Source organism: Marinobacter oulmenensis, from assembly GCF_014201735.1.
GTDB lineage: Bacteria > Pseudomonadota > Gammaproteobacteria > Pseudomonadales > Oleiphilaceae > Marinobacter > Marinobacter oulmenensis.
The window spans coordinates 226900-283593 of record NZ_JACHFE010000006.1 but is presented as its reverse complement, the minus strand read 5'-3'; the positions used below and the strand labels follow the sequence as shown (position 1 = coordinate 283593).

Here is a 56694-nt window from a genome sequence, read left to right as displayed (position 1 = left end):
GGCCTGCCGCCCCTGGGCTGCATAGTAGGTACGGGCCAGATTGACGAATTTGGTAGCCACCCGGATGCGACCGGCAGGCAGCGTCTCATCCTTCTTGCCGGCCGTCATCAGGCGGCACCGGGAAATGTTCAGATCCAGCGGCTCGTAAAGTCCCTCACCACCGTGCTCCATCAGCACGTCCTTGCCTGTCACGCCAAGATCCGCACCACCGTACTGGACATAGGTCGGAACGTCCGTGGCACGGATGACCAGAACCCTGACGTTGGGATCCGTGGTCGGGAACACCAGCTTGCGGGACTTTTTCACATCGTCCACCAGCTCGATACCGGCTTCCGCCAGCAGCGGCAGGGTTTCCTCTAGGATTCGTCCCTTCGACAAGGCAATGGTGATGAAATCTGTCATGGGTCTTTCCGGGTTCCCGTTGGTCGGTTTAGGCAGGCAGGCGACGGATGCTCGCGCCCAGCAGCTGCAATTTTTCTTCAATACATTCGTAGCCACGGTCGATGTGGTAAATGCGGTCGACGACCGTGTCGCCCTCACCCACCAGACCGGCAATCACCAGGCTGGCCGAAGCCCGAAGGTCGGTGGCCATTACCGGCGCTCCGGTCAGATGGTCCACCCCTTTGATGATGGCGGCATTGCCTTCCAGGGTGATGTCAGCCCCCATGCGGATCAGTTCCTGCAGGTGCATGAAGCGGTTCTCGAAAACCGTCTCGACAATGGTACCGGTGCCTTCGGCCACGGTATTCATCGCGGCAAACTGCGCCTGCATGTCTGTCGGGAAAGCCGGATACGGTGCGGTGCGCAGGCTGACCGCTTTCGGACGGTTGCCTTTCATGTCCAGCTCGATCCAGTCCGGGCCGGTGGTAATGTGCGCACCGGCCTCTTCGAGCTTGAGCAGGACCGCTTCGAGGATATCCTCGCGGGTATCCTTGAGCTTCACGCGCCCGCCGGTTGCGGCAGCAGCGACCAGATAGGTACCGGTTTCGATGCGATCCGGCAGTACGTCGTAGTGACAGCCGTGCAGGCGCTCCACACCATTGATCTCGATGGTCGCGGTGCCATGACCCTTGATATCGGCGCCCATGGCAATCAGGCACTCCGCCAGGTCCACCACTTCCGGTTCGCGGGCAGCGTTTTCCAGGATGGTTTTACCGTCGGCCAGTGCCGCCGCCATCAACAGGTTCTCGGTGCCGGTCACAGTCACGGTATCGAGGAAAATATGCGCGCCCTTCAGGCGGCCGTTCGTCCGCGCCTTGATGTAACCGTTTTCCACCGCGATCTCGGCACCCATCTGCTCGAGGCCGTGGATGTGCAGGTTCACCGGGCGGCTGCCGATAGCGCAACCGCCCGGCAATGACACTTCTGCCTGGCCGAAATGGGCCACCAGCGGACCCAACACCAGAATGGAGGCCCGCATGGTTTTGACCAGCTCGTAAGGTGCATGGAACTGTTTGATGGTATTGGCGTGAACTTCCACGCACATTTTCTCGTCGACCATCAGTTCCACGCCCATGCGACCGAGCAGCTCGATCATGGTGGTGATGTCGTTCAGGTGTGGCAGGTTGCCGATGGTAACCGGCTCATCCGCCAGCAGTGTCGCTGCCAGGATGGGGAGCGCAGCGTTCTTGGCACCCGAAATACGAATCTCACCGTCCAGGGGCTTGCGGCCCCCGATCTGAAGTTTATCCACAGTAGCTATCCTGTTCTGTTCAGGCCTTGGCCTGCCGCTCGGCCCACTCGGTCGGGGTGAAAGCCTTCGGGTGAAGCGCGTGAATGGTGCCGTCCATGACATGCTGGAACAGCACCTTGTTGATCATCTGTTGCCGTTTAATGGTGGACAAACCTTCGAATACCTCACCTACGGCAACAACCATGTAGTGGTTACCGTCGACCTGCACCTCCACCTCACAATCGGGCAGGGCTTCTTTGACCAGTTCGGTGACCTGGGCGGCGTCCATAGGGAATCCTCAATTCTGTTGAAATCAGGAGCGGAATTGTAACCAATTCGCGAGGCAGGGTCAGCTTTGAGAAGCAAATCCGGGAATCTGTTCACCCAGCAGCGGGCCATTGAGATTACTCAGGGCCGCCAGAGAGAGGAGTCTGTCGCTGAAGCCCTGGAAAACGAGGGAAGTTTGATGCTGGTGGGCGCAGCGCTGCCAGCACAAAAGCATGGACAGCACCACACTATGGGCACTGTCCAGGCCGGAGAGGTCCACCGTCAGCGGACCGCCGGCTTTGGCAATCAGGACTTCGCCCTGTTCGCGCAGAGTGACGACATTGCCCGCATCCACATGACCACGCACCGCCAGGGTCTGGCCGTTGAGGTCAACGGTCGGTGCCGGCCGGGTCGTCATGAGCGATCCATTTCCTGATCAAGGTTCAGGGATTCCACAGCACTGCCCCAGCCCTCAATGACGGCCTGGATCTGGCCCCGGTTCTGTTCCATTTCCTGGGCAAACCGGTCCCGGAAAGCCAGACCGATGTTGACGCCCTCCACGATGATGTTCTCCATCATCCAGCGCCCGTCCGAATCCCGATACATGGAATAGGTAACCGGATACCGGTTGCCGGACGCCGTGATCAACAACATCTGAACAGACGCCCGGCTGTCATTATCAGCCAGTATCGTGGCGTCCTGCACCGTCATTTCAAAATCATCGGCGTCCACCAGGGCCTGGGCATAGGTATCAAACAGGCTACGCTTGAACCGCTCAACGAAGTCATCCCGCTGCTCCGGGGTGGTCTGGCGGGCATAACGCCCCATCACTCGCGCGGCAATGCGGCGAAAATCGACAAAGTCCGTCAGGGTCTCGTCCATAACGCGGTAGAAAGCCTCGGGGTCCCGCTCATAGAGGCCCTTTTCCTCGTTGAGTTTTTGCACCAGCTTCTGAGTGTTGTCATCAACATAGGCCTGCAAATCCTCTTCCGGACCCGCCCATACCTGGGTGGCCACCAGAGTCAGCATGGCAAACATCAACAGGACACGTTGTTTCAAAGCGGGCATTACACTCTCCTGCAAAATGGGTTATGGCTCTAGAGGCCGGATGCGAAATTGCTGATCAGTCGCTCAAGGTTCATGGCTGACTGGGTCGAATAGAAGGTATCCCCGTCCTTCAGGGAGTCCATATCTCCGCCGACCGACACATCAATATACTGATCCCCCAGCAATCCGGATGTCCGTATAACTGCTGCGCTATCTGCGGGAATATTGTTGATATCGGCGTCGATGGACATGACCACCCGGGCCTGGAAGGTATCCGTGTCGAGGCTGATAGATTCAACGGTGCCAATGGTCACCCCGGCCATGGAAACCCGGCCTCGTGGAGAAAGCCCGCCGGTATCGTTGAATTTGGCGTAGAGCGTATAGCTGGCGCTGTCTGGCTTTGGCGACAGGCCGCTAACCTGCAACGCCAGGAACAGCAACGCGGCCAGGCCGGCAATCATAAATAGCCCGACAATGATTTCCATGGTTCTGTTGGCCATGATCTGTCTCCAGCCTCCTTCAGAAATTACCAAACATGACGGCAGTCAGCACAAAATCCAGCCCCAGCACCGCCAGTGACGAATAGACAACGGTTTTGGTGGTGGCGGAACTGATACCCGCGGACGTTGGCACACAGTCATAGCCCTGGTACACCGCAATCCAGCTACAGACAAAACCGAACACCACACTCTTGATTACTCCGTTGATCACATCATCCACGAAATCCACGGAGGACTGCATATTGCCCCAGAAAGCTCCATCAAAGACGCCCAGCCACTCGACGCCAACCAGCATGCCGCCCCAGATCCCCACCACGGAGAAAATCACCGCCAATATCGGCATAGCGATAAAGCCAGCCCACAGCCTGGGTGCAATCACCCGGCGCAGGGGGTCCACACCCATCATTTCCATGCTCGACAGCTGCTCCGTGGTTTTCATCAGGCCAATCTCGGCGGTCAGAGCCGACCCTGCCCTGCCCGCAAACAGCAGCGCCGTCACCACAGGGCCGAGTTCACGCACCAGGGTCAGCGCAATCATCTGTCCGATCGCGGCTTCGGAGCCGAAATCGCTGAGGATGGTATACCCCTGAAGCCCCAGCACCATGCCGATGAACAGCCCGGAAACCACAACAATGGCCAGCGACAGCACACCAACCGAATAGATTTGCCGGGCCAGCAGAGGCAACCCGGTCAGCGGTTTGGGAACGCCAATCAGCGTACCCGCCAGGAAACGGCCGGATCGCCCCAAAGACGCAATCGCTGATAACCCAAACCGCCCCAAGGCGGCAAGACGATCTGTCATACCAAACCTCCTGCCAGCCCAAAGTCACTGCCGGCATCCCCGGCGGGATAATGAAAAGGCACCGGCCCGTCCGGTTTGCCGTTGAGAAACTGCTGGACGCGTTCGGAGGGATGGGACTGCAATTCATCCGGCGTGCCCTGGCCAATCACCTTGCCATCGGCAATGATGCAGGCGTAATGACAGATACTGAGGGATTCCGGCACGTCATGGGACACCAGAACGCTGGTCAATCCCATGGAGCTGTTCAGATCCCGGATGAGCTTGACCAGCACACCCATGGCGATGGGATCCTGCCCGGCGAAGGGCTCGTCGTACATGATCAGTTCCGGGTCCAGGGCAATACTGCGTGCCAGTGCCACCCGCCGGGTCATCCCGCCAGAGAGTTCCGCGGGCATCAGATCACGCGCGCCCCGCAGACCCACGGCTTCCAGCTTCATCAGCACGACATCCCGGATCATGTCCTCGGGCAGACTGGTATGCACCCGCAGCGGGAAGGCCACGTTCTCAAACACACTCAGGTCAGTAAACAGAGCACCACTCTGGAACAGCATGCCCATGCGCTCGCGCAAGTGGTAAAGATCCCGCCGCTTCAGCGCCGGGACATTCTGCCCGGCCACAACCACCCGCCCGGAATCGGGCCGGAGCTGGCCGCCAATCAGGCGCAGAAGCGTCGTCTTACCCGTGCCACTAGGCCCCATGATCGCGGTGATGCGCCCCTTGGGGATATCGAGGCTGACACCGTCAAAAATGCGCCGGCCGGCACGAGAAAACACCACGTCTTTCAGCGTAATAAATGCAGACGAGTCCATAATCCTTCCTTCCCGGCGAGGCGCCTACATTAAGACAAGCGCTCAACAAGCTCAATTCAAACCTTGTAAAATCTGACCACTGGGGCCATGACAAACCGGGGGAGCCGCACAAGCCATAAATGATATACTCGGCTCATCGTTCCGCCGCCCCGCCGGGGTGGTTCAACACAGGCAATCGGACAGTCGACACAGATGACAGATTCCAAAGCTTCAGACGAGAAGAACTACCGCCACTCCGCCCTGCAGGCCATTCGCATCGAAAGGCAGGCGATTGAAGCCCTGGAAGGCCGGATCAACGAGGACTTCACCACCGCTTGCGACGTCATTATGGCCTGTAAGGGGCGCGTCGTGGTGACCGGCATGGGCAAATCCGGCCACATCGGCAACAAGATTGCCGCCACCCTGGCCAGCACCGGCACACCGTCTTTCTTTGTGCATCCGGGAGAAGCCAGCCACGGCGACCTTGGCATGATCACTCCCCAGGACGTGGTGATCGCCATATCCAACAGCGGTAATACCGCCGAAGTGGTTACCATCCTGCCCCTGATCAAACGCATGGGTGCCCCGCTGATCAGCATGACCGGCAACCGGGATTCCTCCCTGGCCCGTGAAGCCGTGGCCAATCTCGATGTCGGCGTGGATATCGAAGCCTGCCCGCTGGGGCTTGCACCAACATCAAGCACCACGGCCACCCTGGTGATGGGCGACGCTCTGGCGGTAGCCCTGCTTGAAGCCCGCGGCTTCAGCACCGAGGACTTCGCTTTCTCCCACCCGGGCGGCAGCCTTGGCCGGCGTCTGTTGCTCAAGGTCTCCGACATCATGCACACCGGTGACCGCATCCCAAGCGTACCGGACGACGTCACCCTCAGTGCCGCGCTGCTGGAAATCAGCCGTAAAGGCCTTGGCATGACCACAGTTCTGGACGCGAAGGGCGAACTGACCGGGATTTTCACCGATGGCGACCTGCGCCGCTCCCTGGATCGTTCTGTCGACGTCCACAATACCCCTATCAGCGACGTAATGACCCGCAACGGCAAGACCATCCGGGCCGATCACCTGGCCGCTGAAGCCCTCCAGATCATGGAAGAGCTCAAGATCAACGCCCTGCCGGTAACCGATGACAAGGGCCAACTGGTCGGCGCCATCAACATGCACGATCTGCTTCGGGCCGGAGTCATCTGATGAGCCGCCTTACACCTCCTCTCGCCCGGGATTGGAACGAGTCCCTGAAAGACAAAGCCTCGGCCATCCGCCTGATCGCCCTGGATGTCGACGGCATCATGAGTGACGGTCGCCTGTATTTCAGCGCCAGCGGCGACGAGCTCAAAACGTTCAATATCCTGGACGGCCTCGGGCTGAAGCAACTGATGAACGCCGGCATCACAGTCGCCGTCATCACCGGCCGGCGTTCGCCACTGACTGAAAAGCGCATGAACGACCTGGGCATCCCGCACCTGATGCAGGGCCGGGAGGACAAGCGGGAAGCGCTGCTGGAACTGACCGGCACCATGGACCTGACGCCGGCACAGATCGCTTATATGGGCGATGATCTGCCCGATCTGCCCGCCATCCGTTTTGCCGGTCTTGGCATCACCGTGCCCAACGGCTACTGGCTGGTGCGGCAACACGCGGATTACTGCACCCATAGCCGGGGCGGCGAAGGCGCTGTCCGGGAAGCCTGTGACCTGATCCTCTGGGCCCAGGACCAACTGGAGAATACTCTGGGCCGCTATCTGGACGAGCCTTCATGATTCGCTACCTGGTTTCTTTTGGCACCGGCACCGGCATTCTGCGTACCCTGGCCCTGGCAGCGACCATCGGCGCCACCGTGTTCCTGCTCTGGCAGAGCGATGAGCCGGAACGCCCGAGGGCGGGTGCCGAACAGTTGCGAGGGCCATCAGAACCGGACAGCTTTGTGGTCGGCGGCCGCTACCGGTCCTGGAACGACCAGGGTAACCTGGAAATCCGGCTGACCAGCCCCCGTATCGAACAGTTCGAGGCTACCAGCCTGGCCACTCTGGAAACGCCATGGGCCCAGGTCTACAACGCCAGCGACGCCGAACCATGGATAATCAGCGCCGATACAGGTAGCCTTCAGCAGGCAGAGGGGATACTCGACCTGAAGGGCGACGTCGAGGTCGAGCGCAGCGCCAATGGCGGTACGACCACGCTGAACACCCAGGCCCTGACCCTCGACAACAATACGGATACCGTCTTTACCGACCAGCCGGTGACCATCACCGAACCCTTCGGGGTTACCCGGGCCGTCGGCATGAAAGGCTGGATTGATCAACGCATACTGGAACTTAACTCGCGTGTGGAAGGGCAATATGAAACCAGCAGGTAGGCACCCGTTTATCTGGTCGGCAATGCTGGCCACCCTGATTGCAGCCGGCCCGACTGCCGCCTTTGACCTGGATTCCGACACCCCGATCAAGGTCACCGCGGATTCCGCCCGACTGGATGACAATGAAGGCACTGCGGTTTATACCGGCGCCGTGGAACTGACCCAGGGGGAGACCCGACTCGAGGCCGAGCGCGTTGTCCTGCACCGGTCAACAGAGGGCGTCAGCCGCATTGAGGCCGAGGGCACACCCGCTCATTATTTCCAACCTGCCCGCGCCGGAGAGGAAGCCACGGATGCCTGGGCATTGGACATCACCTGGTCAGCGGACGACAACCTGGTCATCCTCGAGCAACAGGCGGTAATTGAACAGGGCAGCAACGAGTTCCGGGGCGAAACCATCCACTATGACACCGTGCAGCGGGTCGTCACGGCCGAGGGCGCCGGCGCCGAAACCGGCGGCTCCGGCCGCGTCGAGATGGTCATCCAACCGCGCAATTCCGGGCAATCTGACAGCGAAAAAGGTTCCGATGGCAGTTCTCAGGGCCAGTAACCTGGCAAAAAGCTACAAACAGAAGAAGGTGGTCATCGACGTTTCCCTGGAAATACGCTCCGGGGAAATCGTCGGGCTGCTTGGCCCCAATGGCGCCGGCAAAACCACCTGTTTCTACATGATCGTCGGCCTGGTGCCTGCTGACCGGGGGCGGATATCCATCGACAACCGGGATATCACGCCACTGCCGATGCACGGCCGCGCCCGTCGGGGCATCGGCTATCTGCCCCAGGAGGCGTCGGTATTCCGAAAGCTGACCGTTCGGGACAACATCATGGCGATCCTGGAAACCCGTAAAGAGCTCAGGCGCTCGGACCGTGAGCGGCGACTGGAGGAACTCCTGGAGGAGTTTCACATCACCCACATCCGCGACAGCGTGGGTATGGCCCTGTCCGGCGGCGAACGCCGGCGTGTGGAGATCGCCCGGGCTCTGGCCATCGAGCCGGCCTTCATCCTGCTGGATGAACCCTTTGCAGGCGTGGACCCCATTTCCGTGAGCGACATCAAACACATCATTCGGCACTTGCGGGACAAAGGCATCGGCGTGCTGATTACCGACCATAACGTCCGGGAAACACTGGACATCTGCGACACAGCCTATATCGTGTCGGACGGTCATATCATCGCCTCCGGTAACGCCGAGGCGATCCTGGCAAACCAGCAGGTCAAAGAGGTCTATCTTGGTGACGAATTCCGACTGTAAGCAGGCCAGCGCCGACAGCCCCAACCGCAAGGTTGATTGTCTTGATGACCTGCAGCAAGTAAACTCGGCAAAAAATTTGCTTACACTGTAAGCCCGCAGGCAGAGTTTCGATTGGCATGCCAATGATTTACGGATTCAACCCATGGTTATGAAAGCCTCACTTCAGCTCAAGCTGGGCCAGAGCCTGACCATGACTCCCCAGTTGCAGCAGGCGATCCGGCTGCTGCAACTCTCCACCCTTGATCTCCAGCAGGAAATCCAGCAGGCGCTGGAATCCAACCCCATGCTGGAAAACGCCGAGGATGATGACCAGGCAGACACGGCTTCCGAGTCCGAACGGAACGACACCGACACGGACACGTCCGTTAGCGACAGCAGTTCTGACTGGGACGAAGCGGACAGCAGCCAGGACTGGTCGACCGAAAACGACGCCCCGGACAACATCCCCGATGATCTCCCGGTGGATACCGCCTGGGATGACATCTACCAGTCCGCGCCGGCGCCAGTCACCCGGGGTGGCGACGAAGAGAACGAAACCGATTTCGAAACCCGAAACTCGGCCACCGAAACCCTCCAGGATCACCTGGAATGGCAGCTCAACCTGACGCCCCTGAGTGACCGGGACCAGGCCATCGCGCATTCCCTGATGGACGCGGTCGATGACCGGGGCTACCTGACCTCTACCCTTGAAGAGATACATGCCGGACTGGCCGAGGATAACGACGAGGACCCGCTGGAACTCGACGAGGTGGAGGCAGTTCTTCATCGCCTCCAGCACTTTGACCCCCCTGGCGTTTTCGCCCGGGATCTGCAGGAATGCCTGCTGATCCAGCTCAACCAGTTGCCCCAGGACACCCCGTGGCTACGCCAGGCACGGCTGGTCGTAACCCAGTTCCTGCATCTGTTAGGCAATCGTGACTACGCCCAGTTGTTGCGGCGAAGCCGGCTGAAGGAAGACCAACTCCGGGAAGTGCTGGCCCTGATTACCAGCCTGAACCCGCGCCCCGGCGATGTCATGGACCGGGCCGAACCGGATTATGTGATTCCCGACGTTATCGTACGCAAGCATCAGGGCCGCTGGCGTGTGGAGCTGAACCCGGAGATTGCCCCCCGCATCCGGGTCAATGCCAGTTATGCCTCCCTGATCCGCCGTGCCGACAGCAGCGCCGACAACACCTACCTGCGCGATCAGTTGCAGGAGGCCAAGTGGTTCATCAAGAGCCTGCAGAGCCGGAATGAAACCCTGTTGAAAGTCGCCACCCGCATTGTCGAGCACCAGCAGGAATTCCTGGAATACGGCGACGAGAAAATGAAACCCCTGATTCTCTCGGATATTGCCCAGGCCGTGGAAATGCACGAGTCCACCATTTCCCGGGTCACTACCCAGAAATACATGCACACGCCGCGGGGCATTTTCGAGCTGAAATACTTCTTTTCCAGCCATGTCAGCACTGCGGAAGGGGGCGAGTGTTCCTCCACCGCCATCAGGGCCATGATCAAGAAACTGATCGCCGAGGAAACCCCCAAAAAACCATTGAGCGACAGCAAAATTGCGACCATGCTAGGAGAACAGGGAATCAATGTGGCGCGACGCACCGTGGCCAAATACCGGGAGGCCATGCACATTCCTCCCTCCAACGAACGCAAACGACTGGTTTAAACTTTCACTGGCACCAGAGAAGGCCGGTTTGACGACAACAGGAGAAGCCTATGCAACTTAATATTTCAGGCCATCACGTAGAGCTGACGCCCGCTCTGAAAGACTACGTTAACAGCAAGTTTGAAAAGCTGGAGCGTCACTTCGACCACATCAGCAACTGCCAGGTAACCCTGGAGGTTGAGAAGGTTCGCCAGAAGGCGGAAGCCACCATGCACGTGATCGGCGGTGAGATTCACGCAGAGGCTCAGAACGAGGATATGTACGCGGCGATTGACGCCCTGGTCGACAAGCTTGACCGTCAGATCCTCAAGCACAAGGAAAAGAATGTAGACCGGATGCACGGTAACGGCGCACGCTAGAACCCGCGCCAGTTTACCGGCTGTATCAACCAATCGTGCTGCGGCGGGAATCACCGGCCGCAGCCTTTTTTTTACGGAAGTGCAGTCGATCCATGAGCGACCCATCACTGACCATCGATAACATTCTGGCCCCGGAGCTGACCCTTTGCCGGGTTCCGGCGTCCAGCAAGAAGCGTGTCCTGGAATTCATTGCCGAGCGGATTCACCATCAGGATGAAACCCTCAACGATACCGACATCTTCACCAATCTCGTCTCCCGGGAACGCCTGGGGAGCACCGGTATCGGACAGGGTATTGCCATCCCCCACTGCCGCCTGGAAGGGCTCGACCGGGTGATTGGCGTGCTGATGACACTGGATGAACCTGTGGACTTTGATGCCATCGACAACCAGCCGGTGGACCTGGTGTTCGCCCTGGTGGTGCCCAAAGAGGCGACCAGCGAACATCTGGAACTGCTGAGCCAGCTTGCCGAGAAGTTCAATGACAGCGGCTTCTGTGAGCAACTGCGCCAGTGTACGGATGCAGAATCGCTCCACCGGAGTATGATGTCCGCCAGCCAGTAACGGATGAATTTACCGGAAGACCGAAGGAGCTCCCCATGAAGCTGATCATCGTCAGTGGTCGATCAGGCTCGGGCAAAAGTACGGCCCTGCACGTGCTTGAAGATCTGGGCTTCTACTGTGTCGACAACCTGCCGATTGGCCTGCTCATCCCCCTCACCCGGGAAGCCGCGCCACAGGAAGCACCTGGCCGGCTCAAGCGCATGGCGGTCAGTATTGATGCGCGAAATCTGTCCGACGAACTGGCCAACTTCGAGACCATCTACCGCCAGCTCGAAGACAGCGGCATCGCCATGGACATCATCTTCCTGGATGCCGACGAATCCTCGCTGCTGCAGCGCTTCCACGCCACCCGGCGCAAGCACCCGCTGAGTGACGACCAGACCTCCCTGCGCGAGGCCATCACCAGCGAGAAAACACTGCTTGAGCCCCTGTCCAGGCTGGCCGATCTTTACATCAACACCACCGGTCTTTCGATGTATGAGCTCAGGGACATGGTCAAACAACGGGTGGCCGGCCGGCGCGACCAGGAACTCGCCCTGTTGTTCCAGTCGTTCGGCTACAAGCACGGCGTGCCGGTAGACTCGGACTACGTCTTCGATGTCCGCTGCCTGCCCAATCCCTACTGGGATCACAGCCTGCGTCGCTACATCGGTACCGATCAGCCGGTTATCGAGTTTCTGGAGAGGGAGCCGCTGACCGGACAGATGGTGCAGGACCTTACCGGTTTTCTGGACACCTGGCTGCCGGCCTTTGCCCATACGAATCGCAGCTATCTAACCATTTCCATTGGCTGTACCGGCGGACAGCATCGCTCGGTCTACGTCTGCGAGCAGTTGGGGCGCCACTTCGGACAGCAGTACAGCAATGTGCAGGTGCGCCACACGGAGCTTCCCCATTTGCGTAGCCGAGGGGAAATCTGAAAAGCCTATGCTGTGTCGCCCCATTACCATTATCAACAAACTGGGTCTGCATGCCCGCGCAACGGCCAAGCTGGTGGCCACCGCGTCGGATTTTGACAGCACGGTACGAATCCGGGGCAACGGACGGGAAGTGGACGCCAAGAACATCATGCAGGTGATGATGCTGGCCGCAAGTCAGGGCACGGATGTGGAACTGGTCGCCGATGGCCCGGATGAGTATGAAGCCATCGAAGCGCTGGCAGCCCTGATCAATGATTATTTCGGAGAAGGCGAGTAATACCGGCAAACTCGGCATTCACCTACAATCCCCCCTCACCTGCCCTTGCTAACTCCGCTATAATACGGAAGTTTTCTGATCGCAGGTGGTTTAATGACTGATATTCTGGAAAAAGGCCAGGCGCGCCAGCGGCTACGCTCACTGAGCGAGGCCCTGGACAGTGGTGCCCTCAAACAGGTGGCACGCATTCTCAATGGCGGCCTCAGTCCCAGCGATATCGCGCACCTGTTGGAATCCTCCCCGCCCCGCCAGCGTGCTCTGCTTTGGAACCTTGTTGAGAAAGACCTGGAAGGCGAAGTTCTCCAGTACCTCAGCGACGATATCCGGAGCTACTTCCTCAGCCAGCTCAATGCCCAGGAACTGGCCAACATCATCGAGGATTTCGAGTCGGACGACCTGGCCGACCTGTTGCAGCAACTGCCGGATACGGTCATCCAGGAAGTCCTGGATACCATGGACGATCAGGACCGTCAGCGTGTCGAAGCCGTGCTGTCCTATCCCGAGGACACCGCCGGCGGCCTGATGAACACGGACAGCATCACCGTGCGTCCGGACCTCAGTATTGACGTGGTTCTGCGCTACCTGCGCCGCCACCGCAGCCTGCCTCCCATGACCGACAGCCTGATTGTGGTCAGCCGGCGGGATGAATTCATCGGTGTGTTGCCAATCACCCGCATCCTGGTCTCCAATCCGGCAGCCACCGTCCGGGAAGTGATGGACACCGACATCGAACCGGTGCCGGTCAGCCTGCCCGATACCAAAGTCGCCACCCTGTTCGAGCGCTATGACCTGATTTCCGCGCCGGTGGTTGACGAGAGCAACAAACTGCTTGGGCGGATCACCATCGATGACGTGGTCGATGTAATCCGGGAGGATGCCGATCACTCATTGATGAGCATGGCCGGTCTGGACGAGGACGAAGACACCTTTGCCCCCGTTATCCGCACCACCCGTCGCCGGGCAGTCTGGCTGGGCATCAATCTGATCACCGCGTTGACGGCGTCCGCTGTAATCGGCCTGTTCGAGGAAACCATTGCCAAGGTGGTAGCCCTGGCCGTCCTGATGCCCATTGTCGCCAGCATGGGCGGCATCGCCGGCAGCCAGACCCTGACCCTGGTTATCCGGGGTATGGCCGTGGGTCAGATCAGTGGCGCCAACGTGCGCTGGCTGCTGAACCGGGAGTTTCTGTCAGGCATACTCAACGGCCTGCTATGGGCGCTGGTGGTGGCCACCGCCGCGGTATTGTGGTTCCAGGACCTGCTGATTGGCGCCATCATTGCGGCGGCCCTGGTGATCAACCTGGTAGCGGCCGCACTGGTAGGCACCGTACTGCCCCTGTTTCTGAAGTCCCGAAACATTGACCCTGCCCTGGCGGGCAGTGTCATCCTCACCACCGTCACTGACGTGGTGGGCTTTATGTCTTTCCTGGGGCTGGCCACCCTCTTCTACGCATGACAACAACCGGATACCCATGAGCGACCAAGACCACGACGACAACATTTACGAAGGCCCCAGCAAATCCCAGGTCAAGCGGGAGATGCATGCCCTGCAGGATCTGGGCAAACGCATGCTGGATCTCGGCGACGAGCAACTCGACGCCCTGCCCATCAGTGATACCCTGCGGGCGGCCATTGTCGAGTCCCGTCGCATTCGCAAGCACGAGGCACGGCGCCGGCACCTGCATTACGTTGGCAAGATCCTGCGCAGTGAGGATGACCCCGAGGCCATTGAGCGCGGTCTGAGCGCGTTTGTTGCCGGCAGCGAGGAACACACCCGCCGACACCATCTGGCCGAACGCTGGCGCGACCGGATGATTGCCGATGGCGACCGTGTGGTGGGAGAGTTTATCGAGTATTGCCCACAGGCGGACATCCAGCACCTTCGCAACCTGGTGCGCAATGCCCGCAAAGAGGCGGAAAAGCAGAAAAACACCGGCCAGGCGAAAAAACTGTTCCGCGCCCTGCGGGAATGGATTGATGAGGCGGAGCAATAGGGCTCCGAGGAAGGTGGGCGGGCAGACCTGACTAAGCCTTCTACAAACGCCGGTGCTGCCACACCGGCATCCGGGTCCTCACCTGTTCCAGTCGGTGCGGGTCCAGGTCACTGACGACCACGCCGGGGCCTTCCTCCAGTTCGCCAGTCACCTTGCCCCAGGGATCACAGATCAGGCTGTGGCCATAGGTGCGACGACGTTCGCTGTTATGGCCGCCCTGGCCGGGTGCCACCATCCAGACCTGATTTTCAATCGCCCGGGCACGGATCAGCGGATGCCAGTGGGCATCGCCGGTCTGCCAGGTAAAGGCACTGGGCAGGCAGATCCACTCTGCACCTTTCTCCCGCAGGGCCCGGAAAAGCTCGGGGAAACGCAGGTCGTAACAGATGGCCAGGCCCAGTACCCCGGCTGGCGTCTGCACGGTAACCACCTGATCACCAGGCTCAAAGGTATCCGATTCCCGATACTGGCCATGGGCGTCTTCCACCTGGGCATCGAACAGATGAATCTTGTCGTAGCGGGCAACTTCCTCACCCTGGTCATCGTAGACAACGCAGGCAGCCCGGACCCGGTCCGGAATCTCCTGCCCGTCGGGGGTTGTCGCCAGGGGCATGGAGCCGCCGACAATCCACAGGCCCAGCTCTTTCGCCTGTTTTGACAGAAACCGCCGGATTACCGATTCACCCCCGGACTCCTGACGCCCCCACTCGCGCATCTGGGAGGTCGACAGGACGGCGAAGTTCTCCGGCAACACAGCCACTCTGGCCCCCTGGTCCGCTGCCTGCCGCAACAGCCGTTCGGCACTCGCCAGATTGGTGGTGATATCGCGGGTACTGACCATCTGGATGGCGGCTACTTTGGTCATCGTGTGGCTTCCTCTTCAGTCGGTGTCAAATACGCCACGGAGATCCACCTCCGGATCGTTCCAGCTTCCAGTGACACTATAAGTCGCGCTGGTCAGCTTGCTCAACGGGTCACCGAGAATTTTGTCCAGTACGAACAAAGCTCCGCCGATCGGTGCGCCGGCTCCCATCAGCAGTGCCGCGAGCGGCAGGTTCTGGGTAACCGGCAACACCACCACCAGCCGCATATCCAGGCTCTCGTCCGCCATATTGGTGGCGCCACTGAGCTTGAAAGCACCAGACGGACCCACTAACTGAAGTTCCGGATCCATGGTCACCAGACCGTCAACGAGCTTCATCTTGCCGGAGATGGCATCGAACGCCACACCCGCCTCGTAGAGGTCCGAGAAATCCAGCTTCAGCCGCCGCCAGAGGGTGTCGGTATTAAGCAGGTTAAACACGCGGAACAGCTGGGCAGACCCGCTCTCCTCCAGAATCACACCATCATCGAGGCGGCCACGGATCTCGCCACTGAGCCGGGCGGGATCAATCCGGTCCGGGCTGCCCGGCCATTCCAGATCCAGCGCCACCTCGGTTTTTTCGTTCTCCAGGGGAATGGGAGTGCCCGTCAGCGCTTGCAGGTCACGAAGCGCTCCGCCGGAGAGTTCGCCCTGGAAGCGGGACGTTTCCCTGCCACTGAGCAGACTCCAGGTCAGATTGCCCTTCAGCCGGAGTTCACCAAGGTGACCATCAATCGACTGGACTTCAATCCGCTCGTCCTGGGGCCGGAGCAGAAACCGCCAACTGCCGGCGGACTGCTCTCCCAGCCAGAGCTGGTTGAGCGTGACATCCACACCCGGCCACGCCGCCAGATCCAGTTCGCGGAGTGTTGCCGCCGTGTCTTCACCGGCCTCAGTCATGGCCGGAGTGGTTTCGGTTATCCCGGTCTCACCGCTTTTTCCGGGCAATCGAAGGGTTTTAAGGTCCACCTTAATGGCACTCCCATCCTTCGGGTAAACCACTTGTCCGAGCGCTACTTCGGAGTCTGTACTCAGCAACCACCGGTCGCCGAGATCGCTGCCGGATACCTGAACACCAGACAACTTCTGATCCCCGAGGTTGAGCTGATCAAACTGCAGGTCAAAACCATCAGCCCGCCAGTTCAGCCGGAAATCCATCCGATCCTGCCAGAGTGTCGCAACATCCACGCCCTCTGACACAAACGGGTTCACCTCCACCGTCAGGTCCGTTGCCTCGGAGGCAGACTTGCCCAGCGGCGCCGGCCAGCCCACGGTTAAACCGGTCAGATCCGAACTCAGGGTAATCTCTGAGGCACCCTCCGAGTCCACCAGCAAGCCAGCGGTGTAATCGAGGGTTCCTGACATCCCCAGGCTCTGATTTTCCGCCAGACCGGCTTCGGTAAGAACGTCAGGCAGGGTCAACCGGCCGGTTTGTCGAATGGCCACGGCATCGTCACGGTCGCTGCGGGTAAAATCGAGAGCCACTGGTGCGCCCATGAAGCGGGCGGTTACCGGTCCGCCGGAGAAGCCCTTGCGGGTGTGGTAGGTCAAATCCGCCTCAATCTCCTGCCAGGACAGTCCGGTCTGCGGCAAACGGAAGCCGGCCCCGGAAGTCCTCACCATCGCCTGGACCGTTGGTTCCGCGTCGGCTACCAAAGGCAGATCAATATCCAGGTCCACGCCAAACTGGCCATTGTACTGCGCCTGGCGCGCGCCCTCGCCAGCCCATTGCCCCAGCGGGGTATTCGCCAGCCACCAACTGACACGCTCCCCCGACACCTTTGGCGCAGTTTCTATCAGCAGGCGAGCGGGATCGTCACCACCCGCTTGCAAGCGGACTTTCGTTCCCGAGATGTCCAGCCCACCAGTCTCACCTTCGTTTAAATTGATCCAGGCATCACCACCCTGGACCCGCACCCGGCCGGCAGCACCCTGCACTAGCGGCCAGGACGGGTCATAGCGCACCTGGCCGTCTTCAAACTCATACCACATGGAAGCGACAAAGCCTCCCCGTGGGGCTCCCCGATCAATTCGGCCGTGGCCATAGAACCTGCCATCGCTGATTCTGCCCTCCTCGACCGCAGTGGTGAGCCACTGATAGAGCTCCTCGTTCACCACATCGACCGGGACAAACCCGGCGAGCATGGAAGCATCGCCGTTCTGAATCGCCACACGCAGCCCGAGGTTATCCTCGCCCTGTTTATCAAGCCGCAACTCAAAGCCGCCACTGACCCGGGTATCATCACCGTAGGTCGCTTCCAGATTATCCGCGCCGACCCGCGTAATCGGCCCATCCATCTGCCAGGAAACCCGCCCCTGCAGACGGGTAAAATCCCAGGCTCCGGCAAACAGCTGAGGAAAACCTACAGTGGCTGGCTTGCCGGTATCCAGGTCCACATAGCCCCCGGTGGCGTCCACCTGCAACTGGCCATACACGTCACTGGCCTCCGGTGTGCCACGCCATCCCTGTACACCGGCTTCCCGCAGCCTGGCCGTCAGCTCGAACTGTTCCGCCTGTTCCGGGATCACCAGTTTGAATTCGTCGAGATAACCGGAGGGCTGGTAGTGTTCCAGAGCACTGCCTGCCTGCTCCGGCAACAGCGCCAAGGCCTGCACCAGACCCCGGATGGGCGATAATGGCAGGGCATTGGCGCGGATCACCGCCTGACCATCACTGCCCTGGCGCAGACTCAGGTTGAAGGCCGGCACCGTCTCTTCCTGCCAGCGCCAGCTCAGGTCCTGGAAAATCAGGGCCTCACCGGGCAACCAGCCAAACCGGGCCTGAATGTCCTCAAGCGGTGCCAGGGAGTCGCTGCCAACCCCCAGTTGCAGATACGGCGTGGAGACTGTGCCCTGGACCCGGCGGATCTCGCCATTTGCCAGTGTGACCCAGGCCTCGCCGCCCAGGTCAAACCCCTCTGCCCGCAGGTCCCGCCAACTCAGATCATCCAGCAGGCCGTCAAACAGTCGCCCGGAGTCGACGTCCAGATACAGTTGACCCGTAAAATCCCCCCGGAAAAAGTGCTGGCCAACCAGGGAGAAGCTGGCCAGTTGAGTGGCGGTCCCCGCCTGCATCGCACGCCCGGACGCCTGAAACAGGCCCCGGCGATAACTCAGATCCAATTGCGGAATATAAAGGTCACGCAGGTTGTCACGGTTGCGGCCGACGGCCAGGCTGACCCGCGTTATCCGGGCTTCCGGCTCAGATAGCCAGCGCCCGGCCAGTTCAACCCATTCCTGCCATTCGTCAGCCCGGGTTTCCGGCATCGGTACCAGTTCGGCCATGGCTTCAGGCAAAGGGGAGTTTTCAGGCCTGACCAGTGTCAGCTGCAACCCGTCTGCTTCGATGTCCTTGAAAACAATGCGCTGCCGGGCCAGTGAGGACCAGAAATCGAGCTCAACTATCAGGTGTTCCAGGTCGGCAATGGTTTCACCATTCTCGGCATTGGTGACCACCAGGCCGGTAGCGATGACGGAGGGATCCAGCCAGTTCCAGCGGGAGGACAGACGATCAATGGAAATATCCAGACGGCTGCGGGCAGACAGTTCCTGTTCCAGCTCATCGGTAAAGCTGTCGAGATTGGCGGTCAGTTGTCGACCGATGCCGGCATACATGGCCAGCAGCACCAGAATAGTCAGCGCCGTCCACCAGACCAGGCTCGCCAGCCTGGAGGCAATGCGCGCTACCGGCCCGCTTACGGCCGGATCTGGCGTCGGGTGGTCGTAATCCTGGTTCGACATGGTAACAGACCGCTCTCCCTGGGGCCTCTGGATCAGTAGCTCAGATATTAGCCAGACGGGACACTAGAGCAGTACCACATCGTACTGTTCCTGGCTGTAAAAGGGCTCAACCTGAAAGCGAATGGTTTTGCTGATGAAGGTTTCCAGGTCCGCCACATTGTCTGATTCCTCATCCAACAGGCGGTCCACCACTTTCTGGGAGGCCATGACCAGGTAGCTTTCAGCTTCGTAAACCCGGTTCACCCGCATGATCTCGCGGAAAATCTCATAACAGACCGTCTCTGCAGTTTTCAGGAAGCCCCGACCATCGCACACAGGGCAGGATTCACACAGCACCTGACCCAGACTCTCAGTGGTACGCTTGCGGGTCATTTCCACCAGACCGAGCTCCGAGACACCGGTGATCTTGGTTTTGGCATGGTCCCGTTCGAGCATCTTCTCGAGCATGCGATGGACCTGACGCTGATGCTCGGTATCCTCCATGTCGATGAAGTCGATGATGATAATGCCGCCGAGGTTACGCAGCCGGAGCTGCCGGCTGATGGCCCGGGCAGCTTCCAGGTTGGTCTTGAAGATGGTCTCTTCCAGATTCCGGTGGCCGACAAACGCGCCGGTATTGATATCAATGGTGGTCATCGCCTCGGTCTGGTCGATAATCACATAGCCACCGGACTTGAGCTGCACTTTCCGGCTCAGGGCCTTCTGGATCTCGTCCTCGACAGAATAGAGGTCGAAGATCGGGCGCTCACCGGGATAGTATTCCACCTTGTCGGAGAATTCGGTGACGAACTCGTCAACAAACTCCATCACCCGCTGATGGCTTTCGCGGCTATCAATCCGGACTTTTTCGGTCTGCGGACGGATCAGATCCCGGATGGTGCGGATAAACAGAGGCAGATCCTGATAGACCGCACAGGGCGCCTTGACCCGGGTGATACGCTCATTGATCGACTGGCTGACCCGGTGCAGGTACACCATGTCGGCCACCATCTCCTCGGTCGAGGCGCCTTCAGCCGCAGTGCGGATGATAAAACCGCCGTCGATGTCCTCCTTCTCGACCGCTGCCTGCTCGATGAGTGCCTTCAGGCGGCTACGCTCGGTATCGTCCTCGATGCGTTGGGAAATACCAATGTGACTGACACCGGGCATGAACACCAGATAGCGGGACGGAATGGAAAGCTGGGTGGTCAGGCGCGCGCCCTTGGTACCGATGGGGTCCTTGGTCACCTGAACCACCAGGGACTGACCTTCCCGTAACAGTGTCCGGATATCCGGCACCGTTTTGGGCACGTCGGAGGCTTCGTCAGGGCCTGTCTGGCTACAGACCACATCCGACGCGTGGATGAACGCGGCCCGCTCCAGCCCAATATCCACAAAGGCGGCTTCCATCCCCGGTAACACCCGAACCACCTTACCCTTGTAGATGTTGCCGACAATGCCCTTGCGGCTGGTACGTTCGATGTACGCTTCCTGGAGCATGCCGTTTTCCACCAGGGCAACCCGGGTCTCGACGGGCGTCACGTTGATCAGGATTTCTTCACTCATGTTCCGTTCTCCTTACTGCCACCTGGCCAGCCCTGCCAGACCGGATACCCTGCCTGCGCCAGCAAGTCGGCGGTTTCCTGCAAAGGCAGGCCGACGACGGCGCTGTAACTGCCCTTCAGTTCACTGACAAAGATACCACCACGGCCCTGGATACCGTAGCTGCCGGCCTTGTCAGCGGGCTCCCCGGTGGCGACATAGGCGGCAATTTCGTCGTCGGACAGGTCACGGAAGGTCACATCGGTGACTGAAACCACCGTGTCGCAGAACTCGCCCCGGGCCAGCGCCACGGCGGTCATCACCTGGTGGGTAACGCCAGAAAGGCTATTGAGCGTTTCCCGGGCCTGCTGATCTGATTCCGGCTTGCCCAGAATGAGCCCATCAAGCACCACCGAGGTGTCAGAGCCCAATACCAGATCCTCCGGATGTTGTCCTGCCACTGCCAGGGCCTTCTCCCGGGCCATGCGTTCGACATAGGCCAGGGCCGATTCAGCCGCAGCTGGCGTTTCATCGATGTTCGCCGGCTGCACCCGAAAACTCAGGCCAATCTGCGTCAGCAGCTCGGCGCGGCGAGGTGAGGCCGAAGCCAGAATCAGAGCCGTCATGCACACTACCCGAGTTTGTGATTGATACGGTCAAGAATGCTGGACACCAGCGGCCAGAGGATGGCAGACGTCAGGGCCGGCCAGAGGTAGCTGAACCCCGGATTGTCGGCCCCCAGAAACTGTTTGATAAAATGCACCAGCATCTGGCTGACCCCCAGCAGCAGGAACACCACCAGACACTGCTGCGGCAATGGATACATGCGCAGGCGCTGGTGAATGGTCAACACCAGAAAGGCGACCATGGCCATAGCCATGGCGTTGACGCCGAGGGGGGTTGCTTCCAGCACGTCCAGCAACAGTCCCAGACACCAGGCCATCAGCACGCCAAACTGCGCCGGCGCCCGGAAGGTCCAGTAGAATACCACCAGCCCCAGCCATTCCGGGCGGAACTCAAACCAGCCGGCGGGGAAAAGGGAGATACTCAGTACCAGGGACAGGACCACCGATACCAGGAAAACGGGATAGCTTATAACCGACAGCATCAGTTCACCTCCCCGGTTGCCGGACTATCGATGGCGTCGGGTACCGACTCCTCCTGGCGCTGGAAAACCACCAGCACCAGCCGGCTCTGGCTCAACCGGGCTTCCGGCGAGGCCTTGATACTGACGAAGGGCTCACCGGCTTCCTTGGTGATGCTGCTGACTTCCGCCACCGGGTATCCGCGCGGGAAGCGGCCGCCCAGCCCGGAACTGACCAGCATATCGCCTTCGCGGATATCGGCTGTGTCGGGCACGTGAACAAGGTCCAGTTCATTGCTCTGGCCAGTCCCCAGAAGCACCGCCCGCAGACCATTTCGCACGACCTCCACCGGAACCGCGTGGCTGCTGTCAGAAACCAGGAGAACGCGGGAAGTAAACTGGCTAGTCTGGATCACCTGCCCCATCAGTCCCTCCGCATCAAGAATGGCCTGGCCCACGGTGACCCCGTCGCTTTCGCCCTTGTTAATGATGATCTCATGGGAAAAGGGGTCCGGAGAGACACCCACCACCTCGCTGACCACCACACGGTCATCCAGAGTTTCCGATGAATTCAGCAGGTGTCGGAGTTCATTGTTCTCGGCCGCCAGAGCGGCATATTTGAGCGCCCGGCGCTCGAGAATCAACAGACGGGTTTTCAGTTCCTCGTTTTCCTCCTCCAGATCACCACGGGTGACAAACAGGCCGGAGAACCAGTCACTGAAACGATAGGGGGCATTGCCCAGCCAGTGCACCGGCGCCAGCCCTGTGGAAATGGCACTGCGCATCGGAGACAGCCGGTCAAAATGGGCATCGGCAGCGATCAACGCTGCCGATACGAGGATAACCAGAAAGAGCCTGAGGCCGGGCACCGGCCCCTGGACAAAGATGGTTTTAATGGCGAAGCCCTCCCACGGGATCAACCCTCCTGGGAGAACATCCCAATGCCGCCGCGATCCATGACTTCAAGTGCCTTGCCGCCGCCACGGGCCACGCAGGTCAGCGGATCTTCGGCAATGATCACCGGCAGGCCGGTCTCCTCGCTGAGCAACTGATCCAGGCCCCGCAGCAGCGCGCCGCCACCGGTCAGGACAATACCGCGCTCGGCGATATCCGAGGCCAGCTCGGGCGGGGACTGTTCAAGCGCACTTTTGACCGTCTGAACGATCTGCGCCAGGGATTCCTGCAGGGCGTCCAGAATCTCTTCACTGTTCAGCGTAAACGCACGAGGCACGCCCTCTGCCAGATTGCGTCCGCGGACATCGATTTCCCGGACTTCCAGCCCCTCATAGGCACAACCGATCTCGTGCTTGATGCGCTCGGCGGTGGAATCGCCGATCAGGCTGCCGTAATTGCGACGCACATAGGTCACGATGGCTTCGTCAAACTTGTCACCACCGACCCGGACGGATTCGGCATAGACAATGCCGTTCAGGGAGATGATGGCGATTTCCGTGGTACCGCCACCAATGTCCACAATCATGGAGCCACTGGCTTCTTCCACCGGCAGGCCGGCGCCAATGGCGGCGGCCATGGGCTCTTCCATCAGGAACACTTCCCGGGCGCCGGCGCCCAGAGCGGATTCACGAATGGCCTTGCGCTCCACCTGGGTGGATTTACTGGGCACACACACCAGAACCCGCGGGCTCGGGGTAATGAAGCTGTTTTCATGCACCTTGTGAATGAAGTGCTGCAGCATTTTCTCGGTGACGACAAAGTCGGCGATAACGCCATCTTTCATCGGACGGATGGCGGTGATATTGCCCGGCGTACGACCCAGCATACGCTTGGCTTCGGAGCCGACGGCGGCGACCATTTTCTGGGAATTATTGGTGCGGATCGCGACAACTGACGGCTCGTTCAGGACGGTTCCGCGCTCACGCACGTAAATAAGGGTGTTGGCGGTGCCCAGATCGATGGACAGGTCGCTGGAGAAGATGCCTCGGAGTCTTTTGATTAACATTCGTGTTGTTTCAACCTGAGAGTTGCGGTTGCAGAAAAGAATGCGGCAACTTTAGCAGTGAGGGCATGTGCAGGCAAGGCGCCATCCGGGCTACAGGCATTGCCATGATGATATTTTGCGGCAGGTTTTGCTGCGGCCCGGGGAACCATCGGGACAGGGATTCTGATACCATAGCAGGCCGGTTTTAAAAGGGGCATGACAGGCGGTTTCCCCAAGCATCTCCCATTAAATTGTTTTCACACATTTGGAGGCAACGTGAGCATTTCCCGCGAGGACATCGAGAAGGTTGCCGTGCTCGCCCGCATAAAAGTGGACGACGAGCAGGTTTCGGCACTGGAGAAAGATCTGGGCAATATTCTGGACCTGGTGGACCAGTTGGGCGCGGCAGACACCGATTCGGTTGCACCCATGGCACACCCGCTGGACGCCGTTCAACGACTGCGTGCCGACGAGGTGACGGAAACCGACCAGCGTGCCGGATTCCAGGCCATCGCCCCGGCCACGGAGAAAGGCCTGTACCTGGTTCCGAAAGTGATTGAGTGATCAGCCATCAGAGACTTCAGGATTCATGATGCATAACAAGTCCGTAGCAGAGCTTTCCCGGGAACTGGAAAGCGGCAAGATTTCAAGCGTGGAACTGACCCAGCAGTTCCTGGACCGTCTGAAGCAGGAAGACGGCAAGTACAACAGCTTTATTACCGTATGCGAGGACCAGGCCCTGGCCGACGCCAAAGCAGCCGATGACATGCGTGCGGCTGGCCGGGCAACGCCCTGGACCGGTGTGCCCTTCGCCCACAAGGACATTTTCTGCACCAATGGCACCCGCACCACCTGCGGCTCGAAAATGCTCGAAAACTTCGTGCCGCCCTACGACGCCACGGTCGCGGAAAAGTTCAAGGCCGCCGGCGCAGTGTGCCTGGGCAAAACCAATATGGACGAGTTCGCCATGGGCTCCTCCAATGAATCCAGCCACTTCGGCGCGGTCACCAACCCATGGGGCCTGAGCTCCGGGCAGAAACGGGTACCCGGCGGGTCATCCGGTGGTTCGGCGGCGGCCGTGGCTGCTCGCCTGGTACCGGCCGCCACTGGCACTGACACCGGCGGCTCCATCCGTCAGCCAGCTGCCCTCTGTGGTATCAGCGGGCTCAAGCCAACCTATGGCCGGGTGTCCCGGTACGGCATGATCGCCTTTGCCTCCTCCCTCGACCAGGGTGGCACCATGGCCCGGACAGCCGAAGACAACGCGCTGATGCTGAATGTCATGGCCGGCTTTGACCCACGGGACTCCACCTCCATTGACCGGGAAGTGCCGGACTACACCGCCACTCTGGACCAATCCCTTAAAGGCATGAAGATTGGCCTGCCCCGCGAGTATTTCAGCGACCAGTTGTCGCCGGCCATGGCCGAGCAGGTCCGCAATGCCATCAGCGAGTATGAAAAGCAGGGCGCCATTGTTCAGGAAGTTTCCCTGCCCAACGCCAAGCTGGCGATTGCTGCCTACTACGTAATCGCACCGGCGGAGGCATCCGCCAACCTGTCCCGCTTTGACGGTGTGCGCTACGGCTACCGCTGCGAAGACCCGAAAGACCTGATGGACATGTATACCCGCACCCGGGCTGAAGGTTTTGGCAACGAGGTCAAGCGCCGGATTCTGGTAGGGACCTACGCCCTGTCCCACGGGTATTACGATGCCTATTACCTGCAGGCCCAGAAGGTCCGCCGACTGATCCAGCAGGATTTCATCAATGCCTTCAAGGACGTTGACGTACTGATGAGCCCGGTAACACCGTCCCCGGCTTTCGCCCAGGGCGAGAAGACCACCGACCCGGTGGCCATGTACCTGGAGGATGTGTTCACCATCGCCATCAACCTGGCGGGACTGCCGGCCATGTCGGTTCCGGCCGGTTTTGTCGACGGACTGCCGGTGGGCCTGCAGATTATCGGAGACCATTTCTCCGAAGCCCGCCTGCTGAACGCCGCCCATCAGTTCCAGCAGGCTACCGACTGGCACCTGCGAGAGCCGAAATAAGCCCGACAGAGGAGACGAACACATGCAGTGGGATATCGTGATCGGGCTGGAAATTCACGTTCAGCTCGCCACCCGGACCAAGATTTTCTCAGGCTCCAGCACCGCCTACGGTGCCGAACCCAACACCCAGGCCAACGCCGTGGACCTGGCCATGCCCGGCACCCTGCCCGTGCCAAACGAGAACGCCTTCCGTTATGCGGTGATGTTCGGCCTGGCCACCAATGCGGAGATTGGCCGGCGCTCCATGTTCGAGCGTAAAAACTATTTCTATCCGGACCTGCCCAAGGGCTATCAGACCACCCAACTCGCCCAGCCTATTGTCGGCCCGGGCCATATGGACATTGATCTGCCAAGCGGTGACACCAAGCGGGTACGTATTCACCATGCCCACCTGGAGGAGGACGCCGGCAAGTCCCTGCACGAGGACTTTCACGGCATGTCCGGCATCGACCTGAACCGGGCCGGCACGCCGCTGATCGAGGTGGTCACCGAGCCAGACATGAACAGCGCCGAGGAAGCGGTCGCTTTTGCCAAAAAGCTGCACAGTCTGGTGACCTCGCTGGGTATTTGTGACGGCGATATGTCCCAGGGCTCGATGCGCTTTGACGTCAACATTTCGCTCAAGCCGAAAGGATCTGACGAGCTGGGCACACGTACGGAAACCAAGAACCTGAACTCGTTCCGGTTCATGGAGCAGGCCATCCATCACGAGGTTGAGCGCCAGCTCGACATTCTTGAGGACGGCGGCCGCATCGTGCAGGAGACCCGTCTCTATAATGGCGACCGTGATGAATCCCGGTCCATGCGCACCAAGGAAGAGGCCAACGACTACCGCTACTTCCCCTGCCCGGATCTGCTGCCGGTGGAGATCGACGATTCCTTCATTGAGGAAGCCCGCAATAGTCTGCCGGAACTGCCGGATGAACGGAAGGCGCGCTTGATGGAAGAGTACGACCTGAATTCAGCGGATGCCTCTACAATCTCCTCTGACTCAAACATGGCCAATTTCTTTGAAGAAGCATCACGGAGGTGCGGTGAGCCAAAGCTCGTAGCAAATTGGCTTAACGGAGAAATCGCAAGTCGAATGAACCAAGAGAATATAAGAAACATTGCGCTTGCGTTTATTGGCCCCGACGTAATTGCCAGCCTAATTACTCGAATAAAAGACTCCACAATCTCGTCAGCCGGCGCCAAGAAGGTATTTGATGCCCTCTGGACCGGTGAAAACGACAGTGTCGATGCCATCATTGAGGACAAGGGCCTGAAGCAGGTGTCTGACACCGGCGCCCTGGAAACCATGGTGGATGAGGTGCTGGCGAGCATGCCCGAGCAGGTGGAGCAGTATCAGAACGAGGACAACCCCAAGAAGCGCAAGAAGATGCTTGGCGGCTTCATGGGCCCGCTGATGAAAGCCTCCAAAGGCCAGGGCAACCCCAAGCTGTTCAACGAGATTCTTGTTCGCAAGCTTGGTGAGTGACGCCAAAGAATGAGCAGGACTTTCCGCCGGGCCTTAGCCTGCTGTTTTTCGGGCAGGGCCTTGGCGGGAAGCGCCTCACAAAAAACGCTCCTTCGGCACATCCCTGTGACGCTTGAGCTCCGCCATCCATGGCTCCGCACATTTTTATGAGGCGCTTCCCGCCAAACCCCGCATGATCCGGGTTACCGCTACGAAAACCCCACCCAAGCAACCTAGGAACTGAGGCGCCGAAACAGACGCTCAAACTGCCCGATGTTCTGCTGAATATAATCGATAAACGCCTGCATGGCCGGCGTGGGCTGCCGCGCCTGGGGATAGACCACACACCAGCTACGCCGCAGCGGAAACCCCGGCACATCAACCACCTGAAGGTTCCCGAGCGCCAGCTCCGACAACACTCCCAGACGCGGCACCACGGCCACACCCAACCCCGCCAGCACGGCGTGCTTGACGGCATCGTTGGAGCCAAACTCGATGTCCGGCTCCATTTTCAGCCGGTGCTCCTGGCAGAAGACTTCCAGCGCCAGACGGCTGCCGGACCCCGGCTCCCGCGTCAGTAGCTGACTGCGCAAAAACGTTTCCGGGCTGACCCGGCCCTGATCCAGCAACGGGTGCCCCCGGGGCGCCACCGGAACCAGTTCGTTGTCCAGAAACGGCAAGGACGCCAGCGGCCGGTCGGTGGGTACCATGCCCATGATCACCAGCCCGGCCTGGTTGTCGTTCAGGCTCTCCAGTGCCGTGGCGCGGTTCACCACGGAGACCGATACGCTGACCTGGGGATTGAGCTGAAGAAAGGAGCGCAGCAGATAGGGCACCACATACTGGGCGGTGCTGACCGCCACCAGTTTGAGCTCGCCGGCGACACGCCCTTCCAGGGCCGCCAGCCGGTTCTGCACGCGCTCCAGCTCCCCGAAAACGGCCGCCACACAGGTTGCCATTTCCTCCCCCGCTGCCGTGCAGTACAGCTTTCGCCCCACGTATTCAAACAGCCGGGATCCCAGCGCCTGCTCCAGGTGACGGATCTGGCTGCTCACCGCCGGCTGGGTCAGCCCCAGCAGGTCGCCGGCCCGGCTGTAGCTTTCCAGCTCATGGACGGCACGGAACACCTGAAGTTGGCGAAAAGTCAGGCGGTTGGCAAGTTGCTGGATACTGTTTGGCATCAGGCAATCTCTCGGCTCAGCTAACCATAAGGTATTACTTATATATACCACAAATAATATCAATTTTCCCTTTTAGGCCCACCCCGATAGCCTGAATAGACCTTTTCAAAGGACGCAAAACGGGGAATCTCCCATGCTCAAAAAAATCCTGATCGCCAACCGGGGCGAGATTGCAGTCCGGATCATTCGGGCCTGTGCAGAAATGGGCGTCCGGTCCGTAGCTATCTACACCGAACCGGATCGCTACGGCCTCCACGTCAAGCGGGCCGACGAAGCCTACTCCCTCGGGGACGATCCCATTGCCGGCTATCTGGACCCGGCCCGGATCGTCAACCTGGCCCTGGAAACCGGTTGCGATGCCATTCACCCGGGCTACGGCTTCCTCTCAGAGAACGCCGAATTTGCCCGTCTCTGCGAACAGCAGGGCGTTACCTTTATTGGCCCGGCTTCCGGCGTCATTCACAAGATGGGCGACAAGACGCAGGCCCGTAGCAGCATGCGTGCCGCCGGGGTCCCGGTCACACCGGGCTCTGACGGCAACCTGGAAAACCTGGATGAAGCCCTGAAGCTGGCCAATGACATTGGCTACCCGGTCATGGTCAAAGCCACCTCCGGCGGTGGCGGCAGGGGCATCCGCCGATGCGACACGCCCGAAGAGCTCAAGACTCACTACCCACGGGTGATTTCGGAGGCGACCAAGGCCTTCGGCTCCGCCGAGGTCTTCATGGAGAAGTGCATCGTCAATCCCCGCCATATCGAAGTGCAGATTCTGGCGGACAGCCAGGGCGAGGCCGTGCACCTGTTCGAACGGGACTGCTCGATTCAGCGCCGTAACCAGAAACTGATCGAAATTGCCCCCAGCCCCCAGTTGACCCCGGAGCAGCGCCAGTACATCGGCGGCCTGGCGGTCAAGGCTGCCAAGGCCGTGGGCTATGAGAACGCCGGCACGGTCGAGTTCCTGCTGACCGGCAACGAAGTCTACTTCATGGAGATGAACACCCGGGTTCAGGTGGAGCACACCATTACCGAAGCCATTACCGGCGTCGATATCGTTCGTGAGCAGATCCGCATCGCCTCCGGCCTGCCCCTGACCTATCGTCAGGAAGACATCCAGTACCGGGGCTACGCCCTTCAGTTCCGGATCAATGCCGAGGACCCGAAAAACGACTTCCTGCCCAGCTTTGGCCGGATCACTCACTACTACGCCCCCGGAGGCCCCGGCGTGCGCGTGGACACGGCCATCTATACCGGCTATGAAATCCCGCCCTACTACGACTCCATGTGCCTGAAGCTGGTGGTCTGGGCGCTCACCTGGGACGAGGTGATCGACCGGGGCAAGCGGGCCCTGGACGACATGCGCCTGCACGGCATCAAGACCACGGCCAACTACTACCAGCAGATTCTGGACCACCCGGACTTCCGTAAGGGCCTGTTTGATACGAGCTTTGTACCGGCGCATCCGGAGTTGCTGAACTATTCCACCAAACGTCACCCAAGCGAAATCGCCCTGGCGATCGCGGCCACCATTGCTGCCCACGCCGGCTGGTAATCTTCGGGAGGAACCAACATGAGTCATGCCAAGAAAATTGAAGTTACCGATGTCATCCTGCGGGATGCCCACCAGTCGCTGATCGCCACCCGCATGCGCACCGAGGACATGCTGCCGATCTGCGAGAAACTCGACCGGGTCGGCTACTGGTCCCTGGAGGTCTGGGGCGGCGCAACCTTTGATGCCTGCGTGCGCTTCCTCAAGGAAGACCCGTGGGAACGCCTGCGCCAACTGCGCGCCGCCCTGCCCAACACCCGTCTGCAGATGCTGCTGCGTGGCCAGAACCTGCTCGGCTACCGCCATTACGCCGACGACGTGGTGGAAGCCTTTGTTCACAAGGCGGCGGAAAACGGCATTGATGTGTTCCGGGTATTCGATGCCCTGAACGATCTGCGCAACATCGAAACGGCGATGAAGGCGGTGAAGGCCGCCGGCAAGCATGCCCAGGGCACCATCTGTTACACCACCAGCCCGGTGCACACGCCGGAGCTGTTCGTGAAACAGGCAAAAGACATCCAGGCCATGGGCGCCGATTCCATTGCCATCAAGGATATGGCCGGCCTGTTGACACCCTATGCCACCGAAGAACTGGTACGGGCCATCAAGAGCGAAGTGGATCTGCCGCTGGTGATTCACAGCCACTCCACCTCCGGACTGGCGCCCATGTGTCAGTTGAAAGCGATTGAAGCCGGTGCCGACCGGATCGACACCGCCATTTCCTCGTTTGCCCAGGGCACCAGCCATCCGGCCACCGAGTCCCAGGTGGCGGCGCTGAAGGAGACGGACTACGACACCGGGCTGGACCTGGAACTGCTCTCGGAGATTGCCGACTACTTCCGCGAGGTACGCAAGAAGTACCACCAGTTCGAAAGCGAATTCACCAAGGAAGACGTCAGCGTTCAGATCAACCAGGTTCCGGGGGGCATGATGTCCAACCTGGCCAACCAGCTCAAAGAACAGAATGCCCTGGAGAAAATCCGGGACGTGTTCAGTGAAATCCCGAAAGTTCGGGAGGACCTGGGATTCCCACCGCTGGTGACGCCGACCTCCCAGATTGTGGGCACCCAGGCGGTCTACAACGTTCTCTCCGGGCAACGCTACAAGACCATCACCAACGAAGTGAAACGCTACCTGCAGGGTGGCTATGGCCAGCCCCCGGCGGCCGTCAACAACGACCTTCAGAAAAAGGCGATCGGTAACGAATCGGTCAATGAAGGTCGCCCTGCCGACCTGCTGAGTGCCGAGCTTGGCAAGCTCAGGGAAGACATTGGTCGTCTGGCCACCAGTGAGGAAGATGTGCTTACCTACGCCATGTTTCCAGACCTGGGGCGGGAATTCCTGCAGCAGCGCAACGACGGCACACTGCAGCCGGAGGAACTGCTGCCACCGGAAGCCAAGGGCCAGGATCAGATCGCCGCTTCTGTGGCCACCGAGTTCAAGATTGATGTGCACGGTGAAACCTATGAGGTCGCCGTGACCGGTGTGGGTGCTTCGGGACCCGGCAAGCGCAAGCTGTACATGTCGCTGGACGGCATGCCCGAGGAAGTGGTGTTTGAATCGCTCAATGAGTACGTGGCGGAGGGCGGCAGTGGCCGCAAGCAGGCGACCGAGCCCGGCCATGTGACAACCGCCATGCCCGGTAACATTGTCGATATCCTGGTGAACGAGGGTGACTCAGTGAAAGCCGGCCAGGCCGTGCTGATCACCGAGGCCATGAAAATGGAAACCGAGGTTCACAGCAACATCGACGGTACCGTGCAGGCTATCTACGTGAACAAGGGCGATCGAGTGACGCCCGGAGAAGTGCTCATCGATATCAGCTGAGGCACATGAGGACGCTTATGGACCATATCATTCGTGGTGTACTGGATTTTCGAAAGAACGTTTACCCTGAGCACAAAGACCTGTTTGGCGAACTGGCCACCGGCCAGAACCCGGATGTGCTGTTCTTCACCTGCTCGGATTCACGAATCGACCCGAACATGATGACAGGCACCCACCCGGGTGACCTGTTCATCTGCCGGAATGCCGGCAACATCATACCTCCGCACAGCAATGAAACCGGGGGCATGACCGCCTCCATCGAGTTTGCGGTGGCGGTACTGAATGTCCGGCACATTATCGTCTGCGGGCATACCGACTGCGGCGCGATAAAAGGCGCCCTGGATGTTCAGGGGCTGAAAGGGCTACCCCACGTGCAGGAATGGCTGGGCCATTGCCGGTCGGCCATCGAGATCGTCCGGGAACGCCACGGCATCGCGAGCGATCAGCCGCTGGATGCCCAGTTCCTGAACGAAGCCATTGAGGAGAACGTGCTGCAGCAGGTCCAGCACCTGCGCACTCACCCTACGGTGGCGGCCAAACTGGCGAACGGCAAGATCCAGATTCACGGCTGGATCTACGACATCAAGTCCGGAAACATCCGCTGCTGCGGCCAGGACAGCTACGAGTTCCAGAACTTCAACGAGTTCTACTCAGACATCATCCAGAAGCTGGAAGAGGCCTGACCTCCACTCGGGGGATCAGGCCAGGACGCCCCAGAGATCGTGCTCGTCGGCGTGTTCGACAACGGCTTGTACGATCTCACCGGGCGCCAGGCCGGTCTCGCCATCGAGGTAGACCATGCCATCGATACCAGGGGCATCGGCTGTCGAGCGGCCGACCGCCTTCTGAACTGAAACTTTTCACTCATTAACCACCGCCCCACCACAGGCTGTGAGACTGGATTCCGGCTCAGCCTGCCCCCAATCACGTTGGCCATCACCGCACCCCGAGCAAAGGCCACAACAAAGTGACGCTGCTCAAATACGATTCACAAATCTGACAAATTTCAGGTACCAGACTTGCTGTTCACTTTTTGGGCACCTAGAATCCCTATGAAATGTCGGGCCTTATTACGGAAATGACTATGGGGAAGGTATCCTCCTTTAAAGAAACCGGACTGGCCAGAAGAGTCAGAGTCAGGACACCGACCGTTCGGCCAAACCTGCGCAACCAGCAACGGGTGGATGTCACCATCGACGTAACCGTTGAGTGCGACGATGGCGGTTGCATGAACTGCCGCGCCTCCAATCTGTCCCGGGCTGGTCTTATGCTCTCATGCGATCAGCAGACGGTACGCCAGCTGATCCCGAACATGCTGCCACCGGCCCCGGGAAACTGGATCGAAGTAAAAACCCGTTTCCCGGTTCCGGTTCTGCCAGCGCAGCCGGCCACGGTTTTCGCGGAAGGCAACATCGTCCACCTGCGCCGAATCTCCAGGGACGAATTCCAGGTTGGTATCCAGTTCAGCGAATTCGAAGGCAACGGTTTCGACTACGTGGACAAATACGTGGCTCGACTACTGGCCGAGCAGAAGGTTCTGGAAGAACAGACACCGGAATGACAGGGATTGTCATTCACTCCCCACGGACTTACCCGCCATATTTCTAGAACGAAAAGTTCTCTTTTTCCTCATTTTTATACCTCTCTTACACTGATATAGTAAGCCATCCATTGATCAAGCCGCACCCTGCGAAAACGGATGACCATGACCACTTACAACCTCACCCATCTCAAGCAGCTGGAAGCCGAGAGCATCCACATCATCCGGGAAGTCGCCGCCGAATTTGATAACCCGGTCATGCTCTACTCCATCGGCAAAGATTCCGCCGTGATGCTGCACCTGGCGCTCAAGGCGTTCTATCCGGGCAAGCCGCCGTTCCCGCTGATGCACGTGGACACCACCTGGAAGTTCCGTGACATGATCGAATTCCGGGATAAACAGGTCAGCCGGTATGGCCTGGACCTGATCGTGCATACCAACCAGGAAGGCGTGAAACAGGGCGTGGGCCCGTTCACCCATGGCAGCGCCAAGCACACCGACATCATGAAAACACAGGCCCTGAAACAGGCCCTGGACAAGTACAAGTTCGATGCCGCCTTTGGCGGCGCGCGCCGGGACGAGGAAAAATCCCGCGCCAAGGAGCGGGTCTACTCTTTCCGCGATGAGCACCATCGCTGGGACCCGAAAAACCAGCGCCCGGAGCTGTGGAATATCTACAACGGCAAGATCAACAAGGGCGAGAGTATTCGCGTATTTCCCCTGTCCAACTGGACCGAGCTGGATATCTGGCAGTACATCTACCTGGAAAACATCGACATCGTTCCGCTGTACTTCGCCGAGAAACGCCCGGTAGTAGAGCGCGACGGCACCCTGATCATGGTCGATGACGACCGCATGCCGCTGAAGGAAGGTGAAGAGCCGATGATGAAATCGGTCCGCTTCCGCACCCTCGGCTGCTATCCGCTGACCGGCGCCATCGAATCCGAGGCCGCCACCCTGCCGGATATCATCCAGGAAATGCTGCTGGCAAAAAGCTCCGAGCGCCAGGGTCGGGTCATTGACCACGACTCGGCGGGCTCCATGGAACAGAAAAAGCGGGAAGGGTACTTCTGAGATGTCACACCAGTCCGACCTGATTGCCGAAGATATTCAGGCCTACCTGAAACAGCACGAAAACAAGGAACTGCTGCGGCTGCTGACCTGCGGCAGCGTGGATGATGGCAAGAGCACCCTGATCGGGCGCTTGCTGCATGACACCAAGATGATCTATGAAGATCATATGGCCAGCCTGAAAACCGACAGCGCCAAGATGGGCACCACCGGCGAAAAGCTGGACTTGGCCCTGCTAGTGGACGGCCTGCAGGCCGAGCGGGAACAGGGCATCACCATCGATGTCGCCTATCGCTACTTCTCCACTGACAAGCGCAAATTCATCATCGCCGACACCCCGGGCCACGAGCAGTACACCCGCAACATGGCCACCGGCGCCTCCACGGCACAACTGGCGATCCTGATGATCGACGCCCGCCACGGCGTACTGACCCAGACCCGCCGGCATTCCTACATTGCCTCGCTGCTGGGCATTCGCCACATCGTGGTGGCTGTGAACAAGATGGACCTGGTGGATTTCAGCGAAGAGCGCTTTAACGAAATCAAGGACGACTATCTGGCGTTCGCCGCCCGCCTGGGCCTGAAAGACATCCGGTTTGTACCGATTTCCGCACTGGAAGGCGACAACGTGGTCAGCCACAGCGACAACACGCCCTGGTTTACCGGCCAGCCGCTGATGGAAATTCTGGAAACCGTGGAAGTCTCCCGGGACAAGAACCTGGAACACTTCCGCTTTCCGGTGCAGTACGTCAACCGTCCGAACCTCGACTTCCGCGGCTTCTGCGGCACCATTGCCTCCGGCCTGATCCGCCCGGGTGAGGAAGTCATGGCCCTGCCCTCCCGCCGTACCAGCAAGGTCAAAGACATCGTGACCTTCGATGGCAAGATGGAAGAAGCCTTCATTGACCAGGCGATTACCCTGACCCTGGAAGATGAAATCGACATCAGCAGGGGCGACATGCTGGTGAAGGTGGCGGATGAGCCGGAAGTGGCCAACCGTTTCAACGCCAACATTGTCTGGATGATTGATGATCCCCTGGAAACCGGCCGGCTGTATGACATCAAGCTCGGACCAACGTTCACCTCCGGGACCGTCAAGAAGATCCATTACCAGACCGACGTCAACACCCTGGAGCAGAGCGCCGACCCGGAGCAGCTCCAACTGAACGAAATCGGCCTGTGTGAGCTCACGCTCAACCAGCCCATCGCGTTCGATGCCTACCAGCGCAACCCGGTAACGGGCAGCTTTATCATCATTGACCGGCTGACCAACATCACCATTGGTGCCGGCATGATCGAAGGGCTGGCCGATGGTACCGAGTCACTGGACCCGGTGACCGTCGAAGAGCGCGCTCGCCGCCTGGCCCAGAAACCGGCCATCATTGCCTGCAACGGCAAACAGGCGCCGGCCCTGGCTGTGGCGCTTGAGCGCGCCCTGTTCGACCAGGGCAAGACGGCCGTGGTGGTGTCTGAAGCCAACACGGGCGTTGCCGATGAACGGCGCAGCGTGGCCCAGTTGCTGACGGCCCATGGCCTGATCGCCATTGCCGAGAACCTCGGTTCGGATGTGGCCAACGCGACACTGACAGCCGACACCGAGCAGGACATTCCTGCGGCTGTGTCCGGTCTGGTTCAGGAGCTGGTTCGCGGTAAGCGGATCTGATTTTCGGTATTCCTGAGATTTGAGATCCCTACCTCGGTGGTTGGCGCCGGGGTGGGGGTATGTTTTTCTTTGGAAAAATAACTCGCTTCGCTCAGACATCTTTTTCCGGCAGAAAAACATACCCCCACCCCATCGCCGGCAGACTTTTGTACCAAGACCTCCCTTCATAACGAATAGCTCTCAAACAATGAGTACGGCGGATACCCCACGGCCTTCCCCAAAAATAGAAAACCACCCATGAATCCCACCCCAATTCATGGCAGAATCTCTCCCGCCTGAATCCCCCGACAAAGCCAACAGGAGCCGAACTCGATGGCCATCAAACACCTGCGCACCGCTTTCGCCAGCCAGTACCAACCGGGCCAGCCCGCGCGCCTTGTTGCCGGCGAAGCCCTGCAGGAACCCGGTGGCGACTACGAGGGCCTGCACAAGCAGATGAAGCGCCTGTTCAACAGCAAGCCGGGCAAGAAATACGGCCGCTTCTCCGAGGACCTGGGCGAGTGCCCGTTCAGCGCCTGGCTGAAGGACTACCTGGAAGACAAGCAAAGCTTCAGCGCCCTCACCGACCGACTGTTCGGCCAGTGGCAGGAACTGCTTAACGGTTGTCAGGAAGAATTCGACGGCCACCTCATGCTCGTACATGAATCCCTAGCCGACTCCGAAGTGGCCTACCTGCTGATCCTGGAAACCGACAGCGCCATGCGCTTTGATGGCAGCGAAAGGCTGGATGCCACCGACATCATCAGCCTGTCCCGCCTGAACCTGGCCGTGCGCATCGAACTGGATGACTGGCTGGGCGAGAACGGCAGCGACAACTACCTGACCCTGGTACACGGGCGTGGTACCGGCGAGCCCGGCGATCTGTTTATCCGCCTGAGCGGCTTCACCAACAATGTGGACGTGGAAAAGGAAACCCTGACATTTCTGGACGCGGTGGAAGCCTTCGCCAAGAATTCCGAGCCCGAGAAAGCCGGCGAAGTCCGCAACCGGGCCTACGAATTCTGCAAGGACCAGCACGCTATGGGCGAGCCGGTAGAGATTGAAGCCCTGTCCGGCTACCTGGACGAAAACCAGCCCGAACGTTTCAAGGAATTCGCCAGCCAGAATGCGGAACTGCCGGAAAGCGGCGTACTGCATCCGGACCACCGCAAGGTCAAAAAACTGGTGCGCATCGCCGGTTCCGGCGGTGGCATGAGCGTGTCCTTCTCCTCTGACCTCGTGAACCAGGCGGTTTACTACGACCGGGACAAAGACGCCCTGACCATCACCCGCCTGCCCAAGGCTCTGCGAGAGCAGTTGCAGCGTTATCTGGAAGCCCGGGAGGAATAACCGGGGCTGCTTATTCCTCAGCGAGGTTTTCCGGCTGCTGATCCCACCGTGGCCGATTCGCCCGCTGCTTGCGGACCTCCTGCATCCAACCGACGCCGTCGATCAGGTCTCCGGTTTCCGGATCAATCGGCGGGTACGGCAGGTTCCGGTCGTCGCAGTAGCGCTTCACCGTAGGTTGGCACCAGCAGAACAGCAGGCGCTGGTATTCCTCATCCGGCAGTCGCTGATGCTCAAACAGTCCGGCCAGTTTCCGTTGGCGCTGGGCCTCGGAAAGAATGATGGAACAGGCCGATGACACGTTCAGGGACTCCACCATCCCCATCATCGGAATCACGATGTGCTCGTCCGCCTGCTCCGCCGTCACCGGATTCACGCCATCCACTTCGTTACCCATGATGATCGTGCAGGGCACGGTGTAATCCACATCGCGGAAATCCACCGCCCGGTCTGATAACTGGGCCGCATACAGCTTGTGCCCCTGGGCTTTGAGTTCGCTAACGGCACTGTCCATCGTGGGATGGGTATGGGTGGTCACCCAGTTGTAGCTGCCGCCAGCCGTTTTCCGGAACGCCCGAAACCCGTCCCTGGGCCAGACCACATGCATATTCGCCACGCCGAAGGCATCGCAGGAACGGATGATCGCCGACAGATTGCGGGGCTTGTGCACCTGATCGGTCAGAACCCGCAGATCAGGCTGGCGGGTGTCGAGGGTTTGTTTGATTCGGGCTAAGCGTTCGGGGGTCATGGCTTGTTTCGTTTTCTTTTTGGTTCGTCGGTCAGTCATGGCTGACGTCAAGCTTGGGGGCAGGCGCCGGGATGGGTGATGCTTTTTCTTCCGGAAAAAACAACTCGCTTCGCTCAGACAATTTTTCCTGCAGAAAAAGCACCGCCCACCCAACGCCGATCATCCAAAACTTTTGATCCGGCCACTCAATAGCGAGATCAAAGAGCTTTGGGGGTGACTTTCCAAAAATCTGCGGAGCCAGGGATGGCGGAGCCGAAGCGTCACACGGACGTGCCGCAAGGAGCGTTTTTTGGAAAGTCACCCCCAAAGGTCTTCAGGCACCAAAGACAGAGGGCCCAAAATGATAGCATACCCCCAGATATGGAATACCGAGACAACGGTGGTTGAAGTTTAGGCACCCCGTTATAATACGCAGTCCATTTTTTCCCGCGCCCTACATCACCCCGGCGCCCATAAACCGAATCACGTGAGAACCATGGCCAAGAAGCTGTACATCAAGACCCACGGCTGCCAGATGAACGAGTACGATTCCGCGCGCATGGCGGACCTGCTCAAAACCGGCGAAACCGTTGAAATGACCGACTCACCGGACGACGCCGACATCCTGCTGCTGAACACCTGTTCCATCCGGGAAAAAGCGCAGGAAAAAGTGTTCCACCAGCTCGGCCGCTGGAAGGGTCTGAAGAGCAAGAAGCCGGACCTCATCATCGGTGTGGGTGGCTGTGTGGCGTCTCAGGAAGGCCAGGCCATTATCGACCGGGCCCCTTACGTGGATATGGTTTTCGGCCCGCAGACCCTGCACCGCCTGCCGGACATGATCAGTGAGATCAAAACGAAGGGTAACGGGGTTGGCGTGGTGGATGTCAGCTTCCCGGAGATTGAGAAGTTCGACAACCTGCCGGAGCCGGGCGCCGATGGCCCGTCTGCGTTCGTGTCCATCATGGAAGGCTGCAGTAAGTACTGCACCTTCTGCGTGGTGCCCTACACCCGTGGCGAAGAAGTCAGCCGGCCGGTGGACGACGTGATTGCCGAAGTGGCCCACCTGGCCAACCAGGGGGTACGTGAAATCAACCTGCTGGGTCAGAACGTCAACGCCTACCAGGGCGAAACCCACGACGGCGACACCATGGATCTGGCGGAACTGATCGAAATGATCGCCACCATCGATGGCATCGACCGCATCCGCTACACCACCTCCCACCCGGTGGAATTCAGCGATGCCCTGATCGACGTCTACGAACGCGTACCGGAGCTGGTCAGTCATCTGCACCTGCCGGTACAAAGCGGCTCAGATCGCGTTCTGGCGGCCATGAAGCGCGGCCACACGGCGTTGGAGTACAAATCGAAGTTACGTCGTTTGCGCAAGATTCGCCCGGACATCAGCTTTTCCTCGGATTTCATCATCGGCTTCCCGGGTGAAACGGAGAAGGATTTCGAGGACACCATGAAGCTGATCAACGACATTGGCTTCGACATGTCCTTCAGCTTTGTCTACAGCGCCCGGCCCGGTACACCGGCCTCGGATCTTCCGGACGACACCCCGATAGAGGTGAAGAAGCAGCGCCTGAGCATTCTGCAGGAGCGGCTGAACCAGAACGTCATGGACATCAGCCGCAAGATGGTGGGCTCTACCCAGCGCATTCTGGTAACCGGCCTGTCCAAGAAGGATCCGGGCGAGTATGCGGGGCGCACGGAGAACAACCGCATCGTGAACTTCCGCCACGAAAACCCGGAGGTGGTCGGGCACTTTATTGATGTGGAGATTGTGGAGGCTTACCCGAACTCCTTGCGGGGTGTGCCGATTAATTCGGAACTCTTTTAACGTTTCTGCAAACCAAAAATTTCGACCCATGTGATTATGATTGGATGCCAGGAGATATGCTGCACAACGTCCTGATAGCCACATAATAGATGCCGGGGACCATGGGAGCTCGAAGCACGATCAGGTTGAGCTTCCCAAAAACGCTCCTTCGGCACGTCCATGTGACGCTTGGGCTCCGCCATCCATGGCTCCGCACATTTTTGGAAGCTCAACCTGACCGCACTTCACTTAACGCCAAACGGGCCTATTAAAAACAACGACGGCCTGACATGGCTTGTTTTTCAGTAATAGGGCCTGCAAATAAACAGAAAGGCGATGCGTGGTACCGCTTCCACAGAGTATTGAGGGCCATGGACGGCCCGAAATAAGCCCACATGGATGTGCTCGTAGCGTCTCTGTGGAAGCGGTACCACGCATCAGCCATACTCCAATTCAGAAATGCCTGTTCCTGACAGAGGCCAGCACCCAGTCAGCGAAAAGCGATCAAACCGGAGAAACCTTGAACACACACGATTCCAGACAATTTGACCTGCACCCGGTAGACCAGCGCCGCCTGGCTACCCTGTGCGGACAGTTTGACGAGCACCTCAAGATGATCGAGAAACGCCTTGAGGTGAAAATTGGCCGTCGCGGGCACCACTTCCGGGTAGAGGGAGGCACCGAAAATGTCGCGGCGGCCGTGGAAGTCATCCGGCACATGTACCGGGAAACCGAAGCCACCGACGACATTCCGCCGGACACCGTCCACCTGTACATCCGGGAGACCGGCCTGGAACGGCTACCGGAAGATGTCCCCTACGACGAAGGTCAGGTCACGGTTATCAAAACGCCGAAAATGACCGCCAAGCCTCGTGGGCGTAATCAGCAGAAGTATGTGCACAACATCCGCACCCACGACCTGAACTTCGGCATTGGCCCGGCCGGTACCGGTAAAACCTGGCTGGCAGTCGCCTGTGCCGTGGAGGCACTGAAAGACGAACAGGTAAAACGCATCCTGCTGGTTCGCCCGGCGGTGGAAGCCGGCGAGAAGCTGGGTTTTCTGCCCGGGGACCTGGCCCAGAAGGTCGACCCGTACCTGCGTCCACTGTACGACGCCCTTTATGAAATGCTCGGCTTTGATCAGGTTACCCGATTGATCGAGAAAAGCGTGATCGAGATTGCCCCGCTGGCGTTCATGCGCGGGCGCACGCTGAACAACTCGTTCATCATCCTCGACGAGAGCCAGAACACCACCCGCGAACAGATGAAGATGTTCCTGACGCGGATCGGCTTCGGCTCTACCGCCGTGATCACCGGTGACACCACCCAGGTGGACCTGCCCCGAGGCCAGAATTCGGGCCTGATCCATGCGGCTCACGTACTGAGCAAGGTTTCCGGTATCGGCTTCACGCGTTTCGAAGCCCAGGATGTGGTTCGCCATCCCCTGGTCCAGCGCATTGTCGAAGCCTATGATTCCTTTGACGACGCGAGCGCAACCGGCCAATGACAGAGCTGACCGTAGATCTCCAGGATGCCTTCGAAGGGCCCGGCACCCCCACCGAAATCCAGATTCAATCCTGGGCCGGGGCAGCCTGGCTGGGCGATCACGATTCGGAAGTGACAGTTCGGATCGTGGATTCGGACGAGAGCCGTGAACTCAATCACCAGTACCGGGGCAAGGACAAACCCACCAATGTGTTGTCCTTTCCATTTGAGGCGCCAGAAGGTATAACGGTTGCATTGGCCGGAGATCTCGTGATTTGCGCTCCGGTTGTTGAGCAGGAAGCCCGCGATCAGCACAAGGATCCGGAAGCCCACTGGGCGCATATGGTGGTGCACGGCATGTTGCACCTTCAGGGCTATGATCATATCGAAGACAAAGACGCCGAGGTCATGGAAGCCCTCGAAATCCGGCTGCTTGCTCAGCTTGGCTTTGATAACCCTTACGAAGCAGAGGAAACGGAACCAGACTCATGAGCGACGACCAGTCGAGTCGCGGCCAGGGCGGCAAGTCCTGGCTGGAGCGCATATCACAGGCCTTCTCCAGCGGGCCGGAATCCGTAGAGGATGTGCTGGAAATCCTACGGGACGCCGAGTCCCAAAACATCATTGATGTCGATTCCATGAGCATCATTGAGGGTGCCATGCAGGTGATCGACATGCGGGTGGATGAAATCATGATCCCCCGGTCCCAGATGATCACCGTGAGAGCGGCCCAGGACCCCAAAGAGTTCCTCTCCGAGATCATGGCCTCCGCCCACAGCCGCTTCCCGGTCATTGGCGAAAATCAGGATGACGTCATCGGTGTTCTCCTGGCCAAGGACCTTCTGCCTCTTGCGATCAACAATGAGCTGGACTGGAACCACATCCGGGAAATCCTGCGCCCACCCAACTTCGTGCCCGAGAGCAAGCGACTGAACCAGTTGCTCAAGGAATTCAAGGAAAACCGCAACCACATGGCCATTGTGGTGGATGAATACGGCGGCACCGCCGGCCTGATCACCATTGAAGATGTGCTCGAACAGATTGTCGGCGAAATCGAGGATGAGCACGATTTCGACGAAGAAACCCACATCAAGGCCCGGGGTGATGGTGTTTACGCGGTCAAAGCCATTACGCCCATTGACGATTTTAACGAGTTCTTCGAAACGGGACTGGACGAGGAAGACTTCGACACCATCGGCGGCCTGGTACTCAAGGAATTCGGTCACCTGCCCAGGCGGGGTGAGACGGTTGAATTCGGCGGATTGCGGTTTACCATTGCCAACGCCGATAACCGAGTCATCCGTCTGTTGCAGGTAACCCGAAGTGAGTCATGAGCCCCACCCCAGGCACCCTCTGAATCTGCCGTTTTTCAATAACCCGTGGTTCGGTGCGGCCGTGCTGGTCGTCGCCGGTGCCCTGCAGACCCTGACCCTGACACCGTTCAATCTCTGGTGGCTGGGGCCCGCCTCCATTGCCCTGATCCTGCTGGTCACCGTTCACCAGCGCCCGACGGCTCTGTTCCGTTCAGGCTGGCTGGTGGGCGTGGGGCTGTTCGCCTCCGGCGTCAGCTGGATTTACATCAGCATCAGCGAACACGGCAATACCGGCACTGCCGTCGCCGTAGTACTGATGGCCCTGTTCATTGCCGGTGTCGCCCTGTTCCATGGCCTGGCCTTCTGGTTCTGGGGCAAACTGGCAAAGCAGAACGCGATCCGCAGGCTGCTCCTGTTTCCCGCTATCTGGGTACTGGGTGACTGGTTACGCAACTGGCTGTTGACCGGTTTCCCCTGGCTCTACCTGGGCACTGCCCATACCGATGGCCCGCTGGCCGGTCTGGCACCGGTACTCGGTGTGCATGGCGTCACCTTCATGATCACCCTGACCGGCGTGGCCGCCTACGCCATTGCCTGGCTTCTTCTGACAGGGCATCGCCGTTATGCCGGTCTGACACTGATGGCAGGTCTGTTGCCATGGATCGTCGCCCCCATACTGCATCAGGTTTCCTGGACGCAGCTTGACGAAGAACCGGTCTCGGTTGCCGCGGTTCAGGGCAATATTCCCCAGCAGATCAAGTGGGACCCGGAATTCCAGCGCAAGCAGATGACCACCTATCTGGAGCTCAGCCGCGACCACTGGCAGAAAGATCTGGTGCTCTGGCCGGAGACCGCCATCCCGGTGCCCCAGGATCAGGCGGGCGAACTGATCCATTACATCAACAGTCAGTTGGGTGAGCAGAGCACGCTGATTACCGGCATCCCCTGGTATGGCTACAGCGCAGACGTGGAGGACTACACCTTCCATAACAGCATCATGGCCACCGGCAACGGCAAGGGTATGTACCACAAGCAGAAACTGGTGCCCTTTGGCGAGTACGTGCCCATGGCCGGGGTACTCCGGGGGATCATCGGCTTTTTCGACCTGCCCATGAGTAACTTCACGCCGGGTCCGGAATACCAGTCTCCGCTGCAGGCCAATGGCACCAGGGTCATGCCTTACATCTGTTACGAAGTGACTTACCCGGACTTCGTTGCCTTCAACGCCCGGGACGCCGGGCTGCTTTTGACGGTCAGCAACGATGCCTGGTTTGGCGATTCCATCGGGCCGCTTCAGCATCTCCAGATGGCACGCATGCGCGCGCTGGAAACCGGCCGCTACATGCTGCGGGCGACCAACAACGGGGTTACCGCCATTATCGATAACCGGGGCAGAATCCGCGACCGTATCCCGCAGTTTGAGCGGGCGGTGCTCACTGGCGAAGCCTACTCCGCCAGTGGCAGCACCCCTTACATGCAGACCGGCTCCTGGCCGGTGCTGACACTGGCAATCATCCTGGTGGTGTTCGTCCGTGAACGGGTGATCCCCAGGAACTGATCACGCCTCCTTCGGAGGCCAGTGGCTGGTCACCCGCTCGAAGTAATGGGAACCACAGGCGTCGCAGGGGTGCAGGTGACTGGTACGGGTCAGGCAGACCATGTGACTGCAGTTCATGCAGCGGAACATGCCGGCTGTCGCCACCTCGCCGGAGATGTAGTGGCCGGCATCGTCGTTTTCCAGTTTCTGCTTGAGTTCCAGAGTATCCACCAGGGTCTGGTCAGCCACCGATAACAGGCGGTCGGCCAGGGTGTTCTCCAGCAGTGACAGATCCAGTTGCAGCCACTCCCGCAGTCCTTCGCCGGTCTCCTCGACAAAGTGCAGCAGATGCTCCAGATCCCGCTGGAGGTAGGCACCAAGGAGGTCCGCCTCCTCGCGGGTCAATTCCTCCAGTTCATACTCGAACTCGACCGCCTGCTGAACCTCATCCTCCAGGGTCTGCAGCGAGGTTTCCTGCATCTGTTTCAACCGCCCTTGGACCCTTTCAAGCATCCGGTCGTAGGCCTCCAGGGCTTTTCCTGACAGGTGACTGCGTTCTGATTCGTTCATGGCACATCCTCTGCTTGCGAACTGGTGGGGCCGCGATACAACCCGGACCCCATAAGGACAAGTCTGCCACAAGTTGGCGGCCTTGGCAGACTACCTGTTACGCCCGCTGTGCGTTAGAATGTTCGGCCCCTTCGAATTTCATTTTGACACAGGGTTATTTTGGTAATGGCAGGAATGGACGAGCAATACAATCCCCGTGAAGTAGAACAGAGCGCCCGCGAGTTCTGGGAAAAGAACGAAACCTTCAAAGTAAAGGAAGAGCCGGGCAAGCCCAAGTACTACTGTTTGTCCATGTTCCCCTACCCCAGCGGCAAGCTGCACATGGGGCACGTTCGCAATTACACCATCGGTGACGTGATTTCCCGCTATCAGCGCATGCAGGGCAAGAACGTGATGCAGCCGATGGGTTGGGATGCCTTCGGCCTGCCCGCTGAAAACGCCGCCATTGCCAACAAGACAGCGCCGGCCAAATGGACCCGCGCCAATATTGATTACATGAAGAGCCAGCTCAAACAGCTGGGCTTCGGGTATGACTGGAGCCGGGAACTGGCCACCTGCGATCCGGACTACTACCGCTGGGAGCAGTGGTTCTTCGCGCGCCTCTATGAGAAGGGCCTGGTCTACAAGAAAATGTCCACCGTGAACTGGGATCCGGTCGACCAGACCGTCCTGGCCAACGAACAGGTGGTGGATGGCCGGGGCTGGCGTTCCGGTGCTCTGGTCGAGCAGAAAAAGATTCCCCAGTGGTTCATCCGCATTACCGATTACGCCGAGGAACTGCTGAACGATCTGGAAGACATGGAAGGCTGGCCGGAACAGGTCAAGACCATGCAGCGCAACTGGATCGGCCGTTCTGAAGGCACGGAACTGACCTTCCCCCTGAAGGACCGTGACCAGGGCCTGACCGTTTACACCACCCGCCCGGACACGCTCATGGGCGTGAGCTACATGGCAGTCGCGGCCGAGCACCCGCTGGCCCGGGAGGCCGCAGAACGCCATCGCGACGTCGCCGGGTTTGTCGAGGAATGCCGGAACAGCAAAGTGGCCGAAGCCGAACTGGCCACCATGGAGAAAAAAGGCATCGACACCGGCTTCAAGGCCATCCATCCGCTCACCCAGGAAGAGGTACCGGTCTGGGTCGCCAACTTTGTGCTCACCGATTACGGCACCGGTGCCCTGATGGCGGTGCCCGGCCACGACGAGCGTGACCATGAGTTCGCCCTCAAGTACAAGCTGGCCATCAAACAGGTGATCGCACCCAACGACAGCCGCGAGATCGACGTCCAGGAAAAAGCCTTCACCGAAAAAGGCGTTCTGGTCTCCTCCGGCAAGTACAGCGGCCTGACCAGCGACGAGGCTTTCGATGAAATTGCCAAGTATCTGGAAGATAACGGCATTGGCAAACGCACGGTCAACTACCGCCTGCGTGACTGGGGCGTATCCCGCCAGCGCTATTGGGGCGCACCGATTCCGATGATGACTCTGGAAGACGGCACTGAAATGCCGGTCCCGGATGACCAGTTGCCGGTGCGCCTGCCGGAAGACGTGGAAATGGATGGTGTCCAGTCACCGATCAAGGCCGATCCCGAATGGTCCAAAACCGAATTCAACGGCCAACCCGCCACTCTGGAAACCGACACCTTTGACACCTTCATGGAGTCTTCCTGGTATTACGCCCGCTTCTGCAGCCCCAACTACGACAAGGGCATGCTCGACCCGGGCGCGGCCAACTACTGGCTGCCGGTGGACCAGTACATCGGTGGTATTGAGCACGCCATCCTGCACCTGCTGTACGCCAGGTTCTTCCACAAGCTGCTGCGCGACGTCGGCCTGGTGAACAGTTCCGAGCCCTTCAAGCGCCTGCTGACCCAGGGCATGGTGCTGGCCGAGACCTATTACCGCGACGACGCCAACGGCGGCAAAACCTGGTACAACCCGGCCGATGTGACTGTCGAACGCGACAGCAAAGGCCAGGTTACCCGGGCAGTGCTGAAAGAGGACGGACAGCCGGTGGAAATCGGCGGCGTCACCAAGATGTCCAAGTCCAAGAACAACGGCATTGACCCCCAGGCCATCATCGATGAATTCGGGGCCGATACCGTGCGCCTGTTCATGATGTTCGCCGCGCCTCCCGAGCAGTCCCTGGAGTGGTCTGACAGCGGCGTGGAAGGCGCGCACCGGTTTATCAAGCGCCTGTGGCGGATGGTGCACGAGCACACCGCAGACGGCCCGGCACCCACGCTGGATGAATCCGCGCTGACCGACGAGCAGAAGGCGCTGCGGCGCAAGACCCATGAAACCATTGCGAAAGTCAGTGACGACATCAGTCGCCGCCTGACCTTCAACACCGCCATCGCGGCGGTGATGGAACTGCTCAACGATGTCAGCAAGCTGGCCGACGCCGAGCCCCAGAGCCGGGCGGTTCGCCAGGAAGCGCTCAACACGGCGGTGCTGGTGCTGGCCCCGATCGTTCCCCACGCCTGCCACCAGCTCTGGCAGAACCTGGGTCACGAAGAACCGGTTGTCGAGGCCTCCTGGCCCGAAGCCGACGAAAGCGCCATGGTGCGCAGTGAAATCACCGTGGTGCTACAGGTTAACGGCAAGGTGAGGGCCAAGGCGGACGTAGCCGCGGACATCGCCAGGGACGACCTCGAAAAACTGGCGCTTGAACACGAGAACGTGCAACGCTTCACGGATGGCAAGACCGTTCGCAAAGTGATTGTGGTGCCCGGCAAACTGGTCAACGTGGTGGCAAACTGATATGTCTCATCGCCCTGCCCTGAACACCCTGCTCCCGAAAGCCGCTCTGCTGGGTCTGGCCGCGGTTATCGCCGGCTGTGGATTCCAGCTCAGGGGGACCTCGCCGGTGCCGGCGGCGCTGCAACCTCTGGCGGTGGACTGCCCGGAAGCCATGCCCGGCAACTTCTGCCGGTCTGTGCGGGAACAGCTCAGCCTGGGCGGAGTCACCCTCGCTCCCGAATCCGAGGCGGACTTTGTCGTCCGCCTCCGGGATTACCGGGAGGACCGCCGGGCGTCGGCCATCACCAGTGACGCCGCTGCTGCGGAATACGTCCTGCGCCACGCGGTCCAGCTGACATTGTTCACTACCGATGAGATTCCTCTGATTGCCTCTTCGGAACTGAGCGCCAGCGAGAGCTACCGCTACGATGAAGACAATGTGCTGGCCAAACAGCGCGAACAGGAAGAAGTCCGTCGCCAGTTGAGTGACCGGATGGCGCAACAGGTGATATTCCGCCTGGCTCCCATGACCCGGGAGCGTATCGACGCCATCATCACCGAATACCGGGCCAGCCAGAACACGGCGGATTAACCATGAAGACCCAGCCCGGCCAGCTTCCCCAGCAACTCAAGAAAGGCCTGGCGTCGGTTTACCTGGTTTCGGGTGATGAACCGCTGCTGGTACAGGAATGCTGTGACCATATCCGCGCTGCAGCCCGGGATGCCGGTTACCTGGACCGCCTGACCTTCCACGCCGATCATCAACTGGACTGGAATTCCGTCGCCGACGAGTGCAACGCCATGTCGCTGTTCGCGGAAAAGCGCCGGATCGAGATCCACCTGCCTACCGGCAAGCTTGGCGATGGCCGTAAAGTCCTGGAGCAGGTACTGCAGGCACCACCGGAAGACGTCGTCCTGCTGATCATCAGCGCCCGGCTGGACGCGGCCGAAACCAAGCGCAAATGGTACAAGGAACTCCAGAATCACGGGGTGCATGTGCCGGTCTGGCCGGTGGACCCGGAGAAGTTTCCCGGCTGGCTGCAGCAGCGGGCCAGCAACCAGGGCCTGAACATTACCCGGGGCGCCCTGATGATGCTGGCGGAGCGACTGGAAGGGAACCTGCTGGCAGCGAGCCAGGAGCTGGACCGTTTATCCCTGCTGACCGACGGCAGCACCATTGATGAGGAGACCGTGGAGCAGGCGGTGCAGGACAGCGCCCGGTTCAACGGCTTCGAGCTGGTCACCGAACTGCTGTCCGGTCGTGCCGCCCATGCCAGCAAGATGATCGGCATACTGCGTCAGGAGGGCGAGAACCCCCTGGGACTGCTCAGCGTACTCACCCGCGATCTCAACCTGATCCTGGAATTACGCTATACCGTGCAACCGGGAGATAACCCGTCCGGCTTCCTGAAGAAGAAAGGCGTTTTCCAGCCCCGGCGAGCCTCGGCCATCCGGCAGGCAGCCTCCCGCCTGGGCACAGCCCAACTGCATCAGGCGCTGGCTCTTTGCAGCCAGACCGACCGGTCCGCCAAGGGCTTTGATGATCTGACGCCCTGGCACCACCTCCGGGATATGGCGACATTACTGGCCAGCAAAGGTTCTTGACACTTTTTCGGCTTAGAGCGCATTGTAGAGGCATACACTCATCAGGGAGGGAAGCTATTCATGAGCATGCAAGACGAGTTCAACAAGCTGTCTGAAAAGGTCAAACAGTACCGGGATGAAGCCAGGGTTCAGATGCACTTGGCCCGGGAAGACGTAAAGGATGAATGGGAAGATCTGGAAAAGGACTGGGAACGCTTCCGCAACAAGATGGACCACATCCTCCATGGCACTCAGGACGCCGGCCATGAGGCCAGGGAAACTGCGCGCAAGCTGGGTGAAGATCTGAAAACCGGTTACCAGAACATTCGCAAGAAACTGGATTGAGCCGGGACCAGGCAACCGGGTGGCGGATGCTTCCCATCCGGGCATAAAAAAAGCAGGCCGCGAGGCCTGCTTTTTTGTTTGGAGACTGACTCAGATCTCCTCAGCCGTCGGCGCCATCATGGCGTCCCCACCGCTGCGGATACCTTCAGCAAGCGCCACCGTCCTCGGCAACAGCCGGTCAAAGTAGAACCGGGCGGCCTTCAGCTTGCCGGTGTAGAATCCGGAGGTATCGCCTTCAGCCTTGGGTGCCGCAGCCTTGGCGATCTTCGCCCACATGTAGGCCAGCGCGGTGTAACCGAACAGGTCCAGGTAGTCCACCGCAGCGGCACCAATGGCCGCCGGGTTATCACCGGCCTGCTTGATCACCTGCTCGGAGACATCCGACAGGCGCTCCAGTGAGGCCGCCAGAGGCTCCAGGTACGGAGCCAGGGCCTGATCACCACTGTTGGCCTCGATGAACGCGGCCATATCCTCAGCAAACAGCTCGTAGAGCTTACCCTGGCTGCCGACCACCTTGCGGCCCATCAGGTCCATGGCCTGGATGCCATTGGTGCCCTCATAGATCTGGGTAATCCGACAGTCGCGGACCAGTTGCTCCTGGCCCCATTCACGGATAAAGCCGTGGCCACCGAAAACCTGCTGCCCGATGATGGTGGTATCCAGGCCCCGGTCCGTCAGGAAGGCCTTGGCTACGGGCGTCAGCAGGGCGACCATGCCTTCGGCGTGTTTGCGCTGCTCATCGTCTTCGGCGTACTTGGCGATGTCGAGCCATTGCGCCACATAGGTCGAGAAGGCGCGACCGCCCTCCACGAAGCCCTTCATGGTCATCAGCATCCGGCGTACATCCGGGTGGACAATGATCGGGTCCGCCGCTTTCTCGGGCTGCTGGGCGCCGTTGGGAGAGCGACTCTGGATACGTTCATTGGCGTATTCACGGGCGCTCTGCAGGGACGCTTCTGCAGCCCCCAGGCCCTGGATGCCCACACCCAGACGCTCGTAGTTCATCATGGTGAACATGGCGGCCAGGCCCTTGTTTTCCTCCCCAACGAGCCAACCCTTGGCGCCGTCGAAGTTCATCACACAGGTCGCCGAGGCCTTGATGCCCATTTTCTTCTCGATGGAACCGCAGGCCAGACTGTTACGCTCACCCAGTGAGCCATCGTCATTGACCAGGAACTTCGGCACCAGGAACAGGGAAATCCCCTTCGGTCCCTTGGGAGCGTCCGGCAGTTTGGCCAGCACCAGGTGGATAATGTTCTCCGCCATGTCGTGCTCGCCCCAGGTGATGAAGATCTTGGTACCGGTCACATCGAAGGAGCCATCGTCATTGGGCTGGGCCTTGGTGCGGATGATGCCAAGGTCGGTACCGGCGTGGGGCTCGGTCAGGTCCATGGCACCGGACCAGACTCCGGAGTACATGTTCGGCAGATACTTTTCCTTGAGCTCCTGGCTGCCGTGGGCATCCAGGGCCAGACAGGCACCGGCGGTCAGCATCGGTGCCAGGCCAAATGACATATTGGCGCCCTGCATCATCTCTTCAAACTGGGCGACCAGCGTTTTCGGCATGCCCATGCCGCCAAACTCCGGGTTACCACCCAGACCGTTCCAGCCGCCTTCAGTGATGGTTTCATAGGCCTCGCGGAAGCCTTCGGGGGTGGTCACCTCACCGTCATTCCACTTGCAGCCCTGTTCGTCGGCTTCCCGGTTCAGGGGCGCCAGCACGCCGGTGGTGATCTTGCCGGCTTCTTCCAGGATGGCGTCGGCGGTGTCCGGGTCCACGTTTTCCGCAACCTTGGGCAGGGATGCCCACAGGGATGGGGCATCGAAGACCTCATTCAGCACAAACCGCATGTCACGAAGGGGTGCCTGATAATCAGCCATGTAAAACTCTCCAGAAATTCAGTCAGTCACTACGGGTTACGGGCCAGGCTCATGCTTGGCCGGAGAATCGCCCATACCCGCTCGGCTATGTGTCCGGAACTGTGTTGTTATCTTTTGGTGAGCCATTCTATCGCAAAATGGCGGCCCAACTCATGAAAAAAGCCCGCCTCCGGGTAGAGAACGGGCTTTTGTTTGCCGGATGCAGAAGCGCCCTTAGATGATGAAGGCGTCTTCAGGCATGTCCAGCAGGCTGTCAGCGCCAGCCAGCATGGCTTCTGCGTGGCCACGGGTGCGCGGCAGCATACGCTTGAAGTAGAAGCGCGCGGTCTGGATCTTGGCGTTGTAGAACATCTCCTCGGAGGTGCCCTCTTCCATCTTCTGCTGCGCAACCTTGGCCATGCGGGCCCACAGGTAGGCAAAGACCGCGTAACCGGAGTACATCAGGTAGTCCACTGCGGCTGCACCCACTTCTTCGCGGTTCTTCATGGCCGTCATACCGATCTTCATGGTCAGGTCGCCCCACTCCTTGTTGATCGCGGCCAGCGGCTCGATGAATTCCTTGAGCTGTTCGTCCTCGGCGTTTTCCTTGCAGAACAGGTGTACCTGCTTGGTGAACACTTTCAGCGCTTCGCCCTGGCTCATCAGGATTTTCCGGCCCAGAAGGTCCAGAGCCTGGATACCGGTGGTGCCCTCATAGATCATACCGATACGGGCATCGCGAACGTTCTGCTCCATGCCCCATTCAGAGATAAAGCCGTGACCGCCAAAGACCTGCATACCCAGGTTGGCAGACTCGTAACCGATTTCGGTCAGGAACGCCTTGGCAATCGGAGTCAGGAAGCCCAGCAGTGCGTCGGCATGCTTGCGCTCTTCTTCAGTCTTGCCACTGTGGACGATATCCACCTGCTGACCAGCCAGGTAGATCAGGGCACGGGCGCCCTCGGCAACCGACTTCTGGGTCAGCAGCATGCGGCGCACGTCCGGATGAACGATGATCGGGTCAGCGGGGCCATCCGGGTTTTTCGGACCACTCAGTGAACGCATGGCCAGACGCTCCTTGGCATAGGCCAGGGAACCCTGCAGGCCAAGCTCGGAGGCGCCCAGCCCCTGGATCGCGGTACCGATCCGGGCGGTATTCATAAAGGTGAACATGCAGTTCAGGCCTTTGTTTTCCGGCCCGATCAGCCAGCCCTTGGCGCCATCAAAGTTCATCACACAGGTGGCATTGCCGTGGATACCCATCTTGTGCTCCAGAGAGCCACAGGAAACGGCGTTGCGCTCACCGGCAGAACCGTCCTCATTGGGCAGGTTCTTGGGAACGATAAACAGGGAAATACCCTTGGTGCCTTCCGGTGCACCGGGCAGACGCGCCAGCACGATGTGCACAATGTTCCCGGCCATATCGTGCTCACCGGCAGAGATGAAGATCTTGGTGCCGGTAATGCTGTAGGAGCCGTCGTCGTTGGGTTCGGCCTTGCTGCGCAGGGTGCCCAGGTCAGAACCACAGTGTGGCTCGGTCAGACACATGGTGCCGGTCCACTCGCCACTGATCAGGCGGGTCAGATAGGTCTGCTTCTGCTCTTCAGTGCCGTGAGCTTCAATGGTATTGATGGCACCATGGCTCAGGCCGGGATACATGCCCCAGGACCAGTTGGAGGTACCCACCATCTCGCTGATCACCAGGCCGATGGAATGGGGCAGGCCCTGGCCGCCGTAGTTGGGGTCGGCGGTCATGGATGGCCAACCGCCTTCCACGTACTGCTGATAGGCTTCCTTGAAACCAGTCGGGGTTTTCACGCCCTCTTCGCTGAGGGTACAGCCCTCGCGATCGCCCACCTGGTTCAGGGGAGACAGCACCTGCTCACAGAACTTGGCGCCTTCCTGGACAATGGCATCCACCATATCCGGTGTTGCGTCTTCGGCACCTTCCAGGTTGGCGTAATGCTGCTCGCTGTCGAGCAGTTCGTTCATGACAAACTTGATATCACGCAGGGGGGCTTTGTATTCGGGCATGAAATTCACCTCGGTTTACAGGCTGGGCTCAGACGCCTTGTATGTCGCTGGCCCGGGTTGCTCAGGAGGCAATGACGCACTGCATCATCGCATCAATTAAACGCTTGTTTGAAACATACGTTTCGGAGCGTGAACTTGTCAATAGTTCCGCAAAAAATTTTAGACAGGACTGGGTCGGCCATTACCCCATGGCAAGCAGGTTACGGCAGACAGATCGTCAGATATCAGAGGATTGGAATGAACTCAGGCAAAAACAGAGGTGGCAGAGATGGATTCCGAGCCATAGCCCTGCATGGCGGCAACACCGCGGTATGCCTGATCAGCCTCCCGGGAACGACCGGCATTGTCGCCGGCCGGGTCTGAGCCACCGGCCTCCGGTGCGCCAGCCTCTTTTTCCCCGTCTTCCGTGGACAGTTCCGACTGGGCCTGAAGCAGTGTCTGCATGGCCTGAGCGGCCACGGCTCGATCCTGGGCGGACGGCTCAGCCGGCGCCATGGCTGCGGCACGCACGGTGCGCATCTTCTCGATGGTGGCCTGGGGATCACCGGATACCGGGGAGACATCAATGGGCACTTCGCCCCCCACCGCGTACTGACTGCCGTCCGGGCCCCGCTCGTAGGTGAACGACATGGACCCTGCGTGCTGGCCACCGACGGCCTGGTGGGCGGCCTCATGGGCACGGACCTCACGGTCACGGGCCTTGAGTTCCGTCAGCTCCTTGAGTTCTTCTTCAGAGAGCCCCTGCTCCGAACCCGCCTTGCCGCCCGATTCGGAACCTTCCCGGGTACGCGTGTCGCCCGCGTTGTCGGTATTGGCGGATTCCTGGCCATTCACCGGCCGACGGGTTTCCGGTTCGGTTTCGGGCGAGACGTTGGCAACCTGCGCACGGGGCACAGGCGCAGCACCGCCAGCGGACGGATAGACAGGAGGAATGGAGGAGAGAACGTTCACAGCAGGCGTACCCCGCAGGTTAATCCGGTATCAGGCCCGGATATCAAGCAGGGTGCCCAGGGTTTCATCAGCGGTTTTGACGACCTGGGCAGAAGCTTCCACGCTGCGCTCGTACAGATTCATCTGAATCATGGGTTCGGCCAGGTTGCCAGCGCCTTCAGCAGACCCCTGAGGGCCGTCGGCACCACCCCGGGCGATTTTGCGGGCAGCGTTTTCCATGCCAACCATGCCATCCTGGATACCCTGAATCCCGATTCCAAGTGTGTTGTTGATCATGGCGAAACTTCCTCTGGAAAGACCTGGGACAATTAACGCACATTCCTGTTCAATTTTCAAACAACTCGGAAAGATTCAGATGCCGCGCCAGGGCCTTTGGCAGATCACCGGGATCCTGGTCCTCCAGCCAGGGCAGCACGCCGAGACACGGGGCGTCCAGATGGTTCAGCAGGTACGTCAGGGTTTCCTGTTCACAGTCCATAGTTTCCTGGTGAGGGTGGTTGGCCACCCAGCCCGCCAGCCTCAGGCCATCGGCACGAATGGCTTCGGCACTGAGCAGGGCGTGATTAATGCACCCTAACTGCAAAGGCACCACCAGTAGCACGTCGAGCTCCAGGTCGCGGGGCACAGCGGCGTAGGTTTCCTGATCGTTCAGAGGCACCCGCCATCCGCCGGCGCCCTCCACCAGGAGCAAATCCCCGGGGCGCATCTGCACACCGCGGCAGAACCCGATCAGGCGCTGGGCAGTCAGGTGGCTGCCTGCCTGCCGGGCTGCCACATGCGGGGCGATCGCCGGCGCCAGGGCTATCGGATTGACGCTGTCATAGGACAGGGATTCGGTCATGGCGGCCTGGAGCATCAGGGCGTCTTCGTTGCGAAGTCCCTCGGGCGTCTGTTCACAGCCGGAGGCAATAGGTTTCATGGCCAGGGTCCGTTTCCCCAGGGCCTTCGCCGCCTCAAGGATCGCCGCTGAAACGATGGTCTTGCCAACACCAGTATCGGTACCGGTCACAAAACAGGTTTTTCTGGCCATAAGTGAGCCCTGTCTGAAAAGTCAGTCAACGATGCCTTGCATCCCTGTATATTCACGCCGGCCCGGACCGCTTCAGGGCTTAACCCAGTAGGTCCAGCCAGCCACATAGCTGGCCCGGCAACCGCCGCCTTCCGCAGCCGGATAGGCCCGGCACATGGCCCGGAACCGGCCCGGCGCGGTGACACTCCGACGGCGCTGCTGGCCGCGGAACACGGCGCCAAGATATTGGAGTTCCCGGTTAAGTGCCATGGGGGACTCATAAGGCAGGACAATCGTCTCTGTTTCAAGCGTTGCCCCGGGCAACACCGAAGCCCCCAACGCTCGCCAGTCCTGTTCCGGCGCAAACCGGTTGATGTGGGGTCGCCCGGGATCGGCCTGCGACCACGCCCACTGAAGCTCGACCAGGGTACCATCAAGCAGCGTCGACAGGAGCAGACGACCACCCGGCTTAAGCACCCGCCGACACTCTTCAAGAACCCTTGCCGGGTGATGACTCCACTGGATCATCAGATTGCTGAACACCAGATCGACACTGTTGTCGGCCAGGGGCAACTGCTCGGCATCAGCCGTGAGCCATCGGGCACAGCCCTGGTCAGCATCCACCGCCCTGGCAATCATCGCCTCCGAAAGATCCACTCCGGTTAACTGCGACTGCGGATACTGCGCCTGAAGGCGGCGCGAGAACCAGCCGGTGCCGCATCCCAGATCCAGAATGTGCCGGGGGCACCATTCCTCCGGCAAGGTATCCAGCATCTCCCAGCCCATCCGCCGCTGCAGACGGGCGGCCTTCTCATAGGTGCTACTGGCTCCGCCAAAACCGCGGGCAATGGACTGTTTACTGCCGGTGCTGTCCCCGCCATGTCCCAGGCTCAGGCCAGCGGCCTGTTCGTTGAACGCACCCATCAGGCCGACGCCTCCGCATGGTCTGGCACGTCGCCGCCAATCCGTACCAGCGCGTCCAACAGTTGATCCACATCGGCCAGGGTATGGGCTGCACTGAGGGTTACCCGCAAACGTGCCTGGCCCTGAGGGACCGTGGGCGGCCGGATCGCGGTAACCAGAAAACCCTGTTCCTCGAGGGCGCGGCTGAGGGCCAGCGCTGCATGACTCTGGCCCACCAGCAGAGGCTGAATCGGGGTACTGGAATCCATCACGCAATAGCCCGCTGCTCTGGCTCCGGAACGGAAACGCTCAACCAGGCTTCTGAGATGATCACGGCGATCATCCGCCGCTTCAATCGTATCCAGGCTGTGGCAGGTAGCCAGAGCCAGAGCCGGCGGCATGGCGGTGGTGTAGATGTAGGTGCGGGCCTTCTGGACCAGATACTCAGTGAGCCATTGCGGGCCTGCGGCGAACGCACCACTGGTTCCGACCGCCTTGCCCAGAGTACCGATCAGCACCGGCACGTCCGCCTCTGAAAG

56 protein-coding genes and 1 pseudogene (2 of these 57 cut by a window edge) are annotated in these 56694 nt (G+C 59.8%); 31 read left to right on the top strand and 26 right to left on the bottom strand.

Annotated features, from left to right (window positions below):
* The 8 genes in view from hisG to HNR38_RS13060 are tightly spaced (at most 60 nt apart) and all read right to left on the bottom strand, a layout consistent with a single transcriptional unit that may run on beyond the window.
* Window positions 1-402 carry the 5' portion of an ATP phosphoribosyltransferase gene (hisG, locus tag HNR38_RS13095; RefSeq protein WP_183704950.1) on the bottom strand. It extends 243 nt beyond the left edge of the window, so 402 of the gene's 645 nt are visible here — the first part of the coding sequence; the start codon lies at window positions 400-402; its stop codon lies beyond the left edge, outside the window.
* Window positions 403-430: 28 nt separating this feature from the next.
* Complete coding sequence (murA, locus tag HNR38_RS13090) at window positions 431-1693, bottom strand: UDP-N-acetylglucosamine 1-carboxyvinyltransferase (protein ID WP_183704947.1); 1263 nt, start codon at window positions 1691-1693, stop codon at window positions 431-433.
* Window positions 1694-1712: 19 nt separating this feature from the next.
* Window positions 1713-1961 (bottom strand): BolA family protein, encoded by a 249-nt coding sequence (locus HNR38_RS13085; RefSeq protein WP_183704945.1) that lies wholly within the window; start codon window positions 1959-1961, stop codon window positions 1713-1715.
* A gap of 60 nt (window positions 1962-2021) precedes the next feature.
* Entirely contained in the window at window positions 2022-2357 is a 336-nt protein-coding gene (locus tag HNR38_RS13080) for an STAS domain-containing protein (protein ID WP_183704943.1), read from the bottom strand.
* Window positions 2354-3007: an MlaC/ttg2D family ABC transporter substrate-binding protein gene (locus tag HNR38_RS13075; protein WP_183704941.1), complete on the bottom strand. Its 654-nt coding sequence runs from the start codon at window positions 3005-3007 to the stop codon at window positions 2354-2356. Before HNR38_RS13075 ends, HNR38_RS13080 begins: the two co-directional genes overlap by 4 nt.
* 29 nt (window positions 3008-3036) lie before the next feature.
* Complete coding sequence (gene mlaD, locus HNR38_RS13070) at window positions 3037-3486, bottom strand: outer membrane lipid asymmetry maintenance protein MlaD (RefSeq protein ID WP_183704939.1); 450 nt, start codon at window positions 3484-3486, stop codon at window positions 3037-3039.
* A gap of 19 nt (window positions 3487-3505) precedes the next feature.
* Window positions 3506-4288, bottom strand: coding sequence for a lipid asymmetry maintenance ABC transporter permease subunit MlaE (mlaE, locus tag HNR38_RS13065; RefSeq protein WP_183704937.1), 783 nt, complete (start codon window positions 4286-4288; stop codon window positions 3506-3508).
* On the bottom strand, window positions 4285-5097 hold the full coding sequence (locus HNR38_RS13060; RefSeq protein ID WP_183704935.1) for an ATP-binding cassette domain-containing protein: 813 nt from the start codon (window positions 5095-5097) through the stop codon (window positions 4285-4287). Before HNR38_RS13060 ends, mlaE begins: the two co-directional genes overlap by 4 nt.
* 192 nt (window positions 5098-5289) lie before the next feature.
* Between HNR38_RS13060 and HNR38_RS13055 the strand changes: the two genes are divergently transcribed.
* From HNR38_RS13055 to yjgA, 12 genes are all read left to right on the top strand, one after another.
* Entirely contained in the window at window positions 5290-6279 is a 990-nt protein-coding gene (locus tag HNR38_RS13055) for a KpsF/GutQ family sugar-phosphate isomerase (RefSeq protein ID WP_183704927.1), read from the top strand.
* A complete protein-coding gene (locus HNR38_RS13050) occupies window positions 6279-6848 on the top strand; it encodes a KdsC family phosphatase (RefSeq protein ID WP_183704925.1) in 570 nt (189 codons plus the stop codon). Before HNR38_RS13055 ends, HNR38_RS13050 begins: the two co-directional genes overlap by 1 nt.
* Window positions 6845-7444, top strand: a complete 600-nt coding sequence (gene lptC, locus HNR38_RS13045) for an LPS export ABC transporter periplasmic protein LptC (RefSeq protein ID WP_183704924.1) — start codon at window positions 6845-6847, stop codon at window positions 7442-7444. Before HNR38_RS13050 ends, lptC begins: the two co-directional genes overlap by 4 nt.
* Complete coding sequence (gene lptA, locus HNR38_RS13040) at window positions 7428-7994, top strand: lipopolysaccharide transport periplasmic protein LptA (RefSeq protein ID WP_183704923.1); 567 nt, start codon at window positions 7428-7430, stop codon at window positions 7992-7994. The genes lptC and lptA overlap by 17 nt, the downstream gene beginning before the upstream one ends.
* Window positions 7972-8697 carry an LPS export ABC transporter ATP-binding protein gene (gene lptB / locus HNR38_RS13035; RefSeq protein ID WP_183704922.1) on the top strand — a complete coding sequence of 242 codons (726 nt, stop codon included), beginning with the start codon at window positions 7972-7974 and terminating at the stop codon, window positions 8695-8697. Before lptA ends, lptB begins: the two co-directional genes overlap by 23 nt.
* A gap of 148 nt (window positions 8698-8845) precedes the next feature.
* The gene (locus tag HNR38_RS13030; protein WP_246362708.1) at window positions 8846-10357 is read left to right on the top strand and encodes an RNA polymerase factor sigma-54; all 1512 of its coding nucleotides are present in this window, start codon (window positions 8846-8848) and stop codon (window positions 10355-10357) included.
* Between the two features lie 50 nt (window positions 10358-10407).
* On the top strand, window positions 10408-10716 hold the full coding sequence (gene hpf / locus HNR38_RS13025; RefSeq protein WP_183704920.1) for a ribosome hibernation promoting factor: 309 nt from the start codon (window positions 10408-10410) through the stop codon (window positions 10714-10716).
* 92 nt (window positions 10717-10808) lie between these two features.
* Complete coding sequence (gene ptsN / locus HNR38_RS13020; protein ID WP_183704919.1) at window positions 10809-11279, top strand: PTS IIA-like nitrogen regulatory protein PtsN; 471 nt, start codon at window positions 10809-10811, stop codon at window positions 11277-11279.
* A 35-nt stretch (window positions 11280-11314) separates the two neighbouring features.
* Window positions 11315-12199, top strand: coding sequence for an RNase adapter RapZ (gene rapZ, locus HNR38_RS13015; RefSeq protein WP_183704918.1), 885 nt, complete (start codon window positions 11315-11317; stop codon window positions 12197-12199).
* 7 nt (window positions 12200-12206) lie between these two features.
* Entirely contained in the window at window positions 12207-12476 is a 270-nt protein-coding gene (locus tag HNR38_RS13010) for an HPr family phosphocarrier protein (RefSeq protein WP_183704916.1), read from the top strand.
* Window positions 12477-12569: 93 nt separating this feature from the next.
* The gene (mgtE, locus tag HNR38_RS13005) at window positions 12570-13931 is read left to right on the top strand and encodes a magnesium transporter (RefSeq protein ID WP_183704913.1); all 1362 of its coding nucleotides are present in this window, start codon (window positions 12570-12572) and stop codon (window positions 13929-13931) included.
* 16 nt (window positions 13932-13947) lie between these two features.
* The gene (gene yjgA / locus HNR38_RS13000) at window positions 13948-14469 is read left to right on the top strand and encodes a ribosome biogenesis factor YjgA (RefSeq protein ID WP_183704911.1); all 522 of its coding nucleotides are present in this window, start codon (window positions 13948-13950) and stop codon (window positions 14467-14469) included.
* A gap of 40 nt (window positions 14470-14509) precedes the next feature.
* Here yjgA and HNR38_RS12995 read toward each other — a convergent pair whose 3' ends face one another.
* The 7 genes from HNR38_RS12995 to HNR38_RS12965 all read right to left on the bottom strand — a co-directional run bounded on the left by HNR38_RS12995 (window position 14510) and on the right by HNR38_RS12965 (window position 23637).
* Window positions 14510-15334 (bottom strand): carbon-nitrogen hydrolase family protein, encoded by an 825-nt coding sequence (locus HNR38_RS12995; RefSeq protein WP_183704909.1) that lies wholly within the window; start codon window positions 15332-15334, stop codon window positions 14510-14512.
* Window positions 15335-15349: 15 nt separating this feature from the next.
* Window positions 15350-19072: a YhdP family phospholipid transporter gene (locus HNR38_RS12990; RefSeq protein WP_183704907.1), complete on the bottom strand. Its 3723-nt coding sequence runs from the start codon at window positions 19070-19072 to the stop codon at window positions 15350-15352.
* 63 nt (window positions 19073-19135) lie between these two features.
* Window positions 19136-20617: a ribonuclease G gene (gene rng, locus HNR38_RS12985; protein ID WP_183704905.1), complete on the bottom strand. Its 1482-nt coding sequence runs from the start codon at window positions 20615-20617 to the stop codon at window positions 19136-19138.
* Entirely contained in the window at window positions 20614-21219 is a 606-nt protein-coding gene (locus tag HNR38_RS12980) for a Maf family protein (protein WP_183704903.1), read from the bottom strand. The genes rng and HNR38_RS12980 overlap by 4 nt, the downstream gene beginning before the upstream one ends.
* A 5-nt stretch (window positions 21220-21224) precedes the next feature.
* Window positions 21225-21701 carry a rod shape-determining protein MreD gene (gene mreD / locus HNR38_RS12975; RefSeq protein WP_183704901.1) on the bottom strand — a complete coding sequence of 159 codons (477 nt, stop codon included), beginning with the start codon at window positions 21699-21701 and terminating at the stop codon, window positions 21225-21227.
* Entirely contained in the window at window positions 21701-22597 is an 897-nt protein-coding gene (mreC, locus tag HNR38_RS12970; RefSeq protein WP_221275806.1) for a rod shape-determining protein MreC, read from the bottom strand. The genes mreD and mreC overlap by 1 nt, the downstream gene beginning before the upstream one ends.
* Window positions 22594-23637, bottom strand: a complete 1044-nt coding sequence (locus HNR38_RS12965; RefSeq protein WP_183704899.1) for a rod shape-determining protein — start codon at window positions 23635-23637, stop codon at window positions 22594-22596. The genes mreC and HNR38_RS12965 overlap by 4 nt, the downstream gene beginning before the upstream one ends.
* 255 nt (window positions 23638-23892) lie before the next feature.
* Here HNR38_RS12965 and gatC point away from each other — a divergent pair, with 255 nt between their 5' ends.
* The 3 genes from gatC to gatB are packed head-to-tail and all read left to right on the top strand — an operon-like array spanning window position 23893 to window position 27143.
* The gene (gene gatC / locus HNR38_RS12960; protein ID WP_183704897.1) at window positions 23893-24180 is read left to right on the top strand and encodes an Asp-tRNA(Asn)/Glu-tRNA(Gln) amidotransferase subunit GatC; all 288 of its coding nucleotides are present in this window, start codon (window positions 23893-23895) and stop codon (window positions 24178-24180) included.
* Window positions 24181-24208: 28 nt separating this feature from the next.
* On the top strand, window positions 24209-25666 hold the full coding sequence (gatA, locus tag HNR38_RS12955) for an Asp-tRNA(Asn)/Glu-tRNA(Gln) amidotransferase subunit GatA (protein ID WP_183704986.1): 1458 nt from the start codon (window positions 24209-24211) through the stop codon (window positions 25664-25666).
* Between the two features lie 22 nt (window positions 25667-25688).
* Window positions 25689-27143, top strand: coding sequence for an Asp-tRNA(Asn)/Glu-tRNA(Gln) amidotransferase subunit GatB (gene gatB, locus HNR38_RS12950; protein ID WP_183704895.1), 1455 nt, complete (start codon window positions 25689-25691; stop codon window positions 27141-27143).
* Between the two features lie 212 nt (window positions 27144-27355).
* Here gatB and HNR38_RS12945 read toward each other — a convergent pair whose 3' ends face one another.
* The gene (locus tag HNR38_RS12945; protein WP_183704893.1) at window positions 27356-28303 is read right to left on the bottom strand and encodes a LysR family transcriptional regulator; all 948 of its coding nucleotides are present in this window, start codon (window positions 28301-28303) and stop codon (window positions 27356-27358) included.
* Between the two features lie 133 nt (window positions 28304-28436).
* Between HNR38_RS12945 and HNR38_RS12940 the strand changes: the two genes are divergently transcribed.
* The 3 genes from HNR38_RS12940 to HNR38_RS12930 are packed head-to-tail and all read left to right on the top strand — an operon-like array spanning window position 28437 to window position 32359.
* Window positions 28437-29852: an acetyl-CoA carboxylase biotin carboxylase subunit gene (locus HNR38_RS12940; protein ID WP_183704891.1), complete on the top strand. Its 1416-nt coding sequence runs from the start codon at window positions 28437-28439 to the stop codon at window positions 29850-29852.
* Between the two features lie 18 nt (window positions 29853-29870).
* Window positions 29871-31676 carry a sodium-extruding oxaloacetate decarboxylase subunit alpha gene (oadA, locus tag HNR38_RS12935; RefSeq protein ID WP_183704889.1) on the top strand — a complete coding sequence of 602 codons (1806 nt, stop codon included), beginning with the start codon at window positions 29871-29873 and terminating at the stop codon, window positions 31674-31676.
* Window positions 31677-31693: 17 nt separating this feature from the next.
* Window positions 31694-32359 carry a carbonic anhydrase gene (locus HNR38_RS12930; RefSeq protein ID WP_183704887.1) on the top strand — a complete coding sequence of 222 codons (666 nt, stop codon included), beginning with the start codon at window positions 31694-31696 and terminating at the stop codon, window positions 32357-32359.
* Window positions 32360-32374: 15 nt separating this feature from the next.
* Here the strand turns inward: HNR38_RS12930 and rimO are convergent.
* A pseudogene (rimO, locus tag HNR38_RS12925) lies at window positions 32375-32518 on the bottom strand (30S ribosomal protein S12 methylthiotransferase RimO); the annotation flags it as partial.
* A gap of 242 nt (window positions 32519-32760) precedes the next feature.
* On the opposite strand from rimO, the gene HNR38_RS12920 reads away from it, so the two are divergent.
* The 4 genes from HNR38_RS12920 to HNR38_RS12905 all read left to right on the top strand — a co-directional run bounded on the left by HNR38_RS12920 (window position 32761) and on the right by HNR38_RS12905 (window position 37279).
* On the top strand, window positions 32761-33237 hold the full coding sequence (locus tag HNR38_RS12920) for a PilZ domain-containing protein (RefSeq protein WP_183704885.1): 477 nt from the start codon (window positions 32761-32763) through the stop codon (window positions 33235-33237).
* Between the two features lie 138 nt (window positions 33238-33375).
* Window positions 33376-34290 (top strand): sulfate adenylyltransferase subunit CysD, encoded by a 915-nt coding sequence (gene cysD, locus HNR38_RS12915; RefSeq protein WP_343068311.1) that lies wholly within the window; start codon window positions 33376-33378, stop codon window positions 34288-34290.
* 1 nt (window position 34291) lies between these two features.
* Entirely contained in the window at window positions 34292-35950 is a 1659-nt protein-coding gene (gene cysN, locus HNR38_RS12910; protein WP_183704882.1) for a sulfate adenylyltransferase subunit CysN, read from the top strand.
* Between the two features lie 312 nt (window positions 35951-36262).
* Window positions 36263-37279, top strand: a complete 1017-nt coding sequence (locus HNR38_RS12905) for a nucleoid-associated protein (RefSeq protein WP_183704879.1) — start codon at window positions 36263-36265, stop codon at window positions 37277-37279.
* A 10-nt stretch (window positions 37280-37289) separates the two neighbouring features.
* On the opposite strand, the gene trmH is transcribed toward HNR38_RS12905, so the two are convergent.
* Window positions 37290-38024 carry a tRNA (guanosine(18)-2'-O)-methyltransferase TrmH gene (trmH, locus tag HNR38_RS12900; RefSeq protein ID WP_183704877.1) on the bottom strand — a complete coding sequence of 245 codons (735 nt, stop codon included), beginning with the start codon at window positions 38022-38024 and terminating at the stop codon, window positions 37290-37292.
* A gap of 475 nt (window positions 38025-38499) precedes the next feature.
* Here trmH and miaB point away from each other — a divergent pair, with 475 nt between their 5' ends.
* From miaB to lnt, 5 genes are all read left to right on the top strand, one after another.
* Complete coding sequence (gene miaB / locus HNR38_RS12895) at window positions 38500-39846, top strand: tRNA (N6-isopentenyl adenosine(37)-C2)-methylthiotransferase MiaB (RefSeq protein WP_183704875.1); 1347 nt, start codon at window positions 38500-38502, stop codon at window positions 39844-39846.
* A gap of 499 nt (window positions 39847-40345) precedes the next feature.
* The gene (locus tag HNR38_RS12890; RefSeq protein WP_183704873.1) at window positions 40346-41332 is read left to right on the top strand and encodes a PhoH family protein; all 987 of its coding nucleotides are present in this window, start codon (window positions 40346-40348) and stop codon (window positions 41330-41332) included.
* On the top strand, window positions 41329-41802 hold the full coding sequence (gene ybeY / locus HNR38_RS12885) for an rRNA maturation RNase YbeY (protein ID WP_183704871.1): 474 nt from the start codon (window positions 41329-41331) through the stop codon (window positions 41800-41802). The genes HNR38_RS12890 and ybeY overlap by 4 nt, the downstream gene beginning before the upstream one ends.
* Window positions 41799-42644: a CorC family transporter gene (locus HNR38_RS12880; RefSeq protein ID WP_183704869.1), complete on the top strand. Its 846-nt coding sequence runs from the start codon at window positions 41799-41801 to the stop codon at window positions 42642-42644. Before ybeY ends, HNR38_RS12880 begins: the two co-directional genes overlap by 4 nt.
* Window positions 42634-44181 (top strand): apolipoprotein N-acyltransferase, encoded by a 1548-nt coding sequence (gene lnt / locus HNR38_RS12875; protein ID WP_183704860.1) that lies wholly within the window; start codon window positions 42634-42636, stop codon window positions 44179-44181. The genes HNR38_RS12880 and lnt overlap by 11 nt, the downstream gene beginning before the upstream one ends.
* Here lnt and HNR38_RS12870 read toward each other — a convergent pair whose 3' ends face one another.
* A complete protein-coding gene (locus HNR38_RS12870; RefSeq protein WP_183704858.1) occupies window positions 44182-44730 on the bottom strand; it encodes a zinc ribbon-containing protein in 549 nt (182 codons plus the stop codon). It lies immediately after the preceding gene.
* 174 nt (window positions 44731-44904) lie between these two features.
* Here HNR38_RS12870 and leuS point away from each other — a divergent pair, with 174 nt between their 5' ends.
* The 4 genes from leuS to HNR38_RS12850 are packed head-to-tail and all read left to right on the top strand — an operon-like array spanning window position 44905 to window position 49398.
* The gene (gene leuS, locus HNR38_RS12865; protein WP_183704984.1) at window positions 44905-47490 is read left to right on the top strand and encodes a leucine--tRNA ligase; all 2586 of its coding nucleotides are present in this window, start codon (window positions 44905-44907) and stop codon (window positions 47488-47490) included.
* Window position 47491: 1 nt separating this feature from the next.
* The gene (locus tag HNR38_RS12860; RefSeq protein WP_183704856.1) at window positions 47492-48061 is read left to right on the top strand and encodes an LPS-assembly lipoprotein LptE; all 570 of its coding nucleotides are present in this window, start codon (window positions 47492-47494) and stop codon (window positions 48059-48061) included.
* Window positions 48062-48063: 2 nt separating this feature from the next.
* Complete coding sequence (gene holA / locus HNR38_RS12855; protein WP_183704854.1) at window positions 48064-49074, top strand: DNA polymerase III subunit delta; 1011 nt, start codon at window positions 48064-48066, stop codon at window positions 49072-49074.
* Between the two features lie 60 nt (window positions 49075-49134).
* Window positions 49135-49398: a hypothetical protein gene (locus tag HNR38_RS12850; RefSeq protein WP_183704852.1), complete on the top strand. Its 264-nt coding sequence runs from the start codon at window positions 49135-49137 to the stop codon at window positions 49396-49398.
* A 90-nt stretch (window positions 49399-49488) separates the two neighbouring features.
* On the opposite strand, the gene HNR38_RS12845 is transcribed toward HNR38_RS12850, so the two are convergent.
* The 7 genes from HNR38_RS12845 to bioF all read right to left on the bottom strand — a co-directional run.
* Window positions 49489-51279 (bottom strand): acyl-CoA dehydrogenase C-terminal domain-containing protein, encoded by a 1791-nt coding sequence (locus HNR38_RS12845; protein WP_183704850.1) that lies wholly within the window; start codon window positions 51277-51279, stop codon window positions 49489-49491.
* Window positions 51280-51492: 213 nt separating this feature from the next.
* The gene (locus HNR38_RS12840) at window positions 51493-53292 is read right to left on the bottom strand and encodes an acyl-CoA dehydrogenase C-terminal domain-containing protein (RefSeq protein WP_183704848.1); all 1800 of its coding nucleotides are present in this window, start codon (window positions 53290-53292) and stop codon (window positions 51493-51495) included.
* A 243-nt stretch (window positions 53293-53535) separates the two neighbouring features.
* Window positions 53536-54243, bottom strand: coding sequence for a putative metalloprotease CJM1_0395 family protein (locus HNR38_RS17520; RefSeq protein ID WP_343068308.1), 708 nt, complete (start codon window positions 54241-54243; stop codon window positions 53536-53538).
* Window positions 54244-54273: 30 nt separating this feature from the next.
* Complete coding sequence (locus HNR38_RS12830; RefSeq protein ID WP_183704846.1) at window positions 54274-54519, bottom strand: flagellar basal body rod C-terminal domain-containing protein; 246 nt, start codon at window positions 54517-54519, stop codon at window positions 54274-54276.
* 49 nt (window positions 54520-54568) lie between these two features.
* On the bottom strand, window positions 54569-55273 hold the full coding sequence (bioD, locus tag HNR38_RS12825) for a dethiobiotin synthase (RefSeq protein WP_183704844.1): 705 nt from the start codon (window positions 55271-55273) through the stop codon (window positions 54569-54571).
* Between the two features lie 72 nt (window positions 55274-55345).
* Window positions 55346-56176 (bottom strand): malonyl-ACP O-methyltransferase BioC, encoded by an 831-nt coding sequence (gene bioC / locus HNR38_RS12820; protein ID WP_183704842.1) that lies wholly within the window; start codon window positions 56174-56176, stop codon window positions 55346-55348.
* Window positions 56176-56694, bottom strand: partial view of an 8-amino-7-oxononanoate synthase gene (gene bioF, locus HNR38_RS12815; RefSeq protein WP_183704840.1) — the 3' portion only. Its footprint extends 660 nt past the window's final position; 519 of the gene's 1179 nt are visible here — the last part of the coding sequence; its start codon lies beyond the right edge, outside the window — the gene reads right to left on this strand; its stop codon occupies window positions 56176-56178. The genes bioC and bioF overlap by 1 nt, the downstream gene beginning before the upstream one ends.

Excerpts from the sequence above, each read along its gene's own strand:
- HNR38_RS13085 (WP_183704945.1), bottom strand. The coding sequence starts at position 1,961 with ATGGACGCCGCCCAGGTCACCGAACTGGTCAAAGAAGCCCTGCCCGAT.
- HNR38_RS13080 (WP_183704943.1), bottom strand. The coding sequence starts at position 2,357 with ATGACGACCCGGCCGGCACCGACCGTTGACCTCAACGGCCAGACCCTG.
- HNR38_RS13075 (WP_183704941.1), bottom strand. The coding sequence starts at position 3,007 with ATGCCCGCTTTGAAACAACGTGTCCTGTTGATGTTTGCCATGCTGACT.
- mlaD (WP_183704939.1), bottom strand. The coding sequence starts at position 3,486 with ATGGCCAACAGAACCATGGAAATCATTGTCGGGCTATTTATGATTGCC.
- mlaE (WP_183704937.1), bottom strand. The coding sequence starts at position 4,288 with ATGACAGATCGTCTTGCCGCCTTGGGGCGGTTTGGGTTATCAGCGATT.
- HNR38_RS13060 (WP_183704935.1), bottom strand. The coding sequence starts at position 5,097 with ATGGACTCGTCTGCATTTATTACGCTGAAAGACGTGGTGTTTTCTCGT.
- HNR38_RS13055 (WP_183704927.1), top strand. The coding sequence starts at position 5,290 with ATGACAGATTCCAAAGCTTCAGACGAGAAGAACTACCGCCACTCCGCC.
- HNR38_RS13050 (WP_183704925.1), top strand. The coding sequence starts at position 6,279 with ATGAGCCGCCTTACACCTCCTCTCGCCCGGGATTGGAACGAGTCCCTG.
- lptC (WP_183704924.1), top strand. The coding sequence starts at position 6,845 with ATGATTCGCTACCTGGTTTCTTTTGGCACCGGCACCGGCATTCTGCGT.
- lptA (WP_183704923.1), top strand. The coding sequence starts at position 7,428 with ATGAAACCAGCAGGTAGGCACCCGTTTATCTGGTCGGCAATGCTGGCC.
- lptB (WP_183704922.1), top strand. The coding sequence starts at position 7,972 with ATGGCAGTTCTCAGGGCCAGTAACCTGGCAAAAAGCTACAAACAGAAG.
- HNR38_RS13030 (WP_246362708.1), top strand. The coding sequence starts at position 8,846 with ATGAAAGCCTCACTTCAGCTCAAGCTGGGCCAGAGCCTGACCATGACT.
- hpf (WP_183704920.1), top strand. The coding sequence starts at position 10,408 with ATGCAACTTAATATTTCAGGCCATCACGTAGAGCTGACGCCCGCTCTG.
- ptsN (WP_183704919.1), top strand. The coding sequence starts at position 10,809 with ATGAGCGACCCATCACTGACCATCGATAACATTCTGGCCCCGGAGCTG.
- rapZ (WP_183704918.1), top strand. The coding sequence starts at position 11,315 with ATGAAGCTGATCATCGTCAGTGGTCGATCAGGCTCGGGCAAAAGTACG.
- HNR38_RS13010 (WP_183704916.1), top strand. The coding sequence starts at position 12,207 with ATGCTGTGTCGCCCCATTACCATTATCAACAAACTGGGTCTGCATGCC.
- mgtE (WP_183704913.1), top strand. The coding sequence starts at position 12,570 with ATGACTGATATTCTGGAAAAAGGCCAGGCGCGCCAGCGGCTACGCTCA.
- yjgA (WP_183704911.1), top strand. The coding sequence starts at position 13,948 with ATGAGCGACCAAGACCACGACGACAACATTTACGAAGGCCCCAGCAAA.
- HNR38_RS12995 (WP_183704909.1), bottom strand. The coding sequence starts at position 15,334 with ATGACCAAAGTAGCCGCCATCCAGATGGTCAGTACCCGCGATATCACC.
- HNR38_RS12990 (WP_183704907.1), bottom strand. The coding sequence starts at position 19,072 with ATGTCGAACCAGGATTACGACCACCCGACGCCAGATCCGGCCGTAAGC.
- rng (WP_183704905.1), bottom strand. The coding sequence starts at position 20,617 with ATGAGTGAAGAAATCCTGATCAACGTGACGCCCGTCGAGACCCGGGTT.
- HNR38_RS12980 (WP_183704903.1), bottom strand. The coding sequence starts at position 21,219 with ATGACGGCTCTGATTCTGGCTTCGGCCTCACCTCGCCGCGCCGAGCTG.
- mreD (WP_183704901.1), bottom strand. The coding sequence starts at position 21,701 with ATGCTGTCGGTTATAAGCTATCCCGTTTTCCTGGTATCGGTGGTCCTG.
- HNR38_RS12965 (WP_183704899.1), bottom strand. The coding sequence starts at position 23,637 with ATGTTAATCAAAAGACTCCGAGGCATCTTCTCCAGCGACCTGTCCATC.
- gatA (WP_183704986.1), top strand. The coding sequence starts at position 24,209 with ATGCATAACAAGTCCGTAGCAGAGCTTTCCCGGGAACTGGAAAGCGGC.
- gatB (WP_183704895.1), top strand. The coding sequence starts at position 25,689 with ATGCAGTGGGATATCGTGATCGGGCTGGAAATTCACGTTCAGCTCGCC.
- HNR38_RS12945 (WP_183704893.1), bottom strand. The coding sequence starts at position 28,303 with ATGCCAAACAGTATCCAGCAACTTGCCAACCGCCTGACTTTTCGCCAA.
- HNR38_RS12940 (WP_183704891.1), top strand. The coding sequence starts at position 28,437 with ATGCTCAAAAAAATCCTGATCGCCAACCGGGGCGAGATTGCAGTCCGG.
- oadA (WP_183704889.1), top strand. The coding sequence starts at position 29,871 with ATGAGTCATGCCAAGAAAATTGAAGTTACCGATGTCATCCTGCGGGAT.
- HNR38_RS12930 (WP_183704887.1), top strand. The coding sequence starts at position 31,694 with ATGGACCATATCATTCGTGGTGTACTGGATTTTCGAAAGAACGTTTAC.
- HNR38_RS12920 (WP_183704885.1), top strand. The coding sequence starts at position 32,761 with ATGGGGAAGGTATCCTCCTTTAAAGAAACCGGACTGGCCAGAAGAGTC.
- cysD (WP_343068311.1), top strand. The coding sequence starts at position 33,376 with ATGACCATGACCACTTACAACCTCACCCATCTCAAGCAGCTGGAAGCC.
- cysN (WP_183704882.1), top strand. The coding sequence starts at position 34,292 with ATGTCACACCAGTCCGACCTGATTGCCGAAGATATTCAGGCCTACCTG.
- HNR38_RS12905 (WP_183704879.1), top strand. The coding sequence starts at position 36,263 with ATGGCCATCAAACACCTGCGCACCGCTTTCGCCAGCCAGTACCAACCG.
- trmH (WP_183704877.1), bottom strand. The coding sequence starts at position 38,024 with ATGACCCCCGAACGCTTAGCCCGAATCAAACAAACCCTCGACACCCGC.
- miaB (WP_183704875.1), top strand. The coding sequence starts at position 38,500 with ATGGCCAAGAAGCTGTACATCAAGACCCACGGCTGCCAGATGAACGAG.
- ybeY (WP_183704871.1), top strand. The coding sequence starts at position 41,329 with ATGACAGAGCTGACCGTAGATCTCCAGGATGCCTTCGAAGGGCCCGGC.
- HNR38_RS12880 (WP_183704869.1), top strand. The coding sequence starts at position 41,799 with ATGAGCGACGACCAGTCGAGTCGCGGCCAGGGCGGCAAGTCCTGGCTG.
- HNR38_RS12870 (WP_183704858.1), bottom strand. The coding sequence starts at position 44,730 with ATGAACGAATCAGAACGCAGTCACCTGTCAGGAAAAGCCCTGGAGGCC.
- leuS (WP_183704984.1), top strand. The coding sequence starts at position 44,905 with ATGGACGAGCAATACAATCCCCGTGAAGTAGAACAGAGCGCCCGCGAG.
- HNR38_RS12860 (WP_183704856.1), top strand. The coding sequence starts at position 47,492 with ATGTCTCATCGCCCTGCCCTGAACACCCTGCTCCCGAAAGCCGCTCTG.
- holA (WP_183704854.1), top strand. The coding sequence starts at position 48,064 with ATGAAGACCCAGCCCGGCCAGCTTCCCCAGCAACTCAAGAAAGGCCTG.
- HNR38_RS12850 (WP_183704852.1), top strand. The coding sequence starts at position 49,135 with ATGAGCATGCAAGACGAGTTCAACAAGCTGTCTGAAAAGGTCAAACAG.
- HNR38_RS12845 (WP_183704850.1), bottom strand. The coding sequence starts at position 51,279 with ATGGCTGATTATCAGGCACCCCTTCGTGACATGCGGTTTGTGCTGAAT.
- HNR38_RS12840 (WP_183704848.1), bottom strand. The coding sequence starts at position 53,292 with ATGCCCGAATACAAAGCCCCCCTGCGTGATATCAAGTTTGTCATGAAC.
- HNR38_RS12830 (WP_183704846.1), bottom strand. The coding sequence starts at position 54,519 with ATGATCAACAACACACTTGGAATCGGGATTCAGGGTATCCAGGATGGC.
- bioD (WP_183704844.1), bottom strand. The coding sequence starts at position 55,273 with ATGGCCAGAAAAACCTGTTTTGTGACCGGTACCGATACTGGTGTTGGC.
- bioC (WP_183704842.1), bottom strand. The coding sequence starts at position 56,176 with ATGGGTGCGTTCAACGAACAGGCCGCTGGCCTGAGCCTGGGACATGGC.